General features: G+C 70.3%; 37 protein-coding genes and 1 tRNA gene. 9 read left to right on the top strand and 29 right to left on the bottom strand.

Annotation, left to right across the window (positions count from 1 at the left end; genetic code table 11):
- Positions 1–362: 362 nt before the first annotated feature.
- From ACVKXF_RS17760 to otsA, 13 genes are all read right to left on the bottom strand, one after another.
- Positions 363–1,133: a fumarylacetoacetate hydrolase family protein gene (locus ACVKXF_RS17760; RefSeq protein WP_111085932.1), complete on the bottom strand. Its 771-nt coding sequence runs from the start codon at positions 1,131–1,133 to the stop codon at positions 363–365.
- 30 nt (positions 1,134–1,163) lie between these two features.
- Entirely contained in the window at positions 1,164–2,273 is a 1,110-nt protein-coding gene (locus tag ACVKXF_RS17755; protein ID WP_123313665.1) for a branched-chain amino acid aminotransferase, read from the bottom strand.
- Positions 2,274–2,288: 15 nt separating this feature from the next.
- Complete coding sequence (locus ACVKXF_RS17750) at positions 2,289–3,359, bottom strand: 3-isopropylmalate dehydrogenase (RefSeq protein WP_123313666.1); 1,071 nt, start codon at positions 3,357–3,359, stop codon at positions 2,289–2,291.
- Positions 3,359–4,948: a phosphoglycerate dehydrogenase gene (gene serA / locus ACVKXF_RS17745; RefSeq protein WP_123313667.1), complete on the bottom strand. Its 1,590-nt coding sequence runs from the start codon at positions 4,946–4,948 to the stop codon at positions 3,359–3,361. Before serA ends, ACVKXF_RS17750 begins: the two co-directional genes overlap by 1 nt.
- A 78-nt stretch (positions 4,949–5,026) precedes the next feature.
- Positions 5,027–5,407: a hypothetical protein gene (locus ACVKXF_RS17740; RefSeq protein ID WP_123313668.1), complete on the bottom strand. Its 381-nt coding sequence runs from the start codon at positions 5,405–5,407 to the stop codon at positions 5,027–5,029.
- Complete coding sequence (locus ACVKXF_RS17735; protein ID WP_111085937.1) at positions 5,404–5,868, bottom strand: hypothetical protein; 465 nt, start codon at positions 5,866–5,868, stop codon at positions 5,404–5,406. Before ACVKXF_RS17735 ends, ACVKXF_RS17740 begins: the two co-directional genes overlap by 4 nt.
- A 61-nt stretch (positions 5,869–5,929) precedes the next feature.
- A complete protein-coding gene (locus ACVKXF_RS17730; protein WP_123313669.1) occupies positions 5,930–7,120 on the bottom strand; it encodes a mannitol-1-phosphate 5-dehydrogenase in 1,191 nt (396 codons plus the stop codon).
- A gap of 212 nt (positions 7,121–7,332) precedes the next feature.
- Positions 7,333–8,358: a ketol-acid reductoisomerase gene (gene ilvC / locus ACVKXF_RS17725; RefSeq protein ID WP_123313670.1), complete on the bottom strand. Its 1,026-nt coding sequence runs from the start codon at positions 8,356–8,358 to the stop codon at positions 7,333–7,335.
- 51 nt (positions 8,359–8,409) lie between these two features.
- Positions 8,410–8,910, bottom strand: coding sequence for an acetolactate synthase small subunit (gene ilvN, locus ACVKXF_RS17720; protein ID WP_022907763.1), 501 nt, complete (start codon positions 8,908–8,910; stop codon positions 8,410–8,412).
- Positions 8,907–10,730: an acetolactate synthase large subunit gene (locus ACVKXF_RS17715; protein WP_123313671.1), complete on the bottom strand. Its 1,824-nt coding sequence runs from the start codon at positions 10,728–10,730 to the stop codon at positions 8,907–8,909. Before ACVKXF_RS17715 ends, ilvN begins: the two co-directional genes overlap by 4 nt.
- 47 nt (positions 10,731–10,777) lie before the next feature.
- Positions 10,778–12,472, bottom strand: a complete 1,695-nt coding sequence (gene ilvD / locus ACVKXF_RS17710; RefSeq protein ID WP_123292267.1) for a dihydroxy-acid dehydratase — start codon at positions 12,470–12,472, stop codon at positions 10,778–10,780.
- A 92-nt stretch (positions 12,473–12,564) separates the two neighbouring features.
- Positions 12,565–13,362 carry a trehalose-phosphatase gene (gene otsB / locus ACVKXF_RS17705; RefSeq protein WP_123313672.1) on the bottom strand — a complete coding sequence of 266 codons (798 nt, stop codon included), beginning with the start codon at positions 13,360–13,362 and terminating at the stop codon, positions 12,565–12,567.
- The gene (gene otsA / locus ACVKXF_RS17700; RefSeq protein ID WP_456796517.1) at positions 13,355–14,947 is read right to left on the bottom strand and encodes an alpha,alpha-trehalose-phosphate synthase (UDP-forming); all 1,593 of its coding nucleotides are present in this window, start codon (positions 14,945–14,947) and stop codon (positions 13,355–13,357) included. The genes otsB and otsA overlap by 8 nt, the downstream gene beginning before the upstream one ends.
- Before the next feature lie 135 nt (positions 14,948–15,082).
- Between otsA and ACVKXF_RS17695 the strand changes: the two genes are divergently transcribed.
- Together ACVKXF_RS17695 and ACVKXF_RS17690 are read left to right on the top strand one after the other, a co-directional pair.
- The gene (locus ACVKXF_RS17695) at positions 15,083–17,695 is read left to right on the top strand and encodes a hypothetical protein (protein WP_456796516.1); all 2,613 of its coding nucleotides are present in this window, start codon (positions 15,083–15,085) and stop codon (positions 17,693–17,695) included.
- Between the two features lie 62 nt (positions 17,696–17,757).
- Positions 17,758–18,726: a magnesium transporter CorA family protein gene (locus ACVKXF_RS17690; protein WP_456796515.1), complete on the top strand. Its 969-nt coding sequence runs from the start codon at positions 17,758–17,760 to the stop codon at positions 18,724–18,726.
- Between the two features lie 230 nt (positions 18,727–18,956).
- Here ACVKXF_RS17690 and ACVKXF_RS17685 read toward each other — a convergent pair whose 3' ends face one another.
- Positions 18,957–20,108, bottom strand: a complete 1,152-nt coding sequence (locus ACVKXF_RS17685; protein WP_456796514.1) for an SLC13 family permease — start codon at positions 20,106–20,108, stop codon at positions 18,957–18,959.
- Positions 20,109–20,201: 93 nt separating this feature from the next.
- Between ACVKXF_RS17685 and ACVKXF_RS17680 the strand changes: the two genes are divergently transcribed.
- Entirely contained in the window at positions 20,202–20,393 is a 192-nt protein-coding gene (locus tag ACVKXF_RS17680; RefSeq protein ID WP_111085947.1) for a hypothetical protein, read from the top strand.
- A 157-nt stretch (positions 20,394–20,550) separates the two neighbouring features.
- Here ACVKXF_RS17680 and ACVKXF_RS17675 read toward each other — a convergent pair whose 3' ends face one another.
- From ACVKXF_RS17675 to ACVKXF_RS17660, 4 genes are all read right to left on the bottom strand, one after another.
- Positions 20,551–21,714 carry a mechanosensitive ion channel family protein gene (locus ACVKXF_RS17675; protein WP_123313677.1) on the bottom strand — a complete coding sequence of 388 codons (1,164 nt, stop codon included), beginning with the start codon at positions 21,712–21,714 and terminating at the stop codon, positions 20,551–20,553.
- Between the two features lie 107 nt (positions 21,715–21,821).
- The gene (locus ACVKXF_RS17670) at positions 21,822–22,736 is read right to left on the bottom strand and encodes a glycine betaine ABC transporter substrate-binding protein (protein WP_396288809.1); all 915 of its coding nucleotides are present in this window, start codon (positions 22,734–22,736) and stop codon (positions 21,822–21,824) included.
- 14 nt (positions 22,737–22,750) lie between these two features.
- Positions 22,751–23,725, bottom strand: coding sequence for an ABC transporter permease (locus ACVKXF_RS17665; RefSeq protein WP_456796513.1), 975 nt, complete (start codon positions 23,723–23,725; stop codon positions 22,751–22,753).
- Positions 23,722–25,062 carry a quaternary amine ABC transporter ATP-binding protein gene (locus ACVKXF_RS17660; protein WP_456796512.1) on the bottom strand — a complete coding sequence of 447 codons (1,341 nt, stop codon included), beginning with the start codon at positions 25,060–25,062 and terminating at the stop codon, positions 23,722–23,724. The genes ACVKXF_RS17665 and ACVKXF_RS17660 overlap by 4 nt, the downstream gene beginning before the upstream one ends.
- 432 nt (positions 25,063–25,494) lie before the next feature.
- Between ACVKXF_RS17660 and ACVKXF_RS17655 the strand changes: the two genes are divergently transcribed.
- Together ACVKXF_RS17655 and ACVKXF_RS17650 are read left to right on the top strand one after the other, a co-directional pair.
- Entirely contained in the window at positions 25,495–27,060 is a 1,566-nt protein-coding gene (locus ACVKXF_RS17655; RefSeq protein ID WP_456796511.1) for an amino acid permease, read from the top strand.
- Between the two features lie 70 nt (positions 27,061–27,130).
- A complete protein-coding gene (locus ACVKXF_RS17650) occupies positions 27,131–27,445 on the top strand; it encodes a hypothetical protein (RefSeq protein WP_148061791.1) in 315 nt (104 codons plus the stop codon).
- Between the two features lie 8 nt (positions 27,446–27,453).
- On the opposite strand, the gene ACVKXF_RS17645 is transcribed toward ACVKXF_RS17650, so the two are convergent.
- The 7 genes from ACVKXF_RS17645 to ACVKXF_RS17615 form a co-directional block, all read right to left on the bottom strand.
- Positions 27,454–28,098 (bottom strand): PepSY domain-containing protein, encoded by a 645-nt coding sequence (locus ACVKXF_RS17645; protein WP_456796510.1) that lies wholly within the window; start codon positions 28,096–28,098, stop codon positions 27,454–27,456.
- 48 nt (positions 28,099–28,146) lie between these two features.
- The gene (locus ACVKXF_RS17640; RefSeq protein ID WP_456796509.1) at positions 28,147–29,505 is read right to left on the bottom strand and encodes a sensor histidine kinase; all 1,359 of its coding nucleotides are present in this window, start codon (positions 29,503–29,505) and stop codon (positions 28,147–28,149) included.
- A complete protein-coding gene (locus tag ACVKXF_RS17635; RefSeq protein ID WP_123313684.1) occupies positions 29,498–30,175 on the bottom strand; it encodes a response regulator transcription factor in 678 nt (225 codons plus the stop codon). The genes ACVKXF_RS17640 and ACVKXF_RS17635 overlap by 8 nt, the downstream gene beginning before the upstream one ends.
- Positions 30,176–30,250: 75 nt before the next feature.
- The gene (locus ACVKXF_RS17630) at positions 30,251–30,463 is read right to left on the bottom strand and encodes an SCO4848 family membrane protein (RefSeq protein ID WP_111085956.1); all 213 of its coding nucleotides are present in this window, start codon (positions 30,461–30,463) and stop codon (positions 30,251–30,253) included.
- Positions 30,464–30,604: 141 nt separating this feature from the next.
- Positions 30,605–31,531 (bottom strand): hypothetical protein, encoded by a 927-nt coding sequence (locus tag ACVKXF_RS17625; protein WP_456796508.1) that lies wholly within the window; start codon positions 31,529–31,531, stop codon positions 30,605–30,607.
- The gene (locus tag ACVKXF_RS17620) at positions 31,528–31,989 is read right to left on the bottom strand and encodes an ImmA/IrrE family metallo-endopeptidase (RefSeq protein WP_456796507.1); all 462 of its coding nucleotides are present in this window, start codon (positions 31,987–31,989) and stop codon (positions 31,528–31,530) included. Before ACVKXF_RS17620 ends, ACVKXF_RS17625 begins: the two co-directional genes overlap by 4 nt.
- Entirely contained in the window at positions 31,986–32,426 is a 441-nt protein-coding gene (locus ACVKXF_RS17615; protein WP_123313687.1) for a hypothetical protein, read from the bottom strand. The genes ACVKXF_RS17620 and ACVKXF_RS17615 overlap by 4 nt, the downstream gene beginning before the upstream one ends.
- Positions 32,427–32,501: 75 nt before the next feature.
- Here ACVKXF_RS17615 and ACVKXF_RS17610 point away from each other — a divergent pair, with 75 nt between their 5' ends.
- Positions 32,502–33,152, top strand: coding sequence for a YigZ family protein (locus ACVKXF_RS17610; RefSeq protein ID WP_456796506.1), 651 nt, complete (start codon positions 32,502–32,504; stop codon positions 33,150–33,152).
- Positions 33,153–33,258: 106 nt separating this feature from the next.
- Here the strand turns inward: ACVKXF_RS17610 and ACVKXF_RS17605 are convergent.
- Positions 33,259–33,331: transfer RNA gene (locus tag ACVKXF_RS17605), tRNA-Lys, on the bottom strand.
- 93 nt (positions 33,332–33,424) lie between these two features.
- Between ACVKXF_RS17605 and bcp the strand changes: the two genes are divergently transcribed.
- Positions 33,425–33,895, top strand: coding sequence for a thioredoxin-dependent thiol peroxidase (gene bcp, locus ACVKXF_RS17600; protein ID WP_456796505.1), 471 nt, complete (start codon positions 33,425–33,427; stop codon positions 33,893–33,895).
- A gap of 73 nt (positions 33,896–33,968) precedes the next feature.
- On the opposite strand, the gene ACVKXF_RS17595 is transcribed toward bcp, so the two are convergent.
- The gene (locus ACVKXF_RS17595) at positions 33,969–34,391 is read right to left on the bottom strand and encodes a hypothetical protein (RefSeq protein WP_123313689.1); all 423 of its coding nucleotides are present in this window, start codon (positions 34,389–34,391) and stop codon (positions 33,969–33,971) included.
- 260 nt (positions 34,392–34,651) lie between these two features.
- Between ACVKXF_RS17595 and ACVKXF_RS17590 the strand changes: the two genes are divergently transcribed.
- Positions 34,652–34,900, top strand: a complete 249-nt coding sequence (locus ACVKXF_RS17590) for a WhiB family transcriptional regulator (RefSeq protein WP_017888820.1) — start codon at positions 34,652–34,654, stop codon at positions 34,898–34,900.
- A gap of 348 nt (positions 34,901–35,248) precedes the next feature.
- On the opposite strand, the gene ACVKXF_RS17585 is transcribed toward ACVKXF_RS17590, so the two are convergent.
- Positions 35,249–36,748: a sensor histidine kinase gene (locus tag ACVKXF_RS17585; protein ID WP_456796504.1), complete on the bottom strand. Its 1,500-nt coding sequence runs from the start codon at positions 36,746–36,748 to the stop codon at positions 35,249–35,251.
- A 118-nt stretch (positions 36,749–36,866) separates the two neighbouring features.
- Here ACVKXF_RS17585 and ACVKXF_RS17580 point away from each other — a divergent pair, with 118 nt between their 5' ends.
- On the top strand, positions 36,867–37,307 hold the full coding sequence (locus ACVKXF_RS17580) for an Rv3235 family protein (protein ID WP_456796503.1): 441 nt from the start codon (positions 36,867–36,869) through the stop codon (positions 37,305–37,307).
- Positions 37,308–37,375: 68 nt separating this feature from the next.
- Here the strand turns inward: ACVKXF_RS17580 and secA are convergent, their stop codons facing one another.
- Positions 37,376–40,159 (bottom strand): preprotein translocase subunit SecA, encoded by a 2,784-nt coding sequence (gene secA, locus ACVKXF_RS17575; protein WP_123313692.1) that lies wholly within the window; start codon positions 40,157–40,159, stop codon positions 37,376–37,378.
- Positions 40,160–40,399 lie beyond the last annotated feature (240 nt).

The following is a 40,399-nucleotide window of genomic DNA, read 5'->3' as shown; positions in this document are numbered from 1 at the left end:
ACCAACCCGAAGGAAGGCCAGGCACGAGGTCAATCAATAAATTGGCATTGACAATGTGCACGCTGTTGAGTTCTCAAGGACCAGACGCACTCCCCCGCTCGACACCCGAAGATGCTCCGCCAGAGAGGCTATGAAATCCGCTGCCCGGGGAAGAACCGTGGCGGACAAGATCTCCGGGTGAACCCAGTGACCGTCTCAGCCGTTCCGTTCTCCGCCGCCGTGGCAACGAGTGATTACTTTACGCAGGGCCGGACGGCTGCGCCAAGCCAGGCGGCATCCCGGGCGTGTCGCCCTGATCGGCTCGCGGACGCGGAACGGCCCGCTCCCCCAGAGGGAACGGGCCGTTGCCGTGACGAGCCGGGTCAGTGGCGAGCGATCACGGGGTTCTTGAGTGTGCCGATACCGGAGATCGTCACCTCGACGACCTCGCCGTCGCGGATCTGACCGACGCCCGCCGGGGTACCGGTCAGGATGACGTCGCCGGGCAGCAGGGTCCAGATCGACGACACGAACTCGACCAGCGACGGGATGTCGTGGACCATCTCGTTCGTCGAGCCCGCCTGACGCAGGTCGCCGTCCACCCGGGTCTCGATGCGGATGTCCGACGGGTCGATCTCGGTCTCGATGACCGGGCCGAGCGGGCAGAACGTGTCGAACCCCTTCGACCGCGTCCACTGGCCGTCGCGGGCCTGCAGGTCGCGGGCCGTCACGTCGTTCGCGATCGTGTACCCGAGGACGACGCTCGCGAAGTCCTCGCGCCGGACGTTCTTGGCGAGCGAACCGATCACGATGGCGAGTTCGCCCTCGTGGTCGACGCGACCGATGTCGGCCGGCAGCCGGATGGGCTCGTCGGGCCCGATCACCGAGGTGTTCGGCTTGAGGAACACCACCGGGTCGTCGCCGGCGCGCTCGTCCATCTCCGAGGCGTGCTCGAGGTAGTTGAGCCCCACCCCGATGACCTTCGACCGCGGGATGACTGGGGCGAGGAGCTTGGCGTCGGCGAGTGCGACGCGCTCCCCCGTGGTCTCGAACCCCTGGTACATGGGGTCTCCGGCGAGCACCACCAGGTGCCGTTCGTCGAGGATGCCGTACCGGGGGTCTTCACCCTTGCTGCTGAACCGTGCGATCTTCACCGTTCGACCCTACCCACGCCCGAGCGTCGATCAGGACGCGTCGGTCAGCTTCGTCATCCACCCGTGCGGGTCGGGACGACGGCCGTACTGGATGTCGGTGAGCTCGTCGCGCAGGGACATGGTGAGTTCCCCGGCGCCCTCGGTCGGCGACCCGATCGTGAAGCCCTCGCCGCGGAGTTCCGCGATCGGGGTCACGACGGCGGCCGTCCCGCACGCGAACGCCTCCGTGATGGAGCCGTCGGCCACACCGTCGCGCCATTCGTCGAGGGTCACGCGGCGCTTCTCGACCGTGAGGCCGCGGTCCTCCGCCAGCTGCAGGATCGAGTCGCGCGTGATGCCCTCGAGGATGGAGTCGGAGTCGGGCGTGACGAGCGTTCCGTCGGATCGCACGAGCACGACGTTCATGCCGCCCAGCTCTTCGAGGTACTTGCCCTCGACCGAGTCGAGGAACATGACCTGCTGGCACCCGTGCTCGTACGCCTCTTGCTGGGGCAGCAGCGACGACGCGTAGTTGCCGCCCGTCTTGGCGGCACCGGTCCCGCCCTTGCCCGCGCGGGCGTACTGGGTGGACAGCCAGATCGAGACCGGCTTCGGGCCGGAGGTGAAGTACGCCCCTGCCGGGCTGGCGATGCAGTGGTAGGCCACCGCCTGGGCCGCCCGCACCCCCAGGAACGACTCGGTCGCGATCATGAAGGGCCGCAGGTACAGGCTCGTCTCGGGCGCGGACGGCACCCAGTCGACGTCGGCCTGCACGAGCTGCCGGATCGACTCGACGAACGCCTCGACCGGCAGTTCCGGCAGCGCCAGCCGGCGGGCAGACCGCTGGAACCGGCGAGCGTTGGCGTCCGGGCGGAACGACCACACCGAGCCGTCCGCGTGCCGGTACGCCTTGAGCCCCTCGAAGATCTCCTGCGCGTAGTGCAGCACGCTGGCGCTCGGGTCGAGCATGAGCGGCCCGTACGGGTGGATCGAGGCGCTGTGCCAGCCGTCATCGAGCGTCCACTCGACGGTGGCCATGTGGTCCGTGAAGTGCTTGCCGAAGCCCGGGTCGGCAAGGATCTCCTCGCGCTCGGCTGCGGCGCGACGGTCCGCGGACGGGGTGGTGGCGAACTCGAGTCCGAAGGCGGTGTCGGTGCTCATGTGGAGGGCTCCTTCTCAGGCGGTGGTGGTGCGTGCCGTGGCCGCGGCGGCGATGGCGTCGCCGATCTCGGCTGTGCGACGCTGCGTGGTGCCCCGGTCTGCCAGGTCCGCCTCGACGGCCCGCGTCACCGCCGTCGCGAGGTCGCTGCGGCCGATGTGGTCCAGCAGCAGGGCGACGGAGAGGATGGCGGCCGTTGGATCGGCCTTCTGCTGACCCGCGATGTCCGGCGCGGAGCCGTGGACCGGCTCGAACATGCTGGGGAAGGTGCCGTCCGGGTTGATGTTGCCCGAGGCCGCCAGACCGATGCCGCCGCTGATCGCGCCGGCCAGGTCGGTGATGATGTCGCCGAAGAGGTTGTCGGTGACGATGACGTCGAACCTAGCAGGTTCCCTCACCATGTGGATCGTCACCGCGTCGACGTGCTGGTAGTCCACCGTGACGTCCGGGAACTCCGCACCGACGGCCGCGACCGTGCGCTGCCACAGGGCGCCAGCGTGCACCAGGACGTTGCTCTTGTGCACGAGCGTCAGGTGCTTCCGTGCCCGACGGTCCGCCAGGTCGAAGGCGTACCGCACGACCCGCTCGACACCGAACGCGGTGTTCAGCGAGACCTCGGTCGCGATCTCCTGCGGAGTCCCCGTCCGGATCGCACCGCCGTTGCCGACGTACGGCCCCTCGGTGCCCTCGCGCACGACGACGAAGTCGACCGCGCCCGGTGCGGCGAGCGGCGTCGCGACGGCGTCGTACACCTTGGTCGGCCGCAGGTTGACGTAGTGGTCGAACGCGAAGCGCAGCTTCAGCAGGAGTCCACGCTCGATGATCCCACCGGCCAGGCGGGGGTCGCGGGGGTCCCCACCGACCGCGCCGAGCAGGATCGCGTCGTGCGATGCGATGGCGGACATGTCGTCCTCGGTGAGGATCTCACCGGTCTCGAGGTACCGCGTCGCGCCGAGGGAGAAGGGGGTCTCCTCGATGACGAGGTCGTCCGGGGTCACGGCGTGCAGGACCTTGAGCGCCTCGTCGACGACCTCTGGCCCGATGCCGTCCCCGCGGATCACCGCGAGCTTGAGCGTCCGGACGTCCATCAGAGCGTGATGTCGATCTCGCGGAGCGAGGAGGCGTCGATGGCCCGGCCGACGTGCTCGAGGATCTCGGCGGGCACCGGGGAGTCGACGGTCAGGACGCTGAGCGCCTGTCCGCCGGCGGCTTCGCGCGAGATCTGCATCGCCGCGATGTTGATGCCGGCCTCGCCGAACTCCTTGCCGTAGACCGCGACGATGCCGGGGCGGTCGACGTACTCCATGACGACGTGGTGCCGGTCGAGCGGGACCTCGACGTCGTGGCCGTTGATCTCGACGAGCTTCTCGACCTGCTTCGGACCGGTGAGCGTGCCGGAGACGCTGATCGCCGGTCCGTCGGACTGGGCGCCGCGGATCGTGAGCACGTTGCGGTACTCGGGGCTGTCGGTCTCGGTGATGAGCCGCACGGTGACGCCGCGCTGCTCCGCGATGAGCGGGGCGTTGACGTACGACACCTGGTCGCTGACGACGTCGGTGAAGACGCCCTTGAGCGCTGCGAGCTTGAGCACGCTGACGTCGTACTCGGCGAGCTCGCCGTGGACCTCGACGTCGATGCTCGTCACGGGCGAGGTGGCGAGGGCCGTGAAGACCTGACCGAGCTTCTCGACCAGCGGGATGCCCGGACGGACGTACGGGTCGATGACGCCACCGGCGACGTTGACCGCGTCCGGCACGAGCTCGCCGCCGAGCGCGAGGCGCACCGACTTCGCGACCGAGACGCCGGCCTTCTCCTGCGCTTCGTCGGTCGAGGCGCCGAGGTGCGGCGTGACGACGACGTTGGGCAGCGAGACGAGCGGGGAGTCCTTCGGCGGCTCCGACACGAAGACGTCGAGTCCGGCGCCCGCGATGGTGTTCGCGGTCAGCGCGCGGTGCAGGGCGTCCTCGTCGATCAGACCGCCGCGGGCGACGTTGACGACGAACGCCGTCGGCTTCATGAGCGCGAACTGGTCGTCCGAGATCATGCCGAGGGTCTCGGGGGTGCGCGGCATGTGGATCGTGACGAAGTCGGCACGCCGCAGCAGGTCGTCGAGGGAGACGAGCTCGACCCCGAGCTGCTGGGCGCGAGCCGTCGTGACGTAGGGGTCGTAGGCGATGACCTGGACGCCGAAGGCCTGCAGGCGCTGCGTGATGAGCGCGCCGATGCGGCCGAGACCGATGATCCCGACGGTCTTCTCGTAGAGCTCGACGCCCGTGTAGGACGAGCGCTTCCAGGCGCCGTCGGCCAGCGACGCGTGCGCGGCCGGGATGTGGCGGGCGAGCGACAGGATGTGCCCGACGGTGAGCTCGGCGGCGGAGATGATGTTCGACGTCGGCGCGTTCACCACCATCACACCGGCGGTGGTCGCCGCCTTGATGTCGACGTTGTCCAGGCCGACACCGGCACGGGCGACGACCTTGAGGTTCGGGGCCGCGGCGATCGCCTCGGCATCGACCTTGGTGGCGGAACGCACCAGCACGGCATCCGCGTCGGCGAGGGCCGACAGGAGCGCGGGCCGGTCGGTGCCGTCCACGTTCCGGATCTCGAAGTCGGGCCCGAGGGCGTCGACCGTGGCGGGCGAGAGTTCTTCGGCGATCAGGACGACCGGCTTCGACACAGCTGCTGTTTCCTCACGAGAGACGGTTGGTATCCCACCATGCTATCGACGTGCGCGGTCCGTTACGACCGCGCTCGTCTAGAACTGCAGCAGGCTCGGCACGAACAGCTGCAGGTCGAGCCACAGCGCGCCGGCCGCCGCGAAGGCGAGGACGAACACGGCGACGGTCACGGTCAGCCGCGCACGACGCGTGATCACCAGGGCGGCCACGAACGCGACGGGGGCGATCAGGATGTCCAGGACCAGCCACAGCCAGGGCGTGCTCGCCTGCAGCGATTCCCCGCCCGAGGTCGTCGCGAGGAAGGCGTTGAACTCGTCCACCCGCTGCGAGATCTGCGTGAGGTTCCCCACCGCCTGCACCGTCATGTAGGCGAACAGCACCGCGAACACGACCCAGACGGCGACGCGGCCGACGATCGGGCCGGGCGACCGGCGTGCGGCCGGCGTCGCGGCGGTCACCCGAAGCTCCGCGTCAGCAGGAACGGCCACGGGAACAGCACGACGGCACCGAGCAGCATCCAGAGCAGTCGCGTCCGGGTCCGGCTGCCCCGGGCGGCCCACAGCACGACCGTGAACCACAGCGCCGGCGCGAGGATGGCGAGGAACCGGAGCACCTCGACGAAGACCGTCAGGACGGTGTCGACACCCGAGACGTACGACGTGGACGCCGTCAGCAGCCAGGCGACGGTGTAGAGCAGGTAGAGCCCACCGAACACGCCGAACCCGACGAGTGCGCCGGAGGTCTCCGGTGCCTCGGGGTCGCGGTCGCCACGGTCCTTGACGGCGACCGGGTTGTGCGCGGCGTCGACGTGGGTGGCGTCGTCGGCGTCACCCCAGCTGAGCGCCTCGTCGTCGTGGTCGACGGCGTTCGTCACGTCCGGGTCGACCGACCCGTCGGGTGGGGATGCTGCCGTGTTCATGCCTCGATCCTACGAGGGACCAGCGCTCGGGGAGACCACGGGTTCCCGGTGAGACGACCGCTCAGGCGTCGGCGGGCTGCGTCTGGAGCACCTCGGCGACGACCTCGCGCACGGCGGGGAACAGCGGGTGGCTCTCCATCAGTCCGGTGAGGATCTCGGTGAGCGCGTGCGCCGTCGCGCCGGAGCGGAGCAGCGCGTGCAGCTCGATCGACTCCGGGTCGTTCTCGTCGTCGAACGCGAGCGCGACGCGGACGGCACCGAGCAGGTGACCGACGGGCAGGCCGCGTTCGGCGAGCTGTGCGGCCGGACCGACGAACCGCTCGCGTCGGCCGAGCTTGCGGAGCGGGTTCCGTCCGACGCGCACGGTGGTGTCGGGCAGGTGCGGGTTCGCGATGCGCGAGAGGTTCGCCGCGACGTAGCGCGCGTGCTCCTCCGGGTCGAAGCCGTGCTTCGCCACGAGCAGCGCGGTGGTCTCGGCGAGGACACCGTCGACCTCGGCACGGACGGCGTCGTCCTCGAGGGCTTCACGGATCAGCCGGATGCCGCGGACGTAGCCGTGGTAGGCGGCCGTCGCGTGCGCGGTGTTGACCGTGTAGAGCTTGCGCTCGACGAAGGGCTGCAGGTCGTCGACCCACGTGACGCCCTCGATCGTCGGGGGTTCGGCGTCGGAGCCGAGGAACGGCGTGCGCTCGATGACCCACTCGTAGAAGGGCTCGAGGACGACGTCGAGGCCACCGGACTGGCCGAGCACGCCGGACTGGTCGGGGACGATGCGGTCGATCGCGCAGTTCGCGAAGACGGCGGCGATGTCGCGGTCCTCGAGCACCGGCGCACGACGGATGCTCGCGTGCAGGGAGTCGGTGGCGTTGAACGCGTTCTCGCACGCCACGACCGTCACGTCGCCACGCTCGAGCGGCCGGGCCGCGAGCCCCTCGGCGATGAGCGGCGCGACGAGCGGGAGTGTGCGAGCGCCGACGGCGGTCGTCACGACGTCCGCCTCGGCGATGGCCTGGACCACGCGGTCGCGGTCGGTCTTGCTGCTGAGCGCCCGGAAGCCGTAGACGAGGTGCTCGACCGGCATCTCGCCGACCTCGTGCACCACGAAGCGTCCGGCTTCGTTCAACGCGGACACCACACGGTCGTCGACGTCGACGAAGGTGAGCTCGTAGCCGCTCGCCACGAGGAACTGGCCCACGAACCCGCGCCCGATCTTGCCGGCGCCGATGTGGACCGCTCGTTTCGTCACCGCCATCCGATGATCATCCCATGCTGGTCGGTCCGCCCCTGACCGCACGTGCGGATCACGGCCGACGGCTGTCGCGCATCGTCCGGGCGCACGCCGAAGGGACGCCGGTCCACGGCGTCGGGGCTGGAGAAGAGCTGCTGCATAACGTTCGGGTCACGTCGCGAGGCGGCGGTGTAAGGGCTGCACCGCCGCCTCGTCATCGAGTGTTCCTCGGAAGACTACCGCGCTGCGGAGCCGTCCACGTAGTCGCCGTCGTTCTGCTTCCACGCGAAGAGCGCGCGCAGCTCGCGGCCGGTCGCCTCGATCGGGTGGCCCTCGCCCTTGGCGCGGAGCGCCTTGAACTCGGGGGCACCGGCGTCCTGGTCGTCGATGAAGCGCTTCGCGAAGGCACCGTTCTGGATGTCCGCGAGCACCGCCTTCATGTTCTCCTTGACGTCGGGCGAGATCACGCGCGGGCCGGAGACGTAGTCACCGAACTCGGCGGTGTCGGAGATCGACCAGCGCTGCTTGGTGAGGCCGCCCTCCCAGATCAGGTCGACGATCAGCTTGAGCTCGTGCAGGACCTCGAAGTACGCGATCTGCGGCTGGTAGCCCGCCTCGACGAGGGTCTCGAAGCCGTACTGGATGAGCTGCGAGGTGCCACCGCACAGGACGGCCTGCTCGCCGAACAGGTCGGTCTCGGTCTCCTCGGTGAAGGTCGTCTTGATGCCGCCCGAGCGCAGACCGCCGATGGCCTTGGAGTACGACCACGCGAGGTCCCAGGCGGAACCCGACGCGTCGACCTCGACGGCGACGATGACGGGGACGCCGCGGCCGGCCTCGTACTCGCGACGGACGGTGTGACCCGGGCCCTTCGGGGCGACGAGCGACACGTCGACGCCCTCGGGTGCCTCGATGTAGCCGAAGCGGATGTTGAAGCCGTGGCCGAAGACGAGGGTCGCGCCCGGCTTGAGGTTCGGGCGGATGTCCTCGGCGTAGACGATGCGCTGGACCTGGTCCGGCGCGAGGATGACGACGACGTCGGCCCAGGCGGTGACGTCGGCCGGGGTGAGGACCTCGAAACCGGCCTCTTCGGCCTTCTGGCGGCTCTTCGAGCCCTCCTTGAGGCCGATCTTGACCTCGACACCCGAGTCACGGAGGTTGAGGGCGTGGGCGTGGCCCTGCGAGCCGTAGCCGATGACGGCGACCTTCTTGCCCTGGATGAGCGTCAGGTCGGCGTCGGCGTCGTACACGATGTCAGTCACGAGGGTGTGTCTCCTTGGTTCTGGTGGTCTGTGGGGGTGGCGGACCGCTGGTCAGCGCACCCGGTCGGTGATGCTCTTCGGTCCGCGTCCCATGCCGAGCAGGCCCGCGCGGGCCAGCTCCTTGATGCCGTAGGGCTCGAGGACGCGGAGGATCGCCTGGATCTTGCCGGGGTCTCCGGTCACCTCGACGATGAGCGAGTCGTTCGCGACGTCGACGACCTGTGCGCGGAACAGGTTCACTGCCTCGAGCACGGCCGACCGCGTCTGGTTGTCGACGCGGACCTTCACGAGCATGTGCTCGCGCTGGACGGACTGCGAGAAGTCCAGTTCGACGATCTTGATGACGTTGACGAGCTTGTTGAGCTGCTTCGTCACCTGCTCGAGCGGGAGGTCCTCGACGTCGACGACGACGGTGATCCGGCTGAGGCCGTCGACCTCGGTGTTGCCGACGGCGAGCGACTCGATGTTGAACCCGCGGCGGGCGAACAGTCCGGCGACGCGGGTCAGCAGACCGGGCTTGTCCTCGACGAGGAGGGACAGGACGTGGCTCATGCGGTTTCCCCCGTCATGTCGGCGTCCTCGTCGTCCCAGGTGGGCGCGAGGGCCTGGGCGTACTCGATGGACGAGTTGCTGACTCCCTGCGGGACCATCGGCCACACCATCGAGTCACGGCTCACGACGAAGTCGATCACCACGGGGCGGTCGTTCGTCTCGAGCGCGAGCTGGATGGCCGCGTCGACCTCGTCCGCCTTCTCGACGCGGATGCCGAGGGCGCCGTACGCGTCGGCCAGCTTCACGAAGTCGGGCACGCGGCGCGAGTCGTGGCCGGTCTCGAGGTCGGTGAACGAGTGGCGGCCGTCGTAGAACAGCGTCTGCCACTGCCGCACCATGCCGAGCGACGAGTTGTTGATGATCGCGACCTTGATCGGGATGTCGTTGATGACGCAGGTCGCGAGTTCCTGGTTCGTCATCTGGAAGCAGCCGTCGCCGTCGATCGCCCAGACCACACGGTCCGGCTCGGCGACCTTCGCACCCATCGCCGCGGGGACGGAGTAGCCCATCGTGCCCGCGCCGCCGGAGTTCAGCCACGCGTTCGGGCGCTCGTACTTGATGAACTGCGCCGACCACATCTGGTGCTGCCCGACACCGGAGGCGTAGACCGCCTCGGGACCGGAGAGCTCGCCGATGCGCTTGATGATGGCCTGCGGGGCGAGCAGACCGTCGGTCGGCTCCGCGTACCCGAGCGGGAAGTCGACCTTGAGCTGGTGGAGCTTCGCCCACCAGTCGGCCGTCGAGGCGCGGTCGTCGACGGCGATGCCGCCCCAGGCGTCGAGCAGGTCGACCAGTACCTCCTTCGCGTCGCCCACGATCGGGACGTCGGCGAAGCGGATCTTCGAGATCTCGGCGGGGTCGATGTCGACGTGGACGACCTTGGCGTTCGGCGCGAACTCGTCGGCCTTGCCGGTCACGCGGTCGTCGAACCGGGCGCCGAGCGCGATGATGAGGTCGCTGTCCTGCAGCCCGAGCACCGCCGGGACGGTGCCGTGCATGCCGGGCATGCCGAGGTGCTGCGGGTGCGAGTCGGGGAAGGCCCCTCGTGCCATCAGCGTCGTCACGACGGGCGCACCCGTCGCCTCGGCGAAGCGGAGGAGCTCGGCCGTCGCGCGGGAGCGGATGACGCCACCACCGACGTAGAGCACCGGGCGCTCGGCCTCGGCCAGGAGCTGCGCGGCCGCGGTGATCTGCTTGCCGTGCGCCTTGGTGACCGGCCGGTAGCCCGGCAGGTCGATCTTGGGCGGCCAGACGTAGGGCGCCGACTTCTGCTGGGCGTCCTTCGTGATGTCCACCAGCACGGGGCCGGGGCGACCGGTCGTCGCGATGAGGTGCGCCGCGGCCAGGGTCGCGGGCACGTCGGCCGGGTCGGTGACCAGGAACGAGTGCTTCGTGATCGGCATCGTGATGCCGACGATGTCGGCTTCCTGGAACGCGTCGGTCCCCATCAGCGTCGAGAACACCTGGCCGGTGATCGCGATGAACGGCACCGAGTCCATGTAGGCGTCGGCGATCGCCGTGACGAGGTTCGTCGCGCCGGGGCCCGACGTCGCGATGGCGACGCCGACCTTGCCGGACGCCGAGGCGTAGCCCTCGGCGGCGTGGCCGGCGCCCTGCTCGTGGCGGACGAGGATGTGGCGGATCGTCTTCGACGCCATGAGCTCGTCGTAGAACGGGATGATCGCACCGCCGGGCAGGCCGAAGACGTCGGTGATCCCGAGGTGCTCGAGCGTCCGGAGGACGGCTCCCGAGCCGGTCAGGATCTCCGGCGACCGGCGTGCACCGGCGGCCGCGGACAGCGGAGTTGCTTCCGTGGGCATGAGGTGGTCCTTGCCTGGAGAGGTGGCGATGGTGCGTGTGTCGAACGCTAGCCCGTGACCGCGCCCTGGGCGGCGGACTTCACGAGCTTGGCGTACTTCGCGAGGACTCCGCGGGTGTAGCGCGGGGGCAGCGGGGCCCAGCCGTCACGGCGGGCCTCCAGCTCGGTCGGGTCGACCAGTAGGTCGAGCGAGCGAGCCGCGATGTCGACACGGATGCGGTCGCCATCGCGCACGAAGGCAACTGGACCTGCGTCCACTGCCTCGGGTGCGATGTGGCCGATGCACAGGCCGGTTGTGCCGCCTGAGAATCGTCCGTCGGTCAAGAGTAGTACATCCTTGCCGAGGCCCGCGCCCTTGATGGCCGCGGTGATGGCGAGCATCTCGCGCATGCCCGGGCCGCCCTTGGGGCCCTCGTAGCGGATGACGACGACGTCGCCCTTCTGGATCTTCCCCTCGGTGAGGGCGTCCATCGCGGCGCGCTCGCGGTCGAACACCCGTGCGGGGCCCTCGAACACCTCGGCGTCGAAGCCCGCTGTCTTCACCACGGCACCCTCGGGGGCGAAGGTCCCCTGCAGGACCGTCAGGCCGCCGGTCTCGTGGATCGGGTTGTCGAGCGTGCGGAAGACCTCGCCGTCGAGCGCCGGCGGGTCGATCTCAGCCAGGTTCTCGGCGACGGTCTTGCCCGTCACGGTGAGGCAGTCGCCGTGCAGCAGGCCGGCGTCGAGCAGCGCCTTCATGATCACCGGGATGCCGCCGTTGCGGTCCACGTCGACCATGACGTACTTGCCGAAGGGCTTCATGTCGGCCAGGTGCGGGACCTTCGAACCGATGCGGTTGAAGTCGTCCAGCGAGAGCTCGACCTCGGCCTCGTAGGCGATGGCGAGCAGGTGCAGGATGACGTTCGTCGAACCACCGAGCGCCATCGCGACGGCGATCGCGTTCTCGAAGGCTTCCTTCGTGAGGATCTGGCGAGCGGTGATGCCGTGCTCGAGCATGTTGACGACGGCCTCGCCGGAGCGGTGCGCGTAGTAGTCACGGCGGCGGTCGGCGCTCGGCGGGGCGGCGGAGCCCGGCAGCGACATGCCGAGGGCCTCGGCCACGCTCGCCATGGTGTTGGCCGTGTACATGCCACCGCAGGCGCCCTCGCCCGGGACGATGGCACACTCGATCTTCTTCAGCTCTTCCTCGGACATGGTGCCGGCCTTGCAGGCACCGACGCCCTCGAAGGAGTCGATGATCGTGACTTCCTTCATCGTGCCGTCGGCCTGCTTCACGTAGCCCGGCATGACCGAGCCCGCGTAGAGGAACACGCTCGCGAGGTCGAGGCGCGCGGCGGCCATGAGCATGCCCGGCAGGGACTTGTCGCAGCCGGCGAGCAGGACGGTGCCGTCCAGGCGCTCGGCGTTGACGACGGTCTCGACGCTGTCGGCGATGACCTCACGCGAGACGAGCGAGAAGTGCATGCCCTCGTGGCCCATCGAGATGCCGTCCGAGACCGAGATGGTGCCGAACTGCAGCGGGTAGCCACCACCGGAGTGGACGCCTTCCTTGGCGCCCTGCGCGAGGCGGTCGAGCGAGAGGTTGCAGGGCGTGATCTCGTTCCACGAGGACGCGATGCCGATCTGCGGCTTGCTCCAGTCCTCGTCTCCCATACCGACGGCCCGCAGCATGCCACGCGAGGTGGTTGCTTCGATCCCGTCGGTGACGACCCGGCTGCGCGGCTTGACGTCGATATCAGGCATGGAGCGAGTCTAGGACGCTTTGGGATACCAGTTGGACATCAACATGCGTTCGCATGTTCTGGAGCCCGACCGGGAGGCCCGGATCACCCTGGTCAGCGCGTCGCACGCAGGCGAGCGAGCTGCTTCAGGACGCCGGTCAGGGCCGCCGGGTCCGCGATGCGGTACCCGGCACGGGTCTCCCCCGGACCCACCTTCACGCCGACGTCACCGTCGCCGAGCACGCGGAAGCCGTCCTCGTCGGTGACGTCGTCACCGGCGAAGAACACCGCGTCGGCACCGTGGAGCTCGCGCAGCCGCGCGATGGCGTCGCCCTTGGTGACGTGCCGGACGGCGAACTCGACGATGTCCTTGCCGCCGCGTTCGAGCACGTCGGGGTCGGCCTCGTGCGCCGCTCGGCTCGCATCGGCGTTCGCCTGCGCGGCGACCTCAGCGCTCACCCGACGGGTGTGCACGCCGTGGCCGGCCGGCTTGTGCTCGATGACCACGCCCGGGTGGCGGGCGCCGACCTCGTCGAGCGCCGCACCGATCCGTGCGACCCGTGCGACCTCGTCGTCGGTGAGGGCCGCCTCGTCGTGGCCGTCCACGCGCCACTCGACGCCGTGCGACCCGACCAGCGCCATGTCCTGCGGCGCGTGCGACACGGCCGCGAGGCTGCCGAGCGGACGGCCCGAGACGAGCACCACCTCGGTGTCCTTCGCGCGGTGCAGCGTGAGGACCGCGGCCCAGGACCCCGGCAGGGCGCCGACCTGCGACGGCTCGTCGGCGAAGGGCGCGAGCGTGCCGTCGAAGTCGAGGGCGACGATCACGCGCCCGGCGCGGCCCAGCGCGTCCAGCGCGGCGTCGAGCCCTGGAGCCGCCGTCTCGTCGACGTGCGTGGTGTGCTCAGTCATCACGTGCCTCCCGGGTGTCCTCGGCAGCCCTGGCGGACTGCGCGTCCTGGTCGAAGATCGACATGTTGTCGGTCTGCGCCTCACGGTGTCGGTCCGCCGGGTCGACGGCGGACGGGTCGAGCTGGGCGTTCCGCGGGGCGTGGCGGTCGAGCGCCTCGAGGAACGAGCGCGACCAGCGCGCGACGTCGTTGTCCCGGACCCGCTTGCGGAGCGCACGCATCCGCGTGGAGCGCTCGCGGCGCGGCATCTCGATCGCGCGCTCGATGCTGTCCTTCAACGCGCCGATGTCGTGCGGGTTGACGATGACGGCCTGCTTCAGTTCGTCGGCGGCGCCGGCGAACTCGGACAGGATGAGCACCCCGTCGCTGTCGAACCGCGCTGCGACGTACTCCTTCGCGACGAGGTTCATCCCGTCCCGCAGCGCGGTGACGAGCATGATGTCGGCCGCCAGGTAGAGCGCCACCATCTCCTCGCGCGGGTAGCCGTGGTGCAGGTACGAGATCGGCTGGTGGCCGATGACCCCGAGGTCGCCGTTGATGCGGCCGACGCTCAGCTCGATCTCGTCGCGGAGCGTGGCGTAGGTGTCGACGCGCTCGCGGCTCGGGCTGGCGACCTGGATGAGTGCAGCGTCCTCGACCTTGATGCGGCCGTCCTCGACGAGCTCGCCGAAGGCCTTGATGCGGTGCCGGATGCCCTTGGTGTAGTCGAGGCGGTCGACCCCGAGCAGGACCGTCTTCGGGTTGCCGAGGCTCTCGCGGATCTCGCGGGCGCGCTCCTGCACCTCGGGTCGGCGGGCGATCGCCTCGAAGCTCTCGGCGTCGATCGAGATCGGGAAGTGGCGGGCCTCGACGTGGCGGACCGTGATGCCCTTGCGGCTGCGCGGGGCGTCCGGGTCGTCGACGGGCACGTCGATCGTCTGCCCCTTCGTCGTGTAGCCCTTGATGTGACGGACCGCGCGGAGGAAGTCGCTCGCGTCGTCGTGGCGCTGGAAGCCGATGACGTCGGCACCGAGCAGGCCGTCCAGGATCTGCGCGCGCCAGGGCAGCTGGGCGTAGATGCCGACCGGCGGGAACGGGATGTGGTTGAAGAAGCCGATCGTCAGGTCGGGACGCTTGGCCCGGAGCAGTGCCGGTACGAGCTGCAGCTGGTAGTCCTGCACCCAGACGATGCCGTCCTGCTCGGTGATCTCCGCGATCTGGGCGGCGAAGCGCTCGTTGACGCGCTTGTAGGCGTTCCACCAGTCGCGGTGGTAGCTCGGGTGCTCGATGACGTCGTGGTAGAGCGGCCACAGCGTGTCGTTGCTGAAGCCCTCGTAGTACTCCTCGACGTCCTCGGCGGACAGCGGGACCGGCACGATGTGGATTCCCTCGTTGTCGAACGGCTCGACCTCGACCTCGGGCTGGCCGACCCAGCCGACCCAGGCGCCGTCGTTCGCGCGCATCACGGGTTCGAGTGCGGTGACGAGGCCACCCGGCGAGTGCCGCCATCCCTCGTTGCCGTCCTGGTCGACGACACGGTCCACCGGGAGGCGGTTCGAGGCGACGACGAAGGCGTACTTGGTGGACGAAGGAGAAGGTGCAGACACGGGTCGGAATCTACCAGCGCCCGGACAGCGGATTCACGGCGGATCGGCGGTTCCGGTACGCTTCGGGTGCGTGTCGGGGGGACACGGGTGCTGGCGTGCGGCATCGGCCTCCCGGTCGGAGAGGACCCACCAGCCATGAGCGAGAACCCACCGAACCCGCCCGTTCCGCCCCTCCAGCCGGGACAGCCGGGCCAGCCGGGCCAGACCGCGCCGGGCGCCCCGCAGCCGTCCGAAGCCTTCGGCCGTCTGCTGCGGTCGGTGACCGGCCGCGACTGGCTGGCGTCCGTGCTCGCCGCCGTCGGCGGCTGGGTCGCCGCCTACGTCGTGGCCGCGATCTCGTTGCTCCTCACCGTCGCCGTGCTCGCGGCCGGCGGATCGGGATCCGCTTCCGTCGGATCGGGATCGACCGGCAGCACGCCCGACCTCGGCTCCGGGAGCACGCCCGACGTCCAGTCGCTGCTCTCCGGGGTCAGCGTCCTGCTCGGCACGCCCGCCCAACTGGTCGCCCTCGCCGACCTGGGCCGTCTGCACCTGTCCGGCTCGATCGGCTTCCTCGGGTCGGGGTCCGGCGCGCTCGCCGTCGTCCCGGTGCTCGTGCTCGCGGCACAGGTCGTGCTGGCCGTCGTCCTCACCCGTCGGATCCGCAGCCGCGACCTCGGGCGCACCCCGATCGTGCTGACCGCCGTCCTGTCCGGGCTGGTGACCACGGTGTTGACCAACGCCGCCGCGGGCATCCTGGCCATCCGGTTCCCCGCCGTCCCGGGCGCCGCCATCGACCCCGTGCACGCGGTCGGCCTCGGCAGCATCCTCGGCGCCTTCGTGATCGGCGCACTCGCCGCGGTGCTCGCACGTCCGTCGGCGCTCCTCGGCCGGAACGTGTTCGCCGGTCGTGTCCTCGGCACCCTGCGCGTCGCGGCGTCCCAGCTCACGGTGCTCGTCGTGCTGGTGACCGTCGTCGTCATCGTCGTCGCCCTGATCGGGCAGCCCTCGTGGGGTGCGGCGCTGCCGGTGCTCGTCGGCAACGTCGCGGTCGCCCTCACCGCCCTCGGGTTCCTCGGCGGCGTCGGGCTGTCCGGCTTCGGCTCGGCCGGGAGCACGGCGTCGGTCTTCGGCGGCGCCGGCGGCTGGACCTGGCTCGTCGTCCTGCTCGTCGTCGTGACCTCGGTCGTCGCGGGCCTCGCGCTCGCCGTCCGCCGCAACGACCGGTTCCGCACCACGCTGGACTGGGTCGTGACCCCGGTCGTCTGGTTCGCCCTGGGGCTGCTGCTCTTCGTGCTCGGCACCGGTCTGGTGTCGTACCAGGCGACGGGCGTCAGCGCGGTCAGCGGCAGTGGTTCGGTCGGGATCGCCCCGTGGACGCCGCTGGTGTTCGCCCTCTGGGGCGGCGCGATCGAGGCCGTGGCACGGTACCTCGCACCCGTGCTGATCCCCCGCCTCGGCGGTGGCGTCGTGCTGCGGACGTCGCGCCTCGTCGGTGCCGACCCGCGTCCGGCGGCCGCGCCGGTGTTCCCGGCAGCGGGATCGCCGGCCCCCGGCACGTCCCCGGTGGCGGGATCGCCCGCACCCGGCACGTACCCGCCCGCCGGTTCGGCTGCGCCCGGCACGTACCCGCCCGCCGGCTCGGCTGCGCCCGGCACGTACTCGCCTGCCGGTGCGGCTGCTCCGGGGGCGTTCCCGGCCCCGACCGCGGACCCGACCGGCGCGGCGTGGTCGGCGACCCCCGGTGTCGGCCACCCCGGCCAGCCCGCGCAGCCGTTCGTCGGCGGTGGTGCGCCCGCACCCGCTCCGATGTCGCCGCGCGCCAAGAAGATCCTGGTCCGCTCGCTCATCGCCGGCGGCGCCGTGGTCATCGTCGTCATCGCGGGCGCCGTCACCACCGGGGTGCTCCGCGCCAACGTGTGGGGTCCGGCCCCGACCGTGAAGTCGTACGTGCAGGCCATCGCGAGCGGTGACGCGGACGCCGCCGCACGACTCAGCGAGGTGCCGTCCGACGCCGCCATGCTCGACACCGCGGTGCTGAAGAGCGCGAAGGACCGCCCGTCGGACATCCGCGTCGGCCGCGTGTCGACGAGCGGTGACAGTGCCCTCGCCACCGTCAGCTACACCCAGGACGGGAAGAACCGCTCCGGCCAGGTCAGCCTGCGGCGCACCGGCACCTCCTTCCTGGTGAAGGACGAGTGGCGCGTCACCGAGCCGCTCGCCCAGACCGTCACCCTGACCGCGTCCGAGGTGCTCGAGGGCGCCCCGGTGACGGTCGGCGGCAAGGAGATCGGCGAGATCAGCGACGGCCGGTTCACCTCCCTCGCCTACCCCGGCACGTACGAGGTCGAGGTCGGCGGGACGAAGTACTTCACCGGCGGCACCGAGCAGGTGTCGGTCGGCGCGACGTCCTCCGGGTACGTCGACTTCTCGCCGACCGCGACGAAGGCGCTGCAGCAGGACGCCGAGCAGTACGTGGCCGACCTGATCGACGACTGCGCCACGAAGACCGACCTCAGCGCGCTGAGCGGGTGCCCCTGGTACGGCCCGTACGACGCCGACGGCGCCGTACGCTACGACGTCACGACGATGCCCGAGGTCGAGGTCGAGGCCTCCGCTTCGGGCACGGTCATGGTGCAGAGCACGAAGGACGGCGTCGTCGAGTACGACTACACCTCGTACTTCGGGGACAAGGAGCACGGCGAGGACAGCTTCGACGTGAACCAGTACCTGAAGGTGGAGGACGGGAAGCTCGTCTCCGCGTACTGACGCACGCACCACGACGGCCGGCCTGGGATCCCCGGGCCGGCCGTCTCACTAGGCTGACGCGCATGGTCAGGACACGGGCGTGGCGGGGCGGCGACGCGACGGAGCAGGACTTCCCGGTCGACCGGATCTCGGACGTCATCGCCGACTCGGGCATCGTCTGGGTCGACTACACCGACCCCACGCACGCCGACCTCGAGCAGGTCGAAGCGGAACTCGGCATCCACGCCCTGGCCGTCGAGGACGCCGTCGAGCACGGCCAGCGCGCCAAGCTCGACCGCTACCGGGACAGCCTGTTCCTGGTCGTCTACGACGTCGGCGGGCTCGGCGACGACGGCGAACTCGTCACGCACGAGGTCAAGGCGTTCGTCACCGAGCACGCCCTCGTCACCATCCACGGCGCCGACGTGGACACCTCGGCGATGGAGCACCGGCTCACGGCGAACGCCGACATCGCCGGCCACGGGGTCCCGTGGCTCGTGTGGGCACTGCTCGACGCCGTCGTCGACCACGCCACCGACACCGTCGAGGACATCGAACGGCGCATCGACGACCTCGAGGACGACCTGTTCGAACGGGGCAACGCCCGCGAGCAGCAGATCCAACGCAGGTCGTTCCGTCTGCGCAAGGCCCTCGGCGTGCTCCGGCGCCTCGTCGTCCCGACCCGCGACAGTGTCGCCTCGCTGCTGCACGGCGACGCGGAGACGATCGCGGACGGCATCCGACCGTACTTCCGCGACGTCGAGGACCACCTGGTGTCGATCTCGGACTCCGTCGAGCAGCTGCGCGACGCCGTCTCGAGCGTCCTGGACACGAACCTCAACCTGTCGTCGAACCGACAGAACACCGTGATGAAGAAGGTGACGAGCTGGGCCGCGATCATCGCCGTGCCCACCGCGATCACGGGCGCCTTCGGCATGAACGTCGCGTTCCCCGGCGAGGGGCACTGGTCCGGTCTGTCCCTGGCCGTCGGTCTCGCCGGGGTCTCGTCGCTGCTGCTCTACGTCTCGTTCAAGCGGCGCGACTGGCTCTGACCGCCCGCAGCCGTCGCACGGTGCGAGGTTGTTCGGCCGGTGCGAGCTCGGTCTGTTGACCGCTGCGGATGAGAAGGAACGGCACCGTGCAGGCTTCGCTGCGCCGTGCACGACTGACCGCACCGTGCGCCACGACGAGCTCGCACCAGGCAGCCGGCACCGCACCGAACGACCGAACGCGCACGGTGCGATCGGCACCCACGGTGCGATCGAGGACCGGCGACCCCGCCTCAGATCGCGAGCGCGAGCACCCCGGCGACCACGGTGAGCGGCGCCGCGACGCACCCGAGCGCCATGTACTTCCCCCACGACAGGTGCACGCCCTCGGCCGACAGCCGTGCGTGCCACAGCAGGGTCGCGAGCGACGCCCACGGAGTCACGAGGCACCCGGCGTTCACGCCGATGAGGAGCGCGGCGTACCGTACGGCCTCGTGCCCGGCGGCCGGCTCGAGCACCAGGTACGCGGGCAGGTTGTCGATCGCGTTCGCCGCCACCGCTCCCCCGCCGCCGAGCAGCAGGAGGGGCCCGGTCCCGGTGCCGTCGCCGAGCGCCTGCACGAGCGGGTCGGTGAGCCCCGTGCTGTGCAGGGTCTCGACGACCACGAACAGCCCGGCGGCGAAGAGCAGCGTCGACCACGGCACGCGCGACGGCCGGAGTTCGGCCGGCGACCGGAAGGCCGCGACGACGACGAGCACGAGGGCACCGGCGACGGCCGCGATCCACACCGTCACCCCGGCGGTCAGCGCCACGACGAGCGCGACGAGCACGGCCGACGCCGCCCAGAACGACACCGGGTCGGACGGACGGCGCACCGAGACCGGCGTGTAGCGCCCGAAGAGCTTGCCGCGGAACACCACGAGCAGGACGACGCACGGCACGACGACACCGGCGACCGCCGGCCAGGCCATCAGCCCGGCGAAGGGCAGCGGGCCGCCCAGACCCATCCGGTCGACGGCGAGCAGGTTCGTCAGGTTCGACACCGGCAGCAGCAGGGACGCGGTGTTCGCGAGCCAGACGGTGGTCAGCGCGAAGGGCATCGGCGGCAGACCCACCCGCCGTGCCAGCGAGATCACGATCGGGGTGAGCAGCACCGCGGTGGTGTCGATGGACAGGAACACGGTGCAGAGCACGGCGAGGACGACGACCGCACCCCACAGCCCGATCGTGCGTCCGCCGCCGACCCGCGCGGCGACGTCGGCGAGTCGGTCGAACACGCCGGCGTCCGCGGCGAGCTCGGCGACGATCGTCAGCCCGAGGACGAACCCGAGGACGGGAAGGACCCGCTCGGCCAGGACCCCGAGGTCGTCGAGCGGCAGCAGCCCGAGGGCGACGCAGACCGCGCCGATGACGAGCAGCACTGCTCCGATGACGGCCTGACGCACGGGCGCTCCTCCACGAGTGCGCCGGGCAGGGTGTCCGGCGGCGCTCCAATGTACTGACCGGTAGCGTTGGGAGCACGACAACAGGAGGCCTCTGTGCGCAAGTTCATGTTCAACGGTGCGGTGTGGAGTTCGCTCATCAGCGGCTACAGCGTGCTCCAGACCACCCGCCAGGGACCCCGCGACTGGCGGCTCGCCCTGACGTGGGTCGCGTGGATCGCGACCACGATCGTGGCGATCGGCACGGTGGTCGAGGACGACCGCGCCGTCAAGGCGCGCCAGCCGTAGGTCGCGACCAAACGACGGACGGGAGGCCCGTGGCGGATCCGCCACGGGCCTCCCGTCCGTCGTCAGCCCCGTCCACGGCACCTGGTTCCGGACACGGAACCACGCGATTCCGCGGTGCTGTGTCCGGAACCTGGTTCTGCAGCGGAGGACCCGCCCGTCAGCGCTCCGACGGCGGGATGTCGGACGTCTGGATCGGGCCGGTGAAGAGCGCCGCGCGGTCCTCCTGACCCGGCGCGAACAGCGCCGAGTCGGCAGCGGTCGACGCCGTGCGCCGCCGCGGCGCCGTCTCGTCGACCATGAGCACGCGTTGGACCGGCAGGGCGTCGGGGTGGGTGCGCTGGATCCACTCGACGAGCTCCTCGCGGATGTAGCAGCGCAGGTCGAACAGCGACGGGGCGTCGTGCGACGTCGCGAGGACCCGCACCCGCACGTACCCCTGCACCGCGTCGGTCACCTGCAGCACCTTGACGCGGCGGTCCCACAGTTCGGTGCGGTCGAGGATGCGGTCGAGCTCCTCGCGCATCTCCCCCGGCCGGACCCGCCAGTCCAGGTCCATCTCGACGGCGCCGAGCAGTTCGCTGTTCGTGCGCGTCCAGTTCTCGAACGGCGTGCTCGTGAAGTACGTCGACGGCAGCACGAAGCGCCGGTCGTCCCACAGGTGCACGACCACGTAGGTGAGGGTGATCTCCTCGATCCGCCCCCACTGCTGCTCGACCACGACGACGTCGTCGACGCGGATCGACCCGGAGAACGCGAGCTGCATGCCCGCGAAGACGTTGCCGAGCGTCGACTGCGCTGCCAGACCGGCGACGACCGAGATGAGTCCGGCGCTGGCGAGCACGCTCGCGCCCGCCGCCTCGACGCCGTCGAAGGTGAGCAGGATCGCGCCGACGGCGATGATGACGAGGACGGCGACGGTCAGCCGTCGGATGATCAGGACCTGCGTGCGGATGCGGCGAGCCTGCCGGTTGTCGGGGACGTCGATGCGGAACCGGTGCAGACCGAGGTCCTCGAGGAAGATCGCGATCTGGCACGCCAGCCAGCAGCCCACGGCGATCGTGACGATCAGGAAGCCGTGCACGACCTCGTCGCGCCACGGGTACGCGTCGGCGTCGCGCGGGACGCTCGAGGTGAACGCGATCCAGAGCAGGACCACGAGCAGGGTGGTGCGGAACGGGTGCTTCGCCCGCCGCGAGAGCACGCCGGCCCACCGTTCCCGGCGCGCGATCGTCCGGAGCACCAGGTGCAGGACGACCGCGGCGGCGGCGGTGATGAGGAGGGCGAACCCGATCGCGACGAGGAGTCGGAGGAGGATGTCCATCCCTCCATCGAAGCAACGCACGACAGCCGTCGTTCAGGAACCCGGCCACGCACACGACGAGGCCCGGTGCGCACGACGCGCACCGGGCCTCCTGTCCGACCTGCTGACTACTCGCCGGACGTGAGCGAATCGACGAAGTCCTGGTGCTCGGAAGCCCACTTCTCCGTGATCGCGGGGTACTCACTGGCCTTCGCGCCGCTGTTCACGAGCGCGTTCTCGAGCGAGTAGAGGGTGTCGGAGTCCATCGCGAAGTCCTCCATCCACTTCGACGCCTGCGGGAACTCGTCGGCGAAGTCCTTCTTGGCGATCGTGTGGATCTCCTCGTTCTTGCCGAGCGCACCCTTCGGGTCCTTCAGGTCCTTGATCGGGAAGGCGTCGTACGCCCAGTGCGGACGCCACAGCGTCACGACGACGTCCTCCTTCTTCGCGATCGAGGCCTTGAGGTCGGCGAGCATCGCCGGCGTCGAGCTCGTGATGAAGTCCATGCCGTCCAGCCCGTACTGCGGGATGACCTGCTCGGACACGACCTTCGTCTCACCGGCCGCGGGCTCGATGCCGATGATCTTGTTGCCGAAGTCGGACGCGTGCGCCTTGAGTTCGTCGATCGAGTCGATGTCCGAGTACTCCGGCACGGCGAGTTCCAGGGACGCCTGTTCGTTCCAGGCGCCGAGGTCCGTCAGGTCCTTGCCGTACGTGTCCATGTACTCCTTGTGCGTGTTCGGCAGCCAGGTGTCGAACACGACGTCGTAGTCGCCGGATGCCAGGCCCGTGTAGGCCGGTGCGACGTCGGAGTTCGTCAGCTGGACGTCGTAGCCCTTCTGCTCGAGCACGTACTTCCAGAGGTAGCTGGCGGCGGTGTCCTCGTCCCAGCCGTTGAAGACGACGACGTGCATCGACTTCTGGTCGCCGTTGTCGACGGTGCCGGAGGCCCCGTAGTACCCGGGCGGCATGCACGCGGACAGGCCGACTGCGGTGGCGACGGCGAGGACGGCCGCCGCGAGGGTGCGCTTGGTTCGCTTCATGATCTGTTCCTTCCTCACGCGTCGACGGTCTGGCGGTCGCTGACCGCTTCGGTGGTGGCGGCGGTCTGCGCGGTCGCCGCGTTCGGCGTCGCGGTCACGGTGGGCTTCCGCTTGCGCTTCCAGGGCCGGGAGGCACCACTCGCGTCACCGCCGAGCGCTGCGGTCAGACGGTCCAGCAGGATCGCCAGGACCACGACCGACAGACCGGCCTCCGCCCCGAGACCGACGTCGATGCGGTTGAGCGAGGCGACGATCTGCTCGCCGAGTCCGCCGGCGCCGACCATGCCGGCGATGACGACCATCGAGAGCGACAGCATGATGACCTGGTTGACGCCGGCCATGATGCTGGCCTTCGCCAACGGCAGCTGGATCTGGCGCAGGATGCGCCACGGGCTCGACCCGAAGGCGGCACCGGCCTCGACGACCTCGCTCGGGACGCCGCGGATGCCGAGCTCGGTGAGCCGGACGCCGGGGGCCATCGCGAACACGATCGTCGCGACGATGCCGGGGACGACGCCGACGCGGAACAGCAGCAGCGCCGGGATCAGGTAGACGAACGCCGGGGTCGTCTGCATGAAGTCGAGCACCGGGCGGATGATCCGGCTCGCGGCGTCGGACCGGGCGGCCCACACCCCGAGCGGGATGCTGAGGACGACGGCCAGGCCGGCTGCGACGACGACGAGCGCGAGGGTGTTCATCGCGTTCGTCCACTGCCCGACACTGACGATGAACAGCAGACCGATCGCGGCGCCGAGCGCGAGCTTCCAGCCCTTCGCCAGGAACGCCAGCACGACGAGCACCGCGACGACGACCCAGAACGGCGGGGTGGACAGGAAGTACTCCATCCACGCGTCCATCCACGTGAACACGTAGCGGACGACGTCGAAGAAGCCGGACAGGTAGGTGGTGATCCAGTCGACCACCGCGGCGACCCAGGTGCCGAGGGGCAGGTGGAAGTCGCCGAAGGAGTTGGTACCGGGGGTGATCATGCGTGGTCTCCTTCGGCGAGGGTCGAGTCCATGTCGGAGTCGGAGATGCGGGTGACCGGCTCGAGCACCGGGATCGGCATGGTCGACGTCGGCACGTTGCCGAGCGCGGCCAGCAGCGTGACGCGCGGCACGACGCCGAGCAGGCGCCCCTCGTCGTCGACGACGGCGATCGGCAGGGGCGACTCGACGGCGAGCTCGAACAGGTCGGTGAGCGCGGTGTCGGGTGCGACCCGGGCGTACTCGGTGTTCACGATCGCGTCGAGGTTCGTGTCGCCGGCCTTGACCTGGCGCATCACGTGGCGGTCCCGGACCCAGCCCTCGAGCTTCCGGCCCCGGCCGGTGACGAAGAGCGCGGCGGTCTGCAGGTCCCGCATGGTGCGCAGCGCGCCACGGGGACCGACGGTGAGCGGGACGGTGGCGCGTGCCGGTTCCATGACGCTGGCGGCGGTGAGCACGCGGGCGCGGTCGACGTCCTGCACGAACTGGGCGACGTAGTCGTTCGCCGGGTCGGTCAGGATGTCCTCCGGCGTCCCGATCTGCACGATCCGGCCGTCGCGCATCACGGCGATCCGGTCACCGAGGAACATCGCCTCGTTCAGGTCGTGCGTGATGAAGACGATGGTCTTGCCGAGCCGCTGCTGCAGGTCGACGAGCTGCTCCTGCATCTCGCGGCGGATCAGCGGGTCGAGTGCGCTGAACGCCTCGTCCATGAGCAGGACGTCGGTCTCGGCGGCGAGGGCGCGGGCGATGCCGACGCGCTGCTGCATGCCGCCGGACAGTTCGTCGGGCTTCGCGTCGGCCCAGACGTCCAGGCCGACCAGGTCGATGACCTCGCGGGCCTTCGCGAGCCGGGTGGCCTTGTCGACGCCGTTCACCTCGAGCCCGAACGCGACGTTCTCGAGCACGGTGCGGTGCGGCAGCAGGGCGAAGTGCTGGAACACCATCGACACGCTGGACCGACGGATGTCGCGGATCCCCTTCGGCGTCGCGCCGGTGACCGTCCGGCCGCCGATCTCGACGCTGCCGGCGGTGGGCTCGAGCAGGCCGTTGAGCATCCGGATCAGGGTCGACTTGCCGGAGCCGGACAGCCCCATGACGACGAAGATCTCGCCGGGTCGGACGTCGAAGGACGCGTCGATGACCGCGGCCGATCCCTGCTCGCGGACCTCGTCGCGGGTGGCGCCGGCGGCGAGGCGTCGGACGGCCTCGGCGGGTCGGCGGCCGAACACCTTGTAGACGTCGCGGACGCTGACCGCCGGCGACGCGGTGGCGTCCGGAGACGTGCTGGTGGGGTCCGGCGACGGGGTGTGCCGGCTCTCGGGTGGTGCGATGGACAACTGATCTCCTCGCGTCGCCACGGCGGACGGAGCGCGCGTGCGGCGACGGTGTGGTTGCGAACGGGTCGCCCGGGACGGTGCGCGCGGCCACGTCGAGCCCCGCGCAACGGCGCAGAGCGAGCGATCACGCACGCGGGGACCACGCTCGGGGCGGTCCCGGTCCGGCCGACCGTACGGCCCCGGCGCTGCTGGCCGTGGACGCGTCCTGGTCGTCGTGTCCCCGGCCAACGGGCCTGTGGGGACGTTCAAACCTACCGGTGTCCTGTCCCCCGATCACAATCGGCGTCCGCCGGAATCCGGGCACCGATGTACCCCGTCACCGGCGTGTCGCCCACGCACACGGGGATCGGGATCGTGACCGTCTCGTTACAGATCAGCTCGTTCGGAGGTTTGTGTGCCGCCCCGGTTCCACGCGCATGTAGGTTGTCGCGCATGACAGCGCAGAACGACACGGGCGTGAACCGAGCCCCGGCGAACGACTTCTCGCACGAGCAAGAGGGCTACCAGCACGGACTGAAGCCCCGGCAGTTGCAGATGATCGCGATCGGTGGGGCCATCGGCACCGGACTCTTCCTCGGTGCAGGTGGACGACTCCACACCGCGGGCCCTGCGCTCGCGCTGACCTACCTGATCTGCGGCATCTTCGCGTTCTTCATCCTGCGCGCCCTCGGCGAGCTCGTGCTGCACCGCCCGTCGTCGGGGTCGTTCATCTCGTACGCCCGTGAGTTCTACGGCGAGAAGTTCGCGTACGCCGCCGGCTGGATGTACTTCCTGAACTGGGCGATGACCTCGATCGTCGACACCACCGCCGTCGCGATCTACCTGCAGTACTGGTCCGCCTTCACCGCTGCACCCCAGTGGCTCCTCGCGTTGATCGCCCTGATCGTCGTGCTCGCCGCCAACATGGTCGCGGTCAAGGTGTTCGGCGAACTCGAGTTCTGGTTCGCCCTCATCAAGGTCGCCGCGCTCGTCGCGTTCCTCGTCGTGGCGATCATCTGGCTCGTCTTCGCGTTCCCGGTCGAGGCCGGTGGCGAGGCCGTCCGGACGGGCTTCTCGATCTGGGGTGACAACGGCGGGCTGTTCCCGAACGGGCTGCTCCCCGCGGTCATCGTGATCCAGGGTGTCGTCTTCGCGTACGCGGCGATCGAGCTCGTCGGCACGGCCTCCGGTGAGACGCAGAACACCGAGAAGGTCATCCCCCGCGCCATCAACTCGGTCGTGTTCCGCATCGCGGTCTTCTACGTCGGGTCGATCATCCTGCTCTCCCTGCTCCTGCCGTACACCGCGTACAAGGAGGGCGAGAGCCCGTTCGTGACGTTCTTCTCGTCGCTCGGCAACCCGCAGGTCGGGTCGATCGTCGGCGGCATCATGAACTTCGTCGTGCTCACGGCAGCCCTGTCCTCGCTCAACGCCGGCCTGTACTCGACCGGTCGTGCGCTGCACTCGATGGGAATGAACGGCTCGGCGCCGAAGTGGACCACCAAGATGTCGAAGGGCGGTGTGCCGTACGCCGGCATCCTGCTCACCGCCGGCTTCACCGTCGCCGGTGTCGTCCTGAACTACTTCGTCCCGAGTCAGGCGTTCGAGATCGCGCTGAACATCGCGAGCCTCGGCATCATCACGGCGTGGGGCACGATCATCCTCTGCCAGATGCGACTCCGGTCGTGGGCGAAGCAAGGGCTGGCGAAGGAGCCGTCCTTCAAGCTGCCCGGTGCCCCGGTGACCGCGTGGCTCACCCTGGCGTTCCTGGCGTCCGTGATCGTCCTGATGGCCATCGACTACCCGGTGGGCACCTACACGATCGCGTCCCTGGTCATCGTGATCCCGCTGCTCGTCGTCGGCTGGTTCCTGCAGCGCGACCGCATCCTGCGCATCGCGTCGCTCCGAGAGGGCGTCACCGGTCCGTACCCGATCGGGGTGCGCGACCCGGCGAACCAGGTCCGTCGTGACGGCGACGGTGGCGGCACCGAGCACGACGGGTCCGGCGACTCCGCCTGATCTGTCCCCGGAGCGCAGCACGGTCCTCGCGGAGTGCAGTGGGTCCGGCACCCGTCGGTACGATCGGCGGGTGCCGGACCGCTCTGTCTCCCCTGCGTCTGTTCCACCCACCCTCGATCTCCAGCTGAGCTGGCGAGGCGCGTACGGACGCCTGCGGGTGTTCCCCGACCGCCTCGAGGCAGAGACCGACTACCAGCGTGCGGCCCGGGTCTCCGTGCCGATGGACGCGGTGTCGGGGTGGCGCCTCGGGCCGTGTGACGAGGACGCCGTGTGCGTCGAGTTCGTCACCGGACCGGAGACGTTCCGCGTGCTGCTCGACACCTCGGACGAGCAGCTCGCCGCGCTGGCGGTCCGGAAGGTGCTCGGGCCGCCGCTTGCCGACTGACGGTCGGGTCAGTCGTCGGTGTCGACCTGGTCGGTGACGACGTCGCCCGAACCGGCGTCGATCCGGACGCTGTGCTTCGTCCCGGACCCGTCGACGACGTCACCCTCCCAGACCACCTTGCCCAGGTGGTCGTCGAGGCCGAGCTCGGTGATCGACCCGGCGTGCAGGTCCTCGAAGGCGCTGACGGCCTTGCTGACGTCGAGGTCGGCCGCTGCGACGAACCGCTCGTGCTCGGCCCGGTCGTCGGCGTCCGCGGTCTCGGTCTGCGGGGTGCCCGTCACACCGGTGCCGTCCGCGTCGGTGTGCACCTCGTGCTCGGTGCCGTCCTTCGTCACGACGAGGACCTCGTAGGCGCTGCCGCGCTGCTCCTGCTCGACCGAGATCACGGTGCCGGACCCGACGCTCTTCCGCGCGGTCGCGACCGCGGCCAGCAGGGCGTCGTTCGACGCGGCGGAGGCCGCGGTCGTGGAACCCCCGCCGGTGGCGCCGGTGGTCGACGACCCGTTCGAGGACGAGGCGGCGGAGTCGGACGAGCCGTCGGCCGTGTCGTCGGAGGAGCAGCCGGTGAGGGCGAGCGCGGCCACGACCGGCAGGGCGGCGAGGGCGGCGACGCGGCGGGCGGAGGGCTTCTGGAGCTGGGTGCGGAAGGTCATGGGACGAGCATGTCGTCGGGGTGCTGAAGCAGACCTGAAGCCGCCTGTTCAGCCGCCGAGTGCGATGCGGACCACGAAGCGCGCCCCGCCGAGCGGGGACTCCGTCACCGTCGCCTCGCCGCCGTGCGCCCCCACGGCGTCCCGCACGATCGCCAGGCCGAGGCCGGCACCACCGGCGTCACGGCTGCGGGCTTCGTCGAGCCGGACGAACCGCTCGAACACCCGGTCGCGCTCGCCCGCGGGGACCCCGGCACCGTCGTCGTCGACCGTCAGCACCGCAGCGCCGTCCTGTTCGACGAGCGCCACCGTGACGCGTGACACGGCGTGCCGGACGGCGTTGTCGACGAGGTTGCGGACCACCCCCGTCAGAAGCCGTTCGTCGCCGAGCACGCGCGCGGCGGAGATCCCCGAACCGTCGACCCGGATCGTGCTGTCGTCGGTCGCGCCGGCCGGCACCCGTGCCCGCGCCCGCGCGACGGCGCCGAGCGCGAGGTCGTCGAGGTCCACGGGGCGTCGCGTGCCGGTGCCGCCCTCGTCGAGCCGCGACAGCTCGAGCAGCCCGGTCACCAGGTCCTGCAGCCGCACGGCCTCGGCGCGCACGACGTCGGAGAACTCGCCGACGTCGGTCCGGTCCGGGTGTGCGGCGGCGACCTCGGCGTGCTGGCGGATGGACGCGATGGGCGACCGCAGTTCGTGCGACGCGTCGGAGACGAACCGCCGCTGCCCGGCAGCCGACCGGTCGAGACGGTCGAGCATGGCGTTCATGGTGGTCGCGAGCCGGGCGATCTCGTCTCCGGTGTCAGGCACGACGACGCGGGCGTCCGGCTGGGCAGCGCGGATCGTCTCGACCTCGGTCCGCATCCGTTCCACCGGCCGCAACGACCGCCCGGTCACGGACCAGGTCACCACCCCGAGCACGAGGACGAGGACCGGTACCCCGACGGCGAGGAGCACGACGGCGGTCCGGATCGCGGTGTCGGTCTGCTCGAGGGAGACGCCGTACACCAGGGTCGCCTCACCCCCACCGGGCAGGTCGACGTCGTCCGAGACGAGCAGCCAGCGTTCACCGTCGTGCGACCACCGGGACTCGTCGGCCGTGGACAGCGCCGGGGCGTCGGCGTCCTCGCCGTGCGCGAGGACCGAGCCGCCGTCACCGATCACCTGCACCAGGACGTCCTCGTAGTCGGTCACCGCCCCGGCGCCGTCGGACTCGACCCGTGAGGACACCTGTTCGAGCCCGGCCTCGGCAGCGGTCCGCACGCCGTCGAGCAGCACCAGGCGGAGGACGACGACGAAGCCCACGGCACCGACGACGAGCGCTGCGAGCACCACGACGCCCGCGCCGAGCGTCGTCCGTGCGCGGACGGACCGGAACCGCCGGGGACGGGTGCGACCGCGGTCAGCCACCGTCGGCTCCCAGCCGGTAGCCCGCACCGCGGACGGTCTCCAGCGACGTCCGGCCGAACGGCCGGTCGAGCTTGCGGCGGAGGTGCCCGACGTACACCTCGACGATGTTCGGGTCGCCCTCGAAGTCGACGTCCCAGACGTTCTCGATCACCTCGCGCTTCGAGCACACCTGCCCGGCGCGTCGGGCGAGGTACTCGAGCACCGCGAACTCCCGGCTGGTCAGGTCGACGACGGTCCCCGCACGCGTCACCGACCGCGCGGCGGGATCGACGACGAGGTCACCGACCGTCAGCACCGTCGGACGCTCCCGCGCACCACGGCGGACGAGCGCACGCAGGCGGGCGACGAGGACCGGGTGCGAGAAGGGCTTCGTGACGTAGTCGTCGGCACCGGCGTCGAGGGCGTCGACCTGGTCCCACTCGCCGTCCTTGGCGGTGAGCATGAGCACCGGCGTCCAGTCCTGGTCGGCCCGGAGCTGCGCGCACACCGCCCATCCGCTCATCCCCGGCATCATCAGGTCGAGGACGATCGCGTCGTACCGGAACTCGCGGGCGTGCCAAAGACCGTCGACACCGTCGTGGGCGACGTCCACGGCCCACCCCTCGGCCTCGAGGCCACGACGGACGCCGTCGGCGAGCCGTACCTCGTCATCGACCACCAGTACGCGCATGGCGACGATCCTGCCGTGCGCCGCTGAAGCAGCGCTGAAGCGACGCCCGACGCCCGACGGCGGACGGCGGACGGCTCAGACGAGCAGCAGGATGCCGGCGACGACCGCGGCCACGGCGATCGCGAGCGCGATGAGCAGCAGCACGAGGTGCACCGTGTAGAACGTCGTCGGCTTGCCCGCGGCGTCACGTGCGCGGGTGTCCTTCGCGACGCGCTGGAAGAAGCGCGGCCAGGTGACGACGTTGAAGACGGCACCGATGAACAGGACGACTGCGGCGAAGACGAGCACCGTCCGAGTCTAGACAACGAGTGTCGGTGGTGCTCGGCCGCCCCCAACGCGGCCGAGACCCACCCGACGGGCCACAGGATCTGTAGCACTTGCTACAAACCCTACACGGGCGTCCGCGGACCGTCGAGCCACCCGTTCGGGCTACGCGGCGTCGAGTGCCGCTTCGGCCTCGGCGAGTGCTGCCCGCTCGGCATCGGTCAACGACGCACGCGACCGCCGGAGCCCGTCGTTGACCTCGACGATCGCGCGGCTCAACCGCGTGGCGGGGTCGTCCGTCGACGGGTAGGCGTTGTCCGCGCCGATCCGCTCGTGCAGTGGTGCGAGACGGCGCAGCGCCGCATCGACCCGCCGGGTGCGGCGACGTCGCGAGACCCGGTGCCCGATCACCAGCAGCAGCATCCCCGTCGAGACGCAGATCACGGCGCCCGGCGTGGTGACGTCGTACGGCAGCGCGAGGGACCGCATCCGGTCCAGGTCACCCAGGACGTGCGCCAGGTCCATGACCACGACGACCACCATCCGGACGACCCCGAGCACGCCGCCGAGCACCAGCACCCACAGCCCGACCAGGTCCGTCGTCGTCCGTGCCTCGCGCAACCGGAGGACGCAGATGAACCCCGTCGCGCCGAGCGCCACCCCGAGGTACAGGGTCTGTGCGATCGAGTAGACCGTCGCGGCCGGGTGCGATCCGGCGTCGAGCATGAACGTCGTCGTGGTGGCGGGCTTGTCCAACACCGTGAAGGCGACGACGACCACGATGACGACCGCGGCGAACGACACCACGATCGCGTTCCGGAGCCACGGCCGAGCCGCTCCCACCGCCTTGGCCACGCCCCACAGCAGCGTGCTCGTGCCGGCGACCATCAGGCAGTCGCTGACCACCGTCACGACGTTGAGGCCACCGAGCAGCGGATCGAGCCCGCGGTACAGCGGATCGACGTTCGTGACGATGGTGGCGGCGAACAACAGGAACGTCACCGCCAGGGTGCGGTCCTGCCCGCGCTGCAGGACGAAGAGCGCGATCGTCCCGGCGATGAGCAGCACCGCCTGGACGACGGCGACGATCACCCGAAGACCCCGCGGAAGGCGCTCGGACGACCCCGGTGACGTCGGATGTGCGTCGCGAGCTCGTCGGCGAAGACCTCGGCCTCGTGCTCGTACGTGTTCGAGAACATCCCCCGCGCCAGGGCCCGCTCGACCTTGTACTCGGGCAGGTCCGGGATGACGTCGCGGATGTACGCCGACTGCGGTGCGTGCTCCTGGTGTCGGTGCAGGACGTGGCCGAGCTCGTGCCCGATGACGAACGCCCGGAAGGTGGGCGACGCGGTCGGCGAGATCATGATCAGGTGCGCGTGCTCGAGCGTCGCGACGAAGCCGCAGACGGGTTCCGTCGCGAGGAACGCCTCTTCGCGGACGACGATCGGCTTGTCGACGACGACCGCAGCGGCCGCGACGGCCTGGTCGACGTCGGACCACTCCTCGGCCGCACCGCGCGCCCAGAAGGACTCGAGCAGCGGGTCGGTCATGCCACGCTCCCGCGCTGTGATTCCTCCTCGAGCACCTCGGCGATGCGCCGCAGCGCCTCGGGTGAGAGCTCGCCGGGGAAGGTGCGTGCGGCGAACCCGCTCACGCGGGCAGAGCGCAGCGAGCGGACGAGGGCGAGCTGCGCACCGATGCGCTCGGGGACGTCGCTGTCCTCGAGCAGGAAGCGCTCGTCGACCTCGAAGAACCCGGCGAGGAGCCGCAGGAGCTCGGTGTCGCGGTTCCGTCGGCCGTCGCCGGAGAGCATGTAGGTCCACTTCGCCCGCGAGAGCGAACCACCCCGGCTGGCGACGTACTCCTCGATCGAGGCGAACGGCACCGGGGTCCCGCGCTGGGACTCCTCGAAGTCGAGAAGCAGGTTGATGCGCCGTGCGAGTTCGGCGGCGTCCAGGACCCCGCCCCTCGGATCACCGGTCTCCATGTCGGACTCCTCCCCAGCCGTGCGTGCACGACATCGTAGCGCGGCGGACACGGTGCACGCCGTTAGCCTCGGGGCATGGCCCGCAGCTTCCCGTCGACGATCGCCGAACCGGTCGAGCACGAGATCGTCATCACGAAGTCGCGGTTCGTCACCACGGTCGCTCCCATCTCGGACGTGGCGGACGCCGAGCGCGTCATCGCCGAGGTGAAGCGCCGGTACTGGGACGCCCGGCACAACTGCACCGCGATGGTCACCGGCACGCTCGGCGACCAGGCACGGTCGTCGGACGACGGCGAGCCCTCGGGCACGGCGGGCGTGCCGATGCTCGAGGTGCTCCGGCGCCGCGACCTCACCGACGTCGTGGCGGTCGTCACCCGGTACTTCGGCGGCGTGAAGCTCGGCGCCGGCGGACTCGTCCGCGCCTACTCGAGCTCGGTCTCCGAAGCCCTGGACACCGCCGCGCTCGTCCGACGCGAGGCGCTCACGCAGGTGCACTTCGACGTCCCACACGCCGAGGCCGGCCGGCTCGACAACGTCCTGCGCGACTGGGTCCGGCACCACCACGCATCCCTCGGTGCGACGGTGTACGGACCTGCGGCGACGTTCGAGGTCTGGGTGCCCGCCGACGCGCTGCCGACCCTGACCGCGGACCTCGCAGCAGCCTCGGCCGGTGCGGTCGACCTCGTCGTGGGCAAGGAACGGATCGTCGACGTGGCCGCCGACTGAATCCGACCGCCGGACGCACCTCGGGCGTGTCCCGCTCGGAACCCGTCCACACCCCGTGAACGCACGAAGGCCCCGACTCGATGAGTCGGGGCCTTCGTGATTGCGGTGCACCCCCTCGGACTTGAACCGAGAACCCACTGATTAAGAGTCAGTTGCTCTGCCAATTGAGCTAGAGGTGCATGTTCCGGCTTCCGTGCCGCAACGGGAATCAACAATAGCATGGGTTCTGCGTGCTCACGACCACTCGTGGGCACGGAGCGAACAGGAGCACCATGACCGACCGTCTCGCCGCCGGCGACACCGCCCCCGACTTCACGCTGCCGGACCAGGACGGCGCCGAGCACTCGCTCGCCGCACTGCGCGGCAAGAAGGTCATCGTGTACTTCTACCCGGCGGCGTCCACCCCCGGGTGCACCACCGAGGCCTGCGACTTCCGCGACAACATGTTGTCGCTGCAGGCAGCCGGCTACGAGGTGCTCGGCGTCTCGAAGGACGAGCAGGCAAAGCTCAAGACCTTCCAGCACGAGCAGGCGCTCACGTTCCCGCTGCTCAGCGACCCGGACCTCGCGGTGCACAAGGCGTACGCCGCGTGGGGCGAGAAGAACAACTACGGCAAGATCGTGACCGGCACGATCCGCTCCACGATCGTCGTCGACGAGGACGGCACCGTGCAGCTGCCGCTGTACAACGTCAAGGCGACCGGACACGTGGCGAGCCTGCGGAAGAAGCTCGGCCTGGTCTGAGGACCGGACCACAGCGAGACGGGAGGCGCGGTGCCAGCTGGCACCGCGCCTCCCGTCCGTCTGTCGCTCGCGTCTACTCCACGGGACGCGCGAGCGCGGCCGTCACCGACCGCGACAGCACGAACGTGATGCCGAGCAGTGCCGGGATCAGCAGGACCCAACCGACCGCCGGTTCACGGAAGACGCCCTGGAACGCGCCGATCGCGATGGCGCCCTGCAGCACCTGCCAGACGATGATCCCCGAGCGCACCCACGCGCGCCGCTTCCACAGGCCGTTCAGCAGCGCACCGAGCCAGAGCGCCGCGACGGCCGACAGGATCGTCAGGGCGATCCCGGAGGCCAGGCTCGACGCCGGTGCGACGATCAGCTCGACGACGAGCACGACGGTGACCACGACGAGCGCCGCGAACTCGAGACCGACCACCACCAGCAGGCCGATCAAGGCGCGTGAACGTGGCTCAGGACGGTCGACCGCGGTCGGGTCGTCATCGTGCACAGTGATCCTCCAGCATCGGAACCCTTGATTTGCCCCTACCAGTATGGAACGATATTCGAGGTCGTTTGGACGGCACGATGTGGTGTGCGTCTCCCGTGGTTCGTCGCTCCTCCCCCGAGCGTCACGCGGGCGTCAGACTCGCTTCCAGCGGACTCCTCCCCACAGTTGTCCCCTCATGCCTCATGCATGGTCAGCGTTCCGATCCCCCGAACCCCGGCCCCGGCCTGCCGTTCGAGCATCGACATCAAGGAGCACCACACATGGACTGGCGTGACAAGGCAGCTTGCCTCACCGCGGACCCCGAGCTCTTCTTCCCCGTCGGGAACACCGGGCCCGCCGTCGATCAGATCGAGAAGGCCAAGTCGGTCTGTGCGCGCTGCACGGTCACCGAGATGTGCCTGCAGTACGCACTCGAGAACAACCAGGACTCCGGTGTCTGGGGTGGCCTCAGCGAGGACGAGCGTCGTGCGCTGAAGCGTCGCGCCGCCCGCGCCCGTCGCGCTTCCTGACCCGGTCCCGCCTGACGCACTGACGCCCGCCGTCCCCTCGGGAACGGCGGGCGTCGTCGTGCGCTTGGCGCGCGGGGCGGCGCGGGACTCGGGACTCGGCGCGGCACGCCGTGCGCTGGCCCTCGGGGTTCCACGACATGCCGCGCGCTGTCCGTCGAGGTTCCGCAACACGCGCGATCGCACGCCGAGATGCGCAGATCTCGGAACCTCGGCGCGGCGGCGGGTGCCCCGCAGTGGCGGGGGCGCCCATGCGCGCCCCCGCAGGGGCATTGCGCCCCGAAGAGCCGGGGCGCAATGCCCGTGAGCGGGCGCGAACCCGACGCGCGACTCCCGCGGCGCGCCCCGGGGCTAGGCGGTGGCGGTCAGCCAGCGGAACGGGATGGTGATCGTCACCTCGGTGCCGCTGCCGGTCAAGGTGTGCCAGTCGATCGTGCCGCCGAGCTCGCCCTGGATGAGCGTGCGGACGATCTGGGTGCCGAGGCCCGACCCGACCTTCCCCTCGGGCAGACCCACGCCGTTGTCGCGGACCTCGATCTCCAGGTGGTCGTCGAAGCGGCGGGCGACGATCTCGACCTCGCCGTCGCGGCCGTCCAGCCCGTGCTCGACGGCGTTCGTGACGAGCTCGGTGAGCCCGAGCGCGAGCGGTGTGGCGGCCTCGGACGGCAGCACGCCGAACTCGCCGGTCTTCTTCGGGTGCACGGTCGTGTTGTGCGACGCGGCGACCTCGGTGACGAGCTTGAGCACCGAGTCGAACACGTCGTCGAAGTCGACCGTCTGGCTCAGGCCGCTCGACAGCGTGTCGTGCACGACCGCGATGGCGGCCACCCGGCGCATCGCGTTCTGCAGCGAGGTCCGCGCCTCGTCGGAGTGCGTGCGACGGGCCTGGATGCGGAGCAGGGACGCCACCGTCTGCAGGTTGTTCTTGACGCGGTGGTGGATCTCGCGGATCGTCGCGTCCTTGGTGATGAGCTCGCGCTCCTGGTGCCGGAGCTCGGACACGTCACGGCAGAGCACGATCGCACCGATGCGGTCGCCGTGGTCGCGGAGCGGGATGGACCGCAGCGACACCGTCACGCCCTTCGACTCGATGTCGGCCCGCCACGGAGCACGACCGGTGACGACGAGGGGCAGGGACTCGTCGACGTCGAGCTGCGCGCCGATGAGTTCGGTGGTGACCTCGGCGAGGGACTTCCGCTCCAGCTCGCCCTCGAAGCCCATGCGGTTGAAGGCGCTCAGGCCGTTCGGGCTGGCGAAGGTGACGACGCCGGCGGTGTCGAGGCGCAGCAGACCGTCACTGGCCCGGGGAGCACCACGGCGCGGGCCGGCCGGTGCACCGAGGTCCGGGAAGTCACCCGTCGCGATCATGCCGAACAGGTCGTTCGCGCTCGCGGTGAAGTTGAGTTCCTGGCGGCTCGGCGTCCGCATCTCGTCCTGGTTGGAGTGCCGGGTGACGACGGCGATGGGCCGCTCGGTGGTCTGCGCGCTCTTGGCACTGAGGCGCCGAAGCACCGGGATCGCGCGGACCCGGGTGGGGGTGTCCTCGTACCAGTCGGGCTCGGCGGAGTCGACGACGCGAGACCCGGCGAAGCTCTCGGTCACCTGACCGCGCCACTCCTCGCGGATCTCCTGCCCGACGATGTCGCGGTAGAACAGCGTCGCCGCGGAACTCGGACGGGCGTGCGCGACGGCGACGAACGAGCCGTCCTCGGCGGTCGGCACCCACAGGACCATGTCGGCGAAGGACAGGTCGGCGAGGAGCTGCCAGTCCCCCACGAGCAGGTGGAGCCACTCCACGTCGGCTTCGGAGGAACGGCCTTGCGCGAGGACGAGGTCACTGAGGGTCGACACCCCGCCAGTCTAGGTGCGCCGACTTGTGGAGAAGGTCGCACTCTCCACAGGGCCGGAGGCTCCGTATTTCGCATGTTGCACGCCCCATACGCTCGCTCCAGCAACGGAAGGGGCAGGGGTGGCAGAGCAGGCACGCCGGATCGACCACACGACGACGACGGCGCACGCGCCGCCACTCACGATCGTCCGGCCGCCACCGGCCGAGGAGCCGGTGAGCGGCCCGCCGGACCCCGCCGAGACCGCCCGCGCACTGGGCTTGTGCGTCGCGGAGGTGTTGACCGGGTCGCGCGAGGTCGACAGCATCGCCCGGTGGATCACCGACGACGTCCACCGTCACCTGCAGCAGCGCGCAGCGGTGGCCGCGCACGCACGTTCGGTGCACCGTCGGTCGCGGGCGCGGCCCGTGCTGCGGGTGAGCAGCGTGCTCGTCTGCCGACCGGCCGTCGGGGTCGCCGAGGCCACCGTCGTCGTGCACACGCGCAGTCACGCGCGCGCGGTGGCGATGCGGTTGGAGACGCGGCACGGCAAGTGGCGGGCGACCGCGATCGGCGTCCTGTAGCGGGACCGGAACGGACGGGAGGCACGGTGCCAGCTGGCACCGTGCCTCCTGTCCGTCTCGCGCGGACGCTAGTTCTTCTTCGACGCCTGCCGACGCTCGGCGCGGTTGCCCGCCGCGGCGGCCTGGCCGGAGGCCGTGGCCGCGTTGCCGAACGCGGAGCCCTGCTCGGGCTCGGCAGCAGCCTCGGCCTCGGCCTGGGCCTGCTGCGCGCGCGCCGTGGCGGCCTGCTCGAGGCGACCCTTCTCGTCGCGGACCTCGACCTCGCCGTCGATCGACGGCGCCGAGTACTCGAGGCCGGAGACCTCGTCCTCACCGAGACCCTTGGCCTCGATCACGGCGTTCTCGCCGTCGGACTGCACCTGGACCTCGAGGTTGAACAGGTAGCCGACCGACTCTTCGCGGATCTGGCCCATCATCGTCTGGAACAGTGCGTAGCCCTCGCGCTGGTACTCGACGAGCGGGTCGCGCTGCGCCATCGCGCGGAGGCCGATGCCGTCCTTGAGGTAGTCCATCTCGTACAGGTGGTCGCGCCAGCGGCGGTCGATCACCGACAGGACCACGCGGCGCTCGAGCTCGCGCATGGCCTCGTCGCCGAGGAGTTCCTCACGCTGCTGGTACGCGAGCTTGGCGTCGGACAGGATCTCGCGGCCGAGGAAGTCACGCGACGCCTTGCCCTTCGAGCCGGCCTCGGTGATGACCTCGTCGATGGAGATCGAGATCGGGTAGAGCGTGCCGAGCTCGGTCCACATGGCGTCGAGGTCCCAGTCGTCCGGCGAGCCCTCACCGGTGTGGGTGTCGATCACGTCGTCGATGACGGCCTTGAGGAACGACTGCGCACGGTCGTGCAGGTCGTCGCCCTCGAGGATGTGACGACGGTCGCTGTAGATCGCCTCGCGCTGGCGGTTCAGGACGTCGTCGTACTTCAGGACGTTCTTGCGGATCTCGGCGTTCCGGCCCTCGACCTGCGCCTGGGCGGAACGGATCGCACGGCCGACGAGCTTGTTCTCGATCGCCAGGTCGTCCGGCACGTTCGAGCGGCCCATCAGGCTCTCGGCGGCACCGGAGTTGAACAGGCGCATCAGGTCGTCGGTCAGCGACAGGTAGAAACGGCTCTCGCCCGGGTCGCCCTGACGGCCGGAACGACCACGCAGCTGGTTGTCGATGCGGCGGGACTCGTGACGCTCGGTGCCGAGGACGTAGAGCCCACCGGCCTCGCGGACCTTGTCGCCCTCGACCTCGACCTCGGCCTTGACGCGCGCGAAGACCTCGTCCCACGCGGCCTCGTACTCGTCGGGGGTCTCGGTCGGTGACAGGCCCTTGGCGTGCATCTCCTGCACGGCGAGGAACTCGGAGTTGCCGCCGAGCATGATGTCGGTGCCACGACCGGCCATGTTCGTCGCGACGGTCACGGCGCCGAGGCGACCGGCCTGGGCGACGATCGCCGCTTCACGCGCGTGGTTCTTCGCGTTGAGGACCTCGTGCTTCACGCCCTTCTTGGCGAGGAGCTTCGACAGGTACTCGGACTTCTCGACGCTCGTGGTGCCGACGAGGACGGGCTGGCCCTGCTCGTGGCGCTCGGCGATGTCCTCGGCGACCTGTTCGAACTTCGACTTCTCGTTCTTGTAGACCAGGTCGGTCTGGTCGATGCGCTGCATCGGCTTGTTCGTCGGGATCGGGACCACGCCGAGCTTGTAGGTCGACATGAACTCGGCCGCTTCGGTCTCGGCGGTACCGGTCATGCCGGAGAGCTTCTGGTAGAGCCGGAAGTAGTTCTGCAGCGTGACGGTGGCGAGGGTCTGGTTCTCCGCCTTGACCTCGACGCCCTCCTTCGCCTCGATCGCCTGGTGGATGCCCTCGTTGTAGCGACGGCCCATCAGGATGCGGCCGGTGTGCTCGTCGACGATGAGCACCTCGCCGTTCATCACGACGTAGTCCTTGTCGCGCTTGAACAGGGCGACGGCCTTGATGGAGTTGTTCAGGAACGAGATGAGCGGGGTGTTCGCCGACTCGTACAGGTTGTCGATGCCGAGGTAGTCCTCGACCTTCTCGATGCCGGGCTCGAGCACACCGACGGTGCGCTTCTTCTCGTCGACCTCGTAGTCCTCGCCCGGGGTCAGGCGCTTCGCGATCGAGGCGAACTCGGTGAACCACCGGTTGGCCTCGCCTGAGGACGGGCCGGAGATGATGAGCGGCGTGCGGGCCTCGTCGATGAGGATCGAGTCGACCTCGTCCACGACGGCGAAGAAGTGGCCACGCTGCACCATGTCGGAGGCCTGCCACGCCATGTTGTCGCGCAGGTAGTCGAAGCCGAACTCGTTGTTCGTGCCGTAGGTGATGTCCGCGGCGTACTGCTCGCGGCGCTCGGCCGGCGTCTGGTTGGCGATGATGCAGCCGGTCGTCATGCCGAGGGCGCGGAAGACGCGGCCCATGATCTCGGACTGGTACGAGGCCAGGTAGTCGTTGACCGTGATGACGTGCACGCCGCGCGACGGGATCGCGTTGAGGTAGGCCGCCGTGGTCGCGACGAGGGTCTTGCCCTCACCGGTCTTCATCTCGGCGATGTTGCCGAGGTGCAGGGCCGCGCCGCCCATGAGCTGCACGTCGAAGTGCCGCATGCCGAGGGTGCGCTTCGCTGCTTCCCGCACGGCGGCGAACGCCTCGGGCAGCAGGTCGTCGAGGGTCTCGCCGTTGGCGTACCGCTCGCGCAGCTCCTTCGTCTCGTCCTGGAGTTCCTCGTCGGTGAGGCTCGAGAAGTCGTCCTCGAGGTCGTTGATCGCCGAGGCGTACGCCTTCAGCCGGCGGACGGTGCGTCCTTCGCCGATGCGGAGGACCTTCTCCAGCACGTTTGCCACGTGAGCTCCTTACGGGGTCGTCGTGCGCGACCTGCGCGCCCGATCGACCAGTCATGCTAGCAACCCACCGGTGCCGTGCGCTGTGAGGGACGTCGGCGTGGGAACAGCGGTGTGGGGGGGGCGCGCGCCGGGGGCGCCCCCCCGGGGGGGCGGGGGGCGGGGGCGCGCGGGCCGGGCCCGCGGGCGCGGGGGCGGGGGGCGCCCCCCCCGGGGGGCCGGGGGGGGGGGGGCGGGCCCGGA

The organism is Curtobacterium sp. PvP017 (genome assembly GCF_054060195.1).
This window is presented reverse-complemented; position numbering and strand designations above follow the sequence as displayed.

What these genes read in the sequence shown, in the direction of transcription:
- ACVKXF_RS17590 (WP_017888820.1), top strand. Translation starts at nt 34,652, where the DNA reads ATGGACTGGCGTGACAAGGCAGCTTGCCTCACCGCGGACCCCGAGCTC.
- bcp (WP_456796505.1), top strand. Translation starts at nt 33,425, where the DNA reads ATGACCGACCGTCTCGCCGCCGGCGACACCGCCCCCGACTTCACGCTG.
- otsB (WP_123313672.1), bottom strand. Translation starts at nt 13,362, where the DNA reads ATGACTGAGCACACCACGCACGTCGACGAGACGGCGGCTCCAGGGCTC.
- ACVKXF_RS17755 (WP_123313665.1), bottom strand. Translation starts at nt 2,273, where the DNA reads ATGAGCACCGACACCGCCTTCGGACTCGAGTTCGCCACCACCCCGTCC.
- ACVKXF_RS17635 (WP_123313684.1), bottom strand. Translation starts at nt 30,175, where the DNA reads ATGCGCGTACTGGTGGTCGATGACGAGGTACGGCTCGCCGACGGCGTC.
- ACVKXF_RS17750 (WP_123313666.1), bottom strand. Translation starts at nt 3,359, where the DNA reads ATGGACGTCCGGACGCTCAAGCTCGCGGTGATCCGCGGGGACGGCATC.
- ACVKXF_RS17610 (WP_456796506.1), top strand. Translation starts at nt 32,502, where the DNA reads ATGGCCCGCAGCTTCCCGTCGACGATCGCCGAACCGGTCGAGCACGAG.
- ACVKXF_RS17665 (WP_456796513.1), bottom strand. Translation starts at nt 23,725, where the DNA reads ATGATCACCCCCGGTACCAACTCCTTCGGCGACTTCCACCTGCCCCTC.
- ilvN (WP_022907763.1), bottom strand. Translation starts at nt 8,910, where the DNA reads ATGAGCCACGTCCTGTCCCTCCTCGTCGAGGACAAGCCCGGTCTGCTG.
- ACVKXF_RS17690 (WP_456796515.1), top strand. Translation starts at nt 17,758, where the DNA reads ATGGTCAGGACACGGGCGTGGCGGGGCGGCGACGCGACGGAGCAGGAC.
- ACVKXF_RS17620 (WP_456796507.1), bottom strand. Translation starts at nt 31,989, where the DNA reads ATGACCGACCCGCTGCTCGAGTCCTTCTGGGCGCGCGGTGCGGCCGAG.
- ACVKXF_RS17670 (WP_396288809.1), bottom strand. Translation starts at nt 22,736, where the DNA reads ATGAAGCGAACCAAGCGCACCCTCGCGGCGGCCGTCCTCGCCGTCGCC.
- ACVKXF_RS17655 (WP_456796511.1), top strand. Translation starts at nt 25,495, where the DNA reads ATGACAGCGCAGAACGACACGGGCGTGAACCGAGCCCCGGCGAACGAC.
- ACVKXF_RS17675 (WP_123313677.1), bottom strand. Translation starts at nt 21,714, where the DNA reads ATGGACATCCTCCTCCGACTCCTCGTCGCGATCGGGTTCGCCCTCCTC.
- ACVKXF_RS17645 (WP_456796510.1), bottom strand. Translation starts at nt 28,098, where the DNA reads ATGACCTTCCGCACCCAGCTCCAGAAGCCCTCCGCCCGCCGCGTCGCC.
- ACVKXF_RS17715 (WP_123313671.1), bottom strand. Translation starts at nt 10,730, where the DNA reads ATGCCCACGGAAGCAACTCCGCTGTCCGCGGCCGCCGGTGCACGCCGG.
- ACVKXF_RS17615 (WP_123313687.1), bottom strand. Translation starts at nt 32,426, where the DNA reads ATGGAGACCGGTGATCCGAGGGGCGGGGTCCTGGACGCCGCCGAACTC.
- ACVKXF_RS17730 (WP_123313669.1), bottom strand. Translation starts at nt 7,120, where the DNA reads ATGGCGGTGACGAAACGAGCGGTCCACATCGGCGCCGGCAAGATCGGG.
- ilvD (WP_123292267.1), bottom strand. Translation starts at nt 12,472, where the DNA reads ATGCCTGATATCGACGTCAAGCCGCGCAGCCGGGTCGTCACCGACGGG.
- ACVKXF_RS17735 (WP_111085937.1), bottom strand. Translation starts at nt 5,868, where the DNA reads ATGAACACGGCAGCATCCCCACCCGACGGGTCGGTCGACCCGGACGTG.
- ACVKXF_RS17695 (WP_456796516.1), top strand. Translation starts at nt 15,083, where the DNA reads ATGAGCGAGAACCCACCGAACCCGCCCGTTCCGCCCCTCCAGCCGGGA.